The organism is Vibrio sp. ZF57, from assembly GCF_001691235.1.
Taxonomy (GTDB): domain Bacteria; phylum Pseudomonadota; class Gammaproteobacteria; order Enterobacterales; family Vibrionaceae; genus Vibrio; species Vibrio crassostreae_C.
Genome location: NZ_MAKD01000091.1, coordinates 115,343 through 173,013, shown reverse-complemented (window position 1 = coordinate 173,013; position 57,671 = coordinate 115,343). Strand labels below are relative to the sequence as shown.

53 protein-coding genes, 2 pseudogenes and 1 riboswitch (2 of these 56 running past the window's edge) are annotated in these 57,671 nt (G+C 44.6%); of the genes and pseudogenes, 29 read left to right on the top strand and 26 right to left on the bottom strand.

All coding sequences use genetic code 11. The features are described 5' to 3' along the window. A protein-coding gene (locus A6D97_RS13790) for a tetratricopeptide repeat protein (RefSeq protein ID WP_065584632.1) crosses the window boundary here: on the bottom strand, nt 1–998 show its 5' end (the start). The gene continues 1,411 nt to the left of window position 1, outside the view; only the first 998 of its 2,409 coding nucleotides appear in the window; the start codon lies at nt 996–998; the stop codon falls past the left edge of the window. Nucleotides 999–1,190: 192 nt separating this feature from the next. Then, nucleotides 1,191–2,738, bottom strand: a complete 1,548-nt coding sequence (locus A6D97_RS13785) for an arylsulfatase (RefSeq protein WP_017060009.1) — start codon at nt 2,736–2,738, stop codon at nt 1,191–1,193. Between the two features lie 346 nt (nt 2,739–3,084). Here A6D97_RS13785 and A6D97_RS13780 point away from each other — a divergent pair, with 346 nt between their 5' ends. Together A6D97_RS13780 and A6D97_RS13775 are read left to right on the top strand one after the other, a co-directional pair. Next, the gene (locus A6D97_RS13780) at nt 3,085–4,647 is read left to right on the top strand and encodes an arylsulfatase (protein ID WP_017064704.1); all 1,563 of its coding nucleotides are present in this window, start codon (nt 3,085–3,087) and stop codon (nt 4,645–4,647) included. 293 nt (nt 4,648–4,940) lie between these two features. Next, complete coding sequence (locus A6D97_RS13775) at nt 4,941–5,606, top strand: DUF2057 family protein (RefSeq protein ID WP_065584631.1); 666 nt, start codon at nt 4,941–4,943, stop codon at nt 5,604–5,606. Between the two features lie 179 nt (nt 5,607–5,785). Here A6D97_RS13775 and A6D97_RS13770 read toward each other — a convergent pair whose 3' ends face one another. The 3 genes from A6D97_RS13770 to A6D97_RS13760 all read right to left on the bottom strand — a co-directional run bounded on the left by A6D97_RS13770 (nt 5,786) and on the right by A6D97_RS13760 (nt 8,718). Continuing rightward, a complete protein-coding gene (locus tag A6D97_RS13770; protein ID WP_017066470.1) occupies nt 5,786–6,808 on the bottom strand; it encodes an adenosine deaminase in 1,023 nt (340 codons plus the stop codon). Between the two features lie 90 nt (nt 6,809–6,898). Further along, a riboswitch (purine riboswitch) is annotated at nt 6,899–6,998 on the bottom strand. Nucleotides 6,999–7,073: 75 nt separating this feature from the next. After that, nucleotides 7,074–7,568, bottom strand: a complete 495-nt coding sequence (locus tag A6D97_RS13765; protein ID WP_065584630.1) for a GNAT family N-acetyltransferase — start codon at nt 7,566–7,568, stop codon at nt 7,074–7,076. 166 nt (nt 7,569–7,734) lie between these two features. Continuing rightward, the gene (locus A6D97_RS13760) at nt 7,735–8,718 is read right to left on the bottom strand and encodes a DUF2860 family protein (protein WP_065584629.1); all 984 of its coding nucleotides are present in this window, start codon (nt 8,716–8,718) and stop codon (nt 7,735–7,737) included. 204 nt (nt 8,719–8,922) lie between these two features. On the opposite strand from A6D97_RS13760, the gene A6D97_RS13755 reads away from it, so the two are divergent. After that, nucleotides 8,923–9,420 (top strand): fasciclin domain-containing protein, encoded by a 498-nt coding sequence (locus A6D97_RS13755; protein WP_017064709.1) that lies wholly within the window; start codon nt 8,923–8,925, stop codon nt 9,418–9,420. 127 nt (nt 9,421–9,547) lie between these two features. Here A6D97_RS13755 and A6D97_RS13750 read toward each other — a convergent pair whose 3' ends face one another. The 6 genes from A6D97_RS13750 to A6D97_RS13725 all read right to left on the bottom strand — a co-directional run bounded on the left by A6D97_RS13750 (nt 9,548) and on the right by A6D97_RS13725 (nt 12,782). Then, nucleotides 9,548–9,844, bottom strand: a complete 297-nt coding sequence (locus A6D97_RS13750; protein WP_017064710.1) for a hypothetical protein — start codon at nt 9,842–9,844, stop codon at nt 9,548–9,550. A 131-nt stretch (nt 9,845–9,975) separates the two neighbouring features. Beyond that, nucleotides 9,976–10,233: a hypothetical protein gene (locus A6D97_RS13745; RefSeq protein WP_017060020.1), complete on the bottom strand. Its 258-nt coding sequence runs from the start codon at nt 10,231–10,233 to the stop codon at nt 9,976–9,978. Between the two features lie 165 nt (nt 10,234–10,398). Then, the gene (locus A6D97_RS13740; protein ID WP_017069854.1) at nt 10,399–10,881 is read right to left on the bottom strand and encodes a GNAT family N-acetyltransferase; all 483 of its coding nucleotides are present in this window, start codon (nt 10,879–10,881) and stop codon (nt 10,399–10,401) included. A 98-nt stretch (nt 10,882–10,979) separates the two neighbouring features. Next, nucleotides 10,980–11,294: a cupin domain-containing protein gene (locus A6D97_RS13735; RefSeq protein ID WP_065584628.1), complete on the bottom strand. Its 315-nt coding sequence runs from the start codon at nt 11,292–11,294 to the stop codon at nt 10,980–10,982. 60 nt (nt 11,295–11,354) lie between these two features. Then, nucleotides 11,355–11,858 (bottom strand): YgjV family protein, encoded by a 504-nt coding sequence (locus A6D97_RS13730; protein WP_017060023.1) that lies wholly within the window; start codon nt 11,856–11,858, stop codon nt 11,355–11,357. 123 nt (nt 11,859–11,981) lie between these two features. Continuing rightward, nucleotides 11,982–12,782, bottom strand: coding sequence for a PhzF family phenazine biosynthesis protein (locus A6D97_RS13725; RefSeq protein WP_065584627.1), 801 nt, complete (start codon nt 12,780–12,782; stop codon nt 11,982–11,984). Between the two features lie 575 nt (nt 12,783–13,357). Between A6D97_RS13725 and A6D97_RS13720 the strand changes: the two genes are divergently transcribed. Together A6D97_RS13720 and A6D97_RS13715 are read left to right on the top strand one after the other, a co-directional pair. Further along, on the top strand, nt 13,358–14,389 hold the full coding sequence (locus A6D97_RS13720; protein WP_017060025.1) for a spermidine/putrescine ABC transporter substrate-binding protein: 1,032 nt from the start codon (nt 13,358–13,360) through the stop codon (nt 14,387–14,389). A gap of 3 nt (nt 14,390–14,392) precedes the next feature. Continuing rightward, entirely contained in the window at nt 14,393–16,825 is a 2,433-nt protein-coding gene (locus A6D97_RS13715; RefSeq protein ID WP_065584626.1) for a bifunctional diguanylate cyclase/phosphodiesterase, read from the top strand. Nucleotides 16,826–17,055: 230 nt separating this feature from the next. On the opposite strand, the gene A6D97_RS13710 is transcribed toward A6D97_RS13715, so the two are convergent. Together A6D97_RS13710 and A6D97_RS13705 are read right to left on the bottom strand one after the other, a co-directional pair. Beyond that, nucleotides 17,056–18,081: a GGDEF domain-containing protein gene (locus A6D97_RS13710; RefSeq protein ID WP_017060027.1), complete on the bottom strand. Its 1,026-nt coding sequence runs from the start codon at nt 18,079–18,081 to the stop codon at nt 17,056–17,058. Between the two features lie 9 nt (nt 18,082–18,090). Next, nucleotides 18,091–18,546 (bottom strand): hypothetical protein, encoded by a 456-nt coding sequence (locus A6D97_RS13705; protein WP_017064717.1) that lies wholly within the window; start codon nt 18,544–18,546, stop codon nt 18,091–18,093. Between the two features lie 462 nt (nt 18,547–19,008). Between A6D97_RS13705 and A6D97_RS13700 the strand changes: the two genes are divergently transcribed. The 6 genes from A6D97_RS13700 to A6D97_RS13675 all read left to right on the top strand — a co-directional run bounded on the left by A6D97_RS13700 (nt 19,009) and on the right by A6D97_RS13675 (nt 24,571). Beyond that, nucleotides 19,009–19,383: a cytochrome c gene (locus tag A6D97_RS13700; RefSeq protein WP_029235248.1), complete on the top strand. Its 375-nt coding sequence runs from the start codon at nt 19,009–19,011 to the stop codon at nt 19,381–19,383. A 36-nt stretch (nt 19,384–19,419) separates the two neighbouring features. After that, the gene (gene ccoN, locus A6D97_RS13695; protein ID WP_065584625.1) at nt 19,420–20,844 is read left to right on the top strand and encodes a cytochrome-c oxidase, cbb3-type subunit I; all 1,425 of its coding nucleotides are present in this window, start codon (nt 19,420–19,422) and stop codon (nt 20,842–20,844) included. Continuing rightward, on the top strand, nt 20,845–21,459 hold the full coding sequence (locus A6D97_RS13690) for a cbb3-type cytochrome c oxidase subunit II (RefSeq protein ID WP_065584624.1): 615 nt from the start codon (nt 20,845–20,847) through the stop codon (nt 21,457–21,459). It begins immediately after the preceding gene. Continuing rightward, on the top strand, nt 21,456–23,612 hold the full coding sequence (locus A6D97_RS13685) for a cytochrome c (protein WP_065584623.1): 2,157 nt from the start codon (nt 21,456–21,458) through the stop codon (nt 23,610–23,612). Before A6D97_RS13690 ends, A6D97_RS13685 begins: the two co-directional genes overlap by 4 nt. Nucleotides 23,613–23,878: 266 nt before the next feature. Beyond that, nucleotides 23,879–24,106 (top strand): PAS factor family protein, encoded by a 228-nt coding sequence (locus tag A6D97_RS13680; protein ID WP_004730426.1) that lies wholly within the window; start codon nt 23,879–23,881, stop codon nt 24,104–24,106. Between the two features lie 282 nt (nt 24,107–24,388). After that, nucleotides 24,389–24,571 (top strand): hypothetical protein, encoded by a 183-nt coding sequence (locus tag A6D97_RS13675; protein WP_004730424.1) that lies wholly within the window; start codon nt 24,389–24,391, stop codon nt 24,569–24,571. Nucleotides 24,572–24,742: 171 nt separating this feature from the next. Here A6D97_RS13675 and A6D97_RS13670 read toward each other — a convergent pair whose 3' ends face one another. From A6D97_RS13670 to A6D97_RS13640, 7 genes and pseudogenes are all read right to left on the bottom strand, one after another. Further along, nucleotides 24,743–26,035, bottom strand: coding sequence for an alpha/beta fold hydrolase (locus tag A6D97_RS13670; RefSeq protein WP_017064721.1), 1,293 nt, complete (start codon nt 26,033–26,035; stop codon nt 24,743–24,745). Between the two features lie 396 nt (nt 26,036–26,431). Then, entirely contained in the window at nt 26,432–27,169 is a 738-nt protein-coding gene (locus tag A6D97_RS13665; protein WP_017064722.1) for a DUF3726 domain-containing protein, read from the bottom strand. After that, nucleotides 27,166–28,991: pseudogene (locus A6D97_RS13660) on the bottom strand (hypothetical protein). Before A6D97_RS13660 ends, A6D97_RS13665 begins: the two are co-directional and overlap by 4 nt. A gap of 261 nt (nt 28,992–29,252) precedes the next feature. Beyond that, a complete protein-coding gene (locus tag A6D97_RS13655; protein WP_065584621.1) occupies nt 29,253–30,860 on the bottom strand; it encodes a BCCT family transporter in 1,608 nt (535 codons plus the stop codon). Nucleotides 30,861–31,092: 232 nt separating this feature from the next. Further along, entirely contained in the window at nt 31,093–32,088 is a 996-nt protein-coding gene (locus A6D97_RS13650; protein WP_065584620.1) for a membrane dipeptidase, read from the bottom strand. A 165-nt stretch (nt 32,089–32,253) separates the two neighbouring features. Further along, on the bottom strand, nt 32,254–33,714 hold the full coding sequence (locus tag A6D97_RS13645; RefSeq protein WP_065584619.1) for an aldehyde dehydrogenase family protein: 1,461 nt from the start codon (nt 33,712–33,714) through the stop codon (nt 32,254–32,256). A gap of 187 nt (nt 33,715–33,901) precedes the next feature. Beyond that, nucleotides 33,902–34,300 (bottom strand): RidA family protein, encoded by a 399-nt coding sequence (locus A6D97_RS13640; protein ID WP_017060835.1) that lies wholly within the window; start codon nt 34,298–34,300, stop codon nt 33,902–33,904. A gap of 157 nt (nt 34,301–34,457) precedes the next feature. Here A6D97_RS13640 and A6D97_RS13635 point away from each other — a divergent pair, with 157 nt between their 5' ends. The 10 genes from A6D97_RS13635 (at nt 34,458) to A6D97_RS13590 (ending at nt 42,959) form a co-directional block, all read left to right on the top strand. Next, nucleotides 34,458–35,342 carry a LysR family transcriptional regulator gene (locus tag A6D97_RS13635; RefSeq protein WP_017060836.1) on the top strand — a complete coding sequence of 295 codons (885 nt, stop codon included), beginning with the start codon at nt 34,458–34,460 and terminating at the stop codon, nt 35,340–35,342. A 716-nt stretch (nt 35,343–36,058) separates the two neighbouring features. Then, nucleotides 36,059–36,460, top strand: coding sequence for a hypothetical protein (locus A6D97_RS13630; protein ID WP_017060837.1), 402 nt, complete (start codon nt 36,059–36,061; stop codon nt 36,458–36,460). A 1-nt stretch (nt 36,461) separates the two neighbouring features. Then, nucleotides 36,462–37,232, top strand: coding sequence for a F0F1 ATP synthase subunit A (atpB, locus tag A6D97_RS13625; protein ID WP_017060838.1), 771 nt, complete (start codon nt 36,462–36,464; stop codon nt 37,230–37,232). A gap of 47 nt (nt 37,233–37,279) precedes the next feature. Beyond that, nucleotides 37,280–37,516 carry a F0F1 ATP synthase subunit C gene (gene atpE / locus A6D97_RS13620; protein WP_004730405.1) on the top strand — a complete coding sequence of 79 codons (237 nt, stop codon included), beginning with the start codon at nt 37,280–37,282 and terminating at the stop codon, nt 37,514–37,516. A 54-nt stretch (nt 37,517–37,570) separates the two neighbouring features. Then, nucleotides 37,571–38,041: a F0F1 ATP synthase subunit B gene (locus tag A6D97_RS13615; RefSeq protein ID WP_017060839.1), complete on the top strand. Its 471-nt coding sequence runs from the start codon at nt 37,571–37,573 to the stop codon at nt 38,039–38,041. Between the two features lie 11 nt (nt 38,042–38,052). Further along, entirely contained in the window at nt 38,053–38,604 is a 552-nt protein-coding gene (locus A6D97_RS13610) for a F0F1 ATP synthase subunit delta (protein ID WP_017060840.1), read from the top strand. A gap of 9 nt (nt 38,605–38,613) precedes the next feature. Continuing rightward, complete coding sequence (gene atpA / locus A6D97_RS13605) at nt 38,614–40,155, top strand: F0F1 ATP synthase subunit alpha (protein WP_065584618.1); 1,542 nt, start codon at nt 38,614–38,616, stop codon at nt 40,153–40,155. 46 nt (nt 40,156–40,201) lie between these two features. Then, nucleotides 40,202–41,071 carry a F0F1 ATP synthase subunit gamma gene (gene atpG / locus A6D97_RS13600; protein ID WP_017064727.1) on the top strand — a complete coding sequence of 290 codons (870 nt, stop codon included), beginning with the start codon at nt 40,202–40,204 and terminating at the stop codon, nt 41,069–41,071. 44 nt (nt 41,072–41,115) lie between these two features. After that, complete coding sequence (gene atpD, locus A6D97_RS13595) at nt 41,116–42,501, top strand: F0F1 ATP synthase subunit beta (RefSeq protein ID WP_017060843.1); 1,386 nt, start codon at nt 41,116–41,118, stop codon at nt 42,499–42,501. A gap of 14 nt (nt 42,502–42,515) precedes the next feature. After that, nucleotides 42,516–42,959 (top strand): F0F1 ATP synthase subunit epsilon, encoded by a 444-nt coding sequence (locus A6D97_RS13590; protein ID WP_017060844.1) that lies wholly within the window; start codon nt 42,516–42,518, stop codon nt 42,957–42,959. Nucleotides 42,960–43,143: 184 nt separating this feature from the next. Here A6D97_RS13590 and A6D97_RS13585 read toward each other — a convergent pair whose 3' ends face one another. The 5 genes from A6D97_RS13585 to A6D97_RS13565 form a co-directional block, all read right to left on the bottom strand. Continuing rightward, nucleotides 43,144–43,680 carry an RNA-binding S4 domain-containing protein gene (locus A6D97_RS13585; protein ID WP_017064730.1) on the bottom strand — a complete coding sequence of 179 codons (537 nt, stop codon included), beginning with the start codon at nt 43,678–43,680 and terminating at the stop codon, nt 43,144–43,146. 117 nt (nt 43,681–43,797) lie between these two features. Next, nucleotides 43,798–45,420 carry a microcin C ABC transporter ATP-binding protein YejF gene (gene yejF, locus A6D97_RS13580; protein WP_065584617.1) on the bottom strand — a complete coding sequence of 541 codons (1,623 nt, stop codon included), beginning with the start codon at nt 45,418–45,420 and terminating at the stop codon, nt 43,798–43,800. Nucleotides 45,421–45,429: 9 nt separating this feature from the next. Continuing rightward, a complete protein-coding gene (locus A6D97_RS13575; protein ID WP_017060847.1) occupies nt 45,430–46,452 on the bottom strand; it encodes an ABC transporter permease in 1,023 nt (340 codons plus the stop codon). A 31-nt stretch (nt 46,453–46,483) separates the two neighbouring features. Continuing rightward, nucleotides 46,484–47,572, bottom strand: a complete 1,089-nt coding sequence (locus A6D97_RS13570; RefSeq protein WP_004730359.1) for a microcin C ABC transporter permease YejB — start codon at nt 47,570–47,572, stop codon at nt 46,484–46,486. Nucleotides 47,573–47,584: 12 nt separating this feature from the next. Continuing rightward, a complete protein-coding gene (locus A6D97_RS13565; protein ID WP_065584616.1) occupies nt 47,585–49,480 on the bottom strand; it encodes an extracellular solute-binding protein in 1,896 nt (631 codons plus the stop codon). A gap of 336 nt (nt 49,481–49,816) precedes the next feature. Here A6D97_RS13565 and A6D97_RS13560 point away from each other — a divergent pair, with 336 nt between their 5' ends. Continuing rightward, a complete protein-coding gene (locus tag A6D97_RS13560; RefSeq protein WP_065584615.1) occupies nt 49,817–50,860 on the top strand; it encodes an endonuclease/exonuclease/phosphatase family protein in 1,044 nt (347 codons plus the stop codon). Between the two features lie 115 nt (nt 50,861–50,975). Here the strand turns inward: A6D97_RS13560 and A6D97_RS13555 are convergent, their stop codons facing one another. After that, nucleotides 50,976–51,488: an outer membrane beta-barrel protein gene (locus A6D97_RS13555; RefSeq protein WP_065584614.1), complete on the bottom strand. Its 513-nt coding sequence runs from the start codon at nt 51,486–51,488 to the stop codon at nt 50,976–50,978. Between the two features lie 85 nt (nt 51,489–51,573). On the opposite strand from A6D97_RS13555, the pseudogene A6D97_RS21600 reads away from it, so the two are divergent. From A6D97_RS21600 to A6D97_RS13525, 7 genes and pseudogenes are all read left to right on the top strand, one after another. After that, nucleotides 51,574–51,887 (top strand): annotated as a pseudogene (locus A6D97_RS21600) (winged helix-turn-helix domain-containing protein). 200 nt (nt 51,888–52,087) lie between these two features. Further along, nucleotides 52,088–52,507, top strand: a complete 420-nt coding sequence (gene rbsD, locus A6D97_RS13550) for a D-ribose pyranase (RefSeq protein WP_065584613.1) — start codon at nt 52,088–52,090, stop codon at nt 52,505–52,507. 100 nt (nt 52,508–52,607) lie between these two features. Further along, complete coding sequence (gene rbsA, locus A6D97_RS13545; protein WP_065584612.1) at nt 52,608–54,113, top strand: ribose ABC transporter ATP-binding protein RbsA; 1,506 nt, start codon at nt 52,608–52,610, stop codon at nt 54,111–54,113. Beyond that, nucleotides 54,110–55,096, top strand: coding sequence for a ribose ABC transporter permease (gene rbsC, locus A6D97_RS13540; RefSeq protein WP_017060855.1), 987 nt, complete (start codon nt 54,110–54,112; stop codon nt 55,094–55,096). Before rbsA ends, rbsC begins: the two co-directional genes overlap by 4 nt. A 127-nt stretch (nt 55,097–55,223) precedes the next feature. Further along, a complete protein-coding gene (gene rbsB, locus A6D97_RS13535; RefSeq protein WP_017060856.1) occupies nt 55,224–56,102 on the top strand; it encodes a ribose ABC transporter substrate-binding protein RbsB in 879 nt (292 codons plus the stop codon). Between the two features lie 191 nt (nt 56,103–56,293). Continuing rightward, on the top strand, nt 56,294–57,238 hold the full coding sequence (gene rbsK, locus A6D97_RS13530) for a ribokinase (protein WP_017064747.1): 945 nt from the start codon (nt 56,294–56,296) through the stop codon (nt 57,236–57,238). Nucleotides 57,239–57,390: 152 nt separating this feature from the next. Beyond that, nucleotides 57,391–57,671 carry the 5' portion of a substrate-binding domain-containing protein gene (locus A6D97_RS13525; protein WP_017064748.1) on the top strand. The gene runs 721 nt beyond the window's last position, so 281 of the gene's 1,002 nt are visible here — the first part of the coding sequence; the start codon lies at nt 57,391–57,393; the stop codon falls past the right edge of the window.

The following is a 57,671-nucleotide window of genomic DNA, read 5'->3' as shown; positions in this document are numbered from 1 at the left end:
TCAAAGAAAGACCCGTTAACGTGATCACCCGTTTCATTTAACTGAGTACGACGGCTGTGGCATTGAGCACAGGTTTGAACTTGATTGGTATGGATGATGTCTTTTGGTTGCAGGGTTGAATTACCCTCTTGATAGATCCACTCTTTGACCGACTTCGACAAGTCGCGGTCAAAACCATAATGCGCCGAGACTGGAGCATCCTTTCCACCGTTAGCTTTTGCTAGCTGAGCCTTTTCAACGTGCTCACTCGCAGGGCCATGACACGCTTCACAACCGACATTAATCTCAGACCAAGTAGTGTTGTAGGTATTACTCGCGCTGTCGTAGTTTTTCTCTAGGTTCGTTGAATGGCAATCAGCACACATGAAGTTCCAGTTTTGACCGCTATTGGTCCAGTAGAATTCATCGGTGTTGGTGGTATCAGGATAGAGGTGAAACCAGCGTTGACCGCCTTCGCCCTCAGTGCGAGAATCCCAAGCGAAAGGAATCAACTGTACACGGCCGTCTTCAAATTCAACCATGTATTGTTGTAGTGGTTCAAAGGCAAAGGTATAGCTGATTTTGTAATCTTTAAAGTGGCCGTCTTGCCCTTCAATATTGACCCAGAACTCTTCGCCCTTGCGGAAAAATCGGTTGGGTTTACCGTCATGAGTGAATGTTTGATCGTTGAAATCGCCTAATACAGATTCGTCTGTAGCGTGCTTCATCGCCATATCATGATGAGAGCCCTCCCACGCTGCGACTTCTTCACTATGACAATCAACACATGCTTCCGAACCGACATAGCTGGCTTTAGAACCGATAGGTAAAGCGTCAGAGCTAACGGGTGACGCTACAGAGTTGGCCTTTGAAATATCAGAGTTGATATTAGGATCTTGCTCGTTGGCATAGGCGTTCAGACTGAACAGCGACAACATCAGTGAAGACAAGATTGCGGATAATACTGCGACTCGCTGGTGTTTCAATCCGTTTACCAGTGAGCACAACCATGCAGACATAACATTCCTTGTTTTTATACATCCTTATGCTTAATAAGGTAGACGTAAAAACAACGAATTTACAATTATTTAGTGGCAATGAGCTCGATTGTTGTGATTCGTATTCACGACCGGGATTTACTCATCGATATGCGCATAAAAAAAGAGCTCCTAAGAGCTCTTCAATCTGTTCAGTTTCACTCAAACAATCACTTACTTGTTATGAGATTCCTGCAGTTTTTCCATTACCTGATCCAAGCTAAAGCTCGCAGCTTTTTGACGTGGCGGATATTCAGCAAAGGTTTCTAGGAACTTGCCCACATACGCTTGTGCTGGAACGAACATATAAGCATGGTCTAACAACCAGTCGTAATATGTGTTCGATGTAATGTCTGCGTTTTCGTATGGGTCCATACGCAGGTTAAACAGCTTAGGAAGACGTAACGTCACGAACGGTTCAGCCCAAATTTGCATGGTACCCGTTGCACGCTGCTCCATGAACACCGCTTTCCATTGGTTGTAACGAAGCGCCGCTAAATCACCATCATCGGTAAAGTAGAAGATCTCCGAACGACGGCCTTTCTCTTCTTCACCCGTTAGGTAAGGAAGGAAGTTGTAACCATCTAAGTGAACCTTAAACGTTTTATCACCGGCAGTATGACCTTTGAGTAGTTTCTCTTTGATTTGGTCATCACCAGCGGCGGCAACGAAGGTTGGCATCCAGTCCATATGGTGCATGATTTCGTTAGATACGGTTCCTGGTTCAATCTTACCAGGCCAACGAACCATTGCTGGTACACGGTATGCGCCTTCCCAGTTGGTGTTTTTCTCACCACGGAACGGGGTTGTACCCGCATCAGGCCAAGAGTTCATGTGAGGGCCGTTATCCGTTGAGTAGAAAACAATCGTGTTGTCTTTGATACCCAACTCATCCACTTGCTTCAATAGTTGCCCAACGTGTCGATCGTGCTCAACCATACCATCAGCGTAGTTACCGACACCGGTTACGCCTTTACTGTCGGCTTTCACGTGCGTTCTAAAGTGCATACGTGTCGCGTTCCACCACACGAAGAATGGTTTGTCCGCTTTCACTGCGCGATCCATAAAATCAAGTGCCGCGTCTAGTGTTTCTTCATCAACCGTTTCCATACGCTTACGCGTCAGTGGACCGGTATCTTCAATCTTGCCATCAGCGAATGACTTAATGACACCACGAGGGCCAAATTTCTTACGAAACTCAGGATCGGTTGGGTAATCTTCATTCTCTGGTTCTTCTTCAGCATTTAGGTGGTAAAGGTTGCCAAAAAATTCGTCAAACCCGTGTGCTGTTGGAAGGAATTCATCTTTATCGCCAAGGTGGTTTTTACCAAATTGACCTGTCATGTAACCCATAGGTTTCAGCATTTCTGCGATTGTCGCGTCTTCTGCTTGTAAGCCAATGTCTGCGCCCGGCAAACCTACTTTACTCAAACCCGTTCGTAATACACTTTGTCCCGTGATAAAGGTAGAGCGACCCGCAGTACAAGATTGCTCTGCGTAATAGTCCGTAAACATCATCCCTTCTTTCGCGATGCTATCAATATTCGGGGTTTTGTAACCCATGAGACCGAAGGTGTATGCACTCACATTGGATTGACCAATATCGTCCCCCCAAATAACCAATATATTTGGCTTTTCAGCCGCAAAAGTGGCGCTGGACGCGGCCATCATCGCTGTACCCAAAATCGCTAATCGACGTTTAGCGCCATATTTCGCTGTCATAGAAACCTCTTCGTAAGTTATTTGCATCCTGCCCTACAACGTATAGTCCATTTTTTACACATGCGCGAGATACCCTAAGCTATTAATCTTTTTGTCATTTTTATTGAGATACGGATACAGAAATCATCGATAAGGTTTACGCCAACAAACATGATAAGGATCACACATACAAACTAAGGCTTTATTCTACGTACCCACTGGAGCTGATATTAATCAATAGGTTACCTAAGCATCATAACGATTGGTTATAAGCACTATAAAAGGACGTAACGGAATTTTGAGAATAACATTTGCTCATCGATGCGTTGTTCTAACGCATTAATCTTAAAAGTGAATCGGAGTCCTTATGGGTACTAAAATTAATAAACTAGCATTAGGTGTTGGCTTATTAGCAGCTTCTTCAGCGGCAACAGCAGCGGAAAAACCGAATATTCTTGCTATCTGGGGTGATGACATTGGTGTTTTCAACATCAGTGCATACAACAACGGTATGATGGGTTACGAAACGCCAAACATTGACCGTATTGCGAATGAAGGCGCACTATTTACTGACCACTACGGTCAACAATCGTGTACTGCTGGTCGTGCTGCATTCCTAACCGGTCAAGAACCTTTCCGTACTGGTCTATTGACTATCGGTATGCCAGGTTCGGACCACGGTATCCCTGATTGGGCTCCAACGATTGCAGACCTTCTAAAAGAACAGGGCTACATGACCGCTCAGTTTGGTAAGAATCATATGGGTGACCAAGACAAACACCTTCCAACGAACCACGGCTTTGACCAGTTCTTCGGTAACCTATACCACTTAAATGCAGAAGAAGAGCCTGAAACATATTACTACCCTAAAGACCCAGAGTTCCGTAAGAACTACGGCCCTCGTGGTGTAATCAAGTCTACTGCTGACGGTAAGATTGAAGATACTGGCCCAATGACGCGTAAGCGTATGGAGCATGCGGATGAAGAGTTCCTAGAAGAATCTCTAGCATTCATGGAAAAAGCGGTAAAAGCTGACAAACCATTCTTCATCTGGCACAACACCACTCGTATGCACGTGTGGACTCGCCTACAAGAGAAATACCAAGGTAAGTCAGGTATCAGTATTTATGCTGATGGTATGTTAGAGCATGATGACCATGTTGGTGTGCTTCTAGACAAGCTGGATGAACTAAAAATCGCTGACAACACTATCGTAATTTACTCTACCGATAACGGTGCTGAAACGGTTTCTTGGCCTGATGGCGGCGCAACTTACTTCCACGGTGAGAAAGGTACAACTTACGAAGGTGGTATGCGTGTGCCTCAGCTAGTTCGCTGGCCTGGGACTATCAAACCTGGAACTAAAATCAACGATATCATGGGCCACCAAGACTGGATTCCTACTCTACTAGCAGCCGCTGGTGATGATAAAGTGGTTGAGAAGCTAGCATCTGACAAAGGTGCAACTTACAACGGTAAAAACTGGCGCGTACACCTAGATGGTTACAACTTCCTGCCTTACTTCCAAGGTAAAGAAGAGAAAGGCCCTCGTGACAGCATGCTTTACTTCTCTGCTAACGCTGAGCTAAACGCAGTACGTTGGAATGACTTCAAGATTTCGTTTGCTGTGATGGATGGTAACATTGTGGATGCAGTTCGTTTCCAACCAAACTGGCCTCAAGTTGTTCACCTACGTGCTGACCCATTCGAGAAAGCACCGCACGAGTCTGGTATGTACCTACGCTGGATGGCAGACAACATGTGGTTATTCGTTCCAGTAGGAAATCAGGTTCAAGAGTTTATGACGACGCTACCAGATTACCCTATGCAGAATAGCCAAGTACTGAACCCAGGTAACTTCAACCAGAATGCATACATGCTTCAAGGTAAACTTAAGCAACTAGAAGCGGCAGCAGCGCAAGCTAAATAAGCTACTCTAGATTAAAAATGTAATAACGAAGCCGTGGTGACTGAATGCAGTGACCGCGGCTTTTTAGTATCCAATACAAATAACATAAGACGCGAACCGCCAACTAGTACAATTCACACCCAACCTACCCTCTCATTTTTCAAAAATAAAAACTCACACTAGTCAATGTGAACCTTAATATATGACCGTTGCGTTAAGATTTCGCAAATTTTTTCAAATCCTTATGACATGACTTGAATTGGAGTTCTTACCATGCGATTGTAGTTCAACTGCCCATAAACAACTGTATGATTATGAAAACATTAAAATCCATCGCGCTGCTTTCCACAATTATCGCAGCACCACAAGTGTTAGCTGACGTAACAATTGAAGTTCCTTCTAGCGCAGATGCTTTAGTCGAAGTCTTAGCTGTTAATGAGGCTAAACCTGATCTCGACGGTGGTTTCTTCTCTTCGAGCAAAACGATCACCGTTCCAGATGGCGTAAACCAAATCGTTTTCAAATATCAACTGGCTTTCAGCCAAGGTAACGACCGAGAGTTTGTCGATAGCGATACCATTATTGCTACTTTTGATGCGACAGACACAGCATTGACGTTTGACATGCCTAAGTTCCGTAACACCAACGAAGCGAAAAAAGGCCTTCAAAACTTAGATTGGAAACTGGTTGATAAAAACCAAAATGCAATCAGTGTTAAGCAAGACAAACTTATCAAAGATGGCATGCAGATTGGTCGTAAGTACCCACAAGAAGCGAAGGAGTACAACCAGAAAGGCGGCATCGCTGCACTTACAATAGGTGCTAGCGCGGGCGTAGCAGCTGCTGTCGCACAACCGGTAACGCTTCCAGCAAAGATTGACGGAAATGCAGCAAATACAGCTGAAGAGATGCTCTATTTCTGGTACGAAAAAGCGGATGCTGAAACCAAGCTGAAATTCAAAGACTACGTGAACAAGTAGCTCAATGAGCTTAATTTAAAAATGAAAGAAGCTGGCAAACTGCCAGCTTCTTTTTTGTCTTCATCTAGATGATTTAGGCTTATAGAGATTAAGCAGACTCAGTCGATAACACTTTACCATCCACTTTAGTTGGCCATCCTAGCGCTTTATACTCAGCTGCTAGTAAATGGGCACAGCCGCTAGAAATTCTGGTCAGAACCAGCTTTAGCTAAGTAACCTTGAACAAGCTCTCGATATTGCTGCTTCAATGGCGCTTCAATAAAGCTCGCGTCTATCGCATTCAAACTAAACTGCGCTAATTCCTGATGCGTCATCTCATGAGCTTGGCTCACCGCATTAAAGTTATCCGACATGTAACCACCAAAATAAGCAGGGTCATCCGAGTTAATCGTTACAGCCACACCCTTTCTGAGCAGTTCGACAATGTTGTGGTCTTCCATCACATCGAATACACGCAATTTAATATTCGACAGTGGGCACACCGTCAGTGGCATTTTGGTTTCAATCAGCTCTTCGATTAGAGCTTCGTCTGTCATGCACTGGACACCATGATCCACTCGACTCACGCTGAGCATTTCAATCGCATCGACAATGTTTTGAGCCGGCCCTTCTTCTCCTGCATGCGCCACCGTCAAGAAGCCCGCTTGTTTTGCTTGTTGGAATACACGCTTGAACTTCTCTGGTGGGTGTCCTAATTCAGAAGAGTCCAATCCAACCCCGACGATCTTATCTTGATGCTTCAATACCTCTGCGAACGTTTGAATGGCGCTCTCTTCAGATAAATGGCGCAGAAAACATGCGATGATTTGAGAGGTAATGCCCAACTCTTTATGACCCTGTTCAAGCGCACGATGAATGCCGTTAATAGCGGTGTCGAATGCAATGCTACGATCGGTATGTGTCTGAGGATCAAAGAAAATCTCAGTATGGATAACATTGTCGGCTTTACAGCGTTCTAGATAAGCCCATGTTAAGTCGTAGAAATCCTGTTCTGTGCGCAGTGCATCAGCACCTTGATAATAGATATCCAGAAATGACTGTAAATCATCAAATTCGTATGCGCGTCTTAGTTGCTCTGGGGATGAATAAGGCAGCTCAATGCCATTGCGTTGAGCAAGCTGGAAAAGTAACTCAGGTTCGAGCGAACCTTCAATGTGTAAATGCAACTCTACTTTTGGGAGCCCTTGAATAAATGCGTTCATATTTCACCTACTATGGATTTTAGGTGTGCACTTACTCTGAATAATAGACAGGAGGTTTTCTTGAACGCCATTACAAAGAGTAAGAACACAATTGTGATCTAAACCCTTCGTAATCAGCACTTTGCGGGAGCTGGTAGAGACCCCCAAACCATATCATTGGGGTTATACGAAGCAAACGGTTGCTACTATACAGAGTTTAATGGGAATTTCACTAATCAATTGCTCATTAACCGATTTCTAAAGCAGGAACCTGTTTGGTTCGATCTCAACGGTAATCTGGTCGTATTCTCGACATCAGCAACATATCGATGTACTTACCCGCTTTGAACGTACTGAGTCTTTTTGTGCCTTCTAACTGAAAGCCTACACGTTCATACAAAGCAATAGCGGCGTGGTTATCGGCATGAACCTCTAACTCAAGACGCACGAGATTAAGCCAGTTATCCGCCTGATTGATCGCTTCTTGCATTAACGCCTTACCGACCCCTTTACCATGCATATCCGGGTGAATAGCAATACCAAGACCAGCGCAGTGCCTGTCTCTTACCTTGGTGGTCATGAATAAAGTAATGTGACCCACTACTTTGCCGGAGACTTCCGCAACCAGAGTGAAATGGTCTGAATGACCAAACAGTCGCTCCACTTGTTCAGAGCTAAGAAAAGGCTTTTGTGAGGTATTCTCTAATACTGACGTGTGTCGATAAATATCAAAAATATCTTGGTTATCGGTGGGTTCAAGATGTCTAATTTGTATTTCCAAAGCGCTTCCTTATTATATTATTTTTGTCCATAAGCTAATTTTCATATTACGGATAGCAACGAGCACCTACAACCTTTGAAGGTGTAAGTGCTCGAAATAATTACACAAATAGAAAGGCTGCTCTTAAGCTTCTGCTTTGATTAGTTTTGTTGACGTAGTGTGAATATTAGAATTTGTAGTCAACACCAACACTCGCTAATGCTTGTTCAGAGCTGTAAAAGTCAATCTTAGAGTCAATCGACCTTACACCGAGTAATGAAATAAACGACCAATCTTCATAACCCATTAAGCCACCGAACTCATAAGCTAAAAATGCACCGTATTCATTTTCTTCACGTACTTGCCCGTAAATTGGATTCGACTCATCATATTCACGGTCACTTGCATCTAGGGTAACAACAAAACCATGACGACCGATTCTCTTCGCGTAGTTTAATTCAATTCCATAACTATCGAAGCTGAGTGCTCCTCCTTCTGCGTCTGAGTGGAAATACACCATTGAAGGAACAAATAGACCTGCGTGGTTTGGTAAGATAAAGCGGTATCCTGCTTTGGCGTACACATAGGTTCTTTCCCTATCCAGCAGCACAGTATCTTCCGGAGATAAGCCTTGGCTACCAGATAGCTCTTCATCAACATCTGATTGCCCAAATGCGAGATCCGTTCGAAAACCAGTTCCACCGATATTAGTGAGCTGCAGTCGTCCTACATTACCTTTCACATCCGTTTCATTTCGATTAACGCCAACAGCATACGGATCCGTCCAAGCCTTACCCGAGATAAGCGTAGGAATAACAGAAAAATCCAATATGGTGCCACCAGAAAGTTGATATCGATAACCGATCTCAAACGCAATGGTACCTGTTGCAATATCCTCTCGTGTCGTACCCGCATACACTTGGTGAGTCAGCGATTCGCCAAAAGTATATTGAACAGTACCCAAAAAGCCGAGTAGCCCTTGGTTTTCACTCTCCCCTTCCTGGGTGTTGGTGGCTTGATTCGAATCTTGTTCAGTACTCAAATTACTACTGTCAGAGTAGAAACCGGCCAATACACTGAAGTTACCGCTGAAGCCTTCACTTGGAGCAAGGCCACTGTATGCAGGCATTGAAGCCAATGCAGAAAAGACTACTGGTAAAACAAACCTCATATTCACATCCATTACTTGAATAATCACCAAATAACTATAAGCATCAAAATGGAATTATAACAAGCATTTAACAATATAAGTTTATTCGCTTGACGCTGTCGATATCGCTAACCATTCACTCAAAGACACAACAAATTGATCTATCACGAGTGGGCTTTCGTAATACCTCTCGAAAATAACGGACAAAACTCAAAGGAAGACAATATGTTTAATAAATTAATCAAAACCATGTCAGTGCTAGTTGCGACGCTTCTTTTTACGGCTTTTGCTCACGCTGATCACCACGGAATGAAGAAAGATATCGTTGACGTGGCGGCTGAAAACGGCTCTTTCAACACCTTGGTAGCAGCGGTAAAAGCGGCAGGCTTAGTTGAAACATTGAAAGGTGACGGTCCCTTCACAGTGTTTGCGCCAACGGATGAAGCGTTCGCTGCGCTACCAGAAGGAACGGTTGATATGCTGTTGAAGCCAGAAAACAAAGACAAGCTGATTGCAGTACTGACCTATCATGTGGTGCCAGGGAAAATAATGGCGTCTGAAGTGATGAAACTTGATAGTGCCGTAACAGTGCAAGGCGAAGCGGTAATGGTAGGAATTGATCACGGCAACGTGATGGTCAACAAAGCGCAGGTCGTGATGGCAGATGTTGAAGCAAGTAATGGTGTTATCCATGTGATTGATGCTGTATTACTGCCTAAATAATAAAGATGAACACAAATCAAAGGTTCTTAGAGGGTGTGACAGGCTCACACCCTTTTGACGTTTAAATACCAAGTTAAGATCGGTATCAAACTAGCCGAACCTGCCTTTATATAAGCAAGAACCCGGATTACATAAACAAGCGCCCGAATATCAGAAAGGCCGCCATCGATACCACCTTCGTGAAGACCACTACCCAGATGCAGTCACCAATACTAGAGTGCGTCGCTTTCCCGAGTAGGAACACAAACAGAATCAACCCTAACACCCAACCTACTGTTGGAATCAATGACACCAGAGCAACGATAACAGCAATGGTAAGAAGGGATTTAAAATCTGCGACCACGAAAGACATTTTAGAGGCGATGTACATACAACATGCGGTGATTAATGCGTCCATCACAAACGCTAAAGCTTCAATACCCACTTTACTTCCTTCACTGATATTGGTTGAAGTGAATATTATCTCTAAAGAGATGATTTTTCTTGAATAAGAGAACAAAAAGCAGGTGAAAACTGTGTCAAAAATGAGATTACCGTTCGTCTGAAGGCATAGGTTTATTTGTTCGAGTCTTCTAAGCCTTTGACCAGTGCTCGCGACCGAGTCTGATTTGCTTTTTGATAGGCATCAAAGCCATCTTCGCGTTTACCTCCGAACAAACAAAGAAACGAGTTGATGACAAATGAAAAGAATGAGATGACGACAACAAAGAGAGGAAATAGCCCCGACACCCCAGCATCTAAGGCAAGAACGCCAACAGCGAAGGACAACATCGACACCAATGTATATAGTTTAGATCTACTCACATGACTCATGAACAACACTCCTTGTATTCATTCAATGTTTAGATTAGACAAATTATCTTGCACACAATTTGAACTCATCGACAATATCAATAGATCAGGCAAAGTTATCCTTAAAAAGGTTCATTAATATTTCAAACTCGGTTTCTGTATCCCTACGAACACTAGCCCGCCTATTCAACTGACTTTTCTATCTTCAACTACCTTTTCCATCACGTAATTGGTCAGCTTTACACCACGCATTTCGACTTCCTGTTCATTTACTACCTTAAAGCCAAGGTGCTCATAAAAAGGCCTTGCGGTAATACTTACTTCAGAGAAATATCTCGATATACCACGAACTCGACCCACAGTGAAAACATGTTCCATCAACGCTTTCCCTACCCCCTTCCCTTGATATTCGTGGTGACAGAAAAAGTGATCAATCAAGCCACTTGGTTGCAGGTCAGTATAGCCAACTACGCAACCATCGAGTTCAGCCACAAAGGGTTGTAACCCATTCATACGCTTTTGCCATAACGCAAAGTCAAAGCTACTGGGTGCCCAAGCTTCGACTTGCTGTTGAGAATAATCTCGAACATTCACGTTACGTACGGTATGAAAGAAGATCTCCCACAGTGCTTTGTCATCATTCGCTTGATAGTTTCGAATTCTAATCACAACATACTCCTTTTTGTCTTAAGTCCTTTCTGAGGTGAAAATAAACAGCTGAATCAGCAAGCTTTATAACCTAACAGCCTCAGCTTTAGAGCAAGATATCAACGATAAAACACAGCGAGCCAGATCGTCACCGCATCTTTATCCGTCCTCAGCACCTTGTGTTTTTCACCTGCGGAAATATTGAGATAATCCCCTTTAGACAAGGTAACAATGCGACCATCTTCAAACTCAATCACCCCTTGCCCATCGATCACCATTACCCATTCATTCTCATCTTGATCATACCAACCCTCGTCTGGTGAACTGTGACCATATGAGAGTATTCTCTCGATTCGAATGTTGTCGTTGGCAATCAGGTCATTGAATATTTCATTGGGTATTGATGAAGGAACATCATTGTAAATGTTTGGCATCAAGCTCTCCTAGCTAGCATTGAATTGATTAACAACTTGGGCCTTAGCTGTACTGTAAACCTAAGCAGCGGCACTCTTTTTGAAGTAAAAACGGTAATAGCCCACCAAGTTACTGCAGATAAACAGCGCCTCCATAACAACCGCTGTTGGCGAACCAACTAAATAATTGTGAACCAACCAAAAGCTGGTTCCGATGATCATCAATTCTCTTAATCGACGGTCATCTTTATTGAAGGCTGCAAAGGTCTGAAATACGGAGGCAAAGCAACTCAATATGCTGGTCAGCCCTGAGTAAGTCACTGCGGTTGCGACCACCGACATCGAAGAAAACAAATATTTAAACTTAGACGAGGTAGAAAATACGCTCGTCAAATAGCGAATCGTGGCAATCGTCATTAAGCTCGCCGCTGTCCATTGTTCAAGAAGGATAAAGTGACTCGAAATAAGAACGCCAGCAAAGAACAGACAAGTGACGATTTTCTTCCTTTCCTTGAATTGGAATGACAGAAGATCAAAACAAATGGCTATCGCGACTAATACTTGGGAAAGATAAAAGGCAGACACGGTGATTCCTTCAATAATAACATTCCGCCCTAGCCGCTTCTTTCACGGTGAATAATCGAATAAAACATACTAGGCGGTTACAACAAAACAGAGCAAACAGCGCTCTAAAGCTTCTATAAAAATCTAAAGCTTCAACACACCACTAATCACAGTGGTCGCAGAGCCGATTAACTTTATTCGCCCATTAGCCAATAATTCAGTCGACATATAGCCACCACGACGAGACGCCTGATAAGCACTGAAACTGCTTTTGTTGAGCTTTTCTGCCCAGTGTTGCGTCAATGCGCAATGTGCCGAGCCAGTCACAGGATCTTCATTAACCCCAACCCAAGGTGCAAAGTAGCGAGAAACAAAATCAAGTTCCGTATTTGCTGCCAATGCTGTCACCACTACACCTCGCCCTTGAATACCTTTTAACGCATCAAAGTTTGGTGAAAGCTCCAATAACACTTGTTCGTTGGAAACTTCGATTAACTGCTTAGAGTCAAATTCTCTGAATGAAACTACTTGATGCGGATCTAAACCTAGGTGTTCAAGCAGCGTGAGGTTGGGTTCAGAACGCAATGATAGCTGTGTACTAGGAAAATCAAGCTCGATAGACGATTCACAAACGGCGGCAGATAATTCCCCAGATAAGGTGTTAAACACGACCTTATCACCTGTCTCAAGCAGTCCTTGTTCTTTCATCACATGAACCGTTGCCAGTGTGCCATGTCCACACAGCTTCACTTCGACTTCGGGAGTGAACCATTTAAGCGTCATAGTGTTAAGCGCGAGAAAAGCCGTTTCAGATACCGCCATCTCTTCAGCGATTGAAAACATTAACGACTCATCCAACGGCTCTTTGGAGATACAGACCCCGGCAGGGTTCCCTTTAAACGCTTGAGTTGTAAACGAATCTACTTGATATATCTCTAAATCCACAATGGCTCCTAAATGCACAACATTTCCCAAACCGGCAATCATGGCTCGTTGGGACATAACCTAGATATTGCTGCCCACAATAAGCACAATCACCTTGTGCTACAAGTCTTTAGCAACAACTTTATCGATACTTATTGAGAAACGAAACAAATGATAAACAAAACGTTATAGAAGTGTTTTTAGGGATAAAAGAACATTAAACATAAGAGTAAATCGCGATGGCAAAACAAAGGAATAACGACGATTAATACGAGCGAAAACCCGAAAAAGGTAATCACCGCATCATTATTTAATGCTTAATATTTGCATAATAACTTGTAAGAATGGATATTATGAAGAATATTAATTTAAATAATCTATTCACGGACAATAAACTGGAATACGTACTTGTGTTGAATACGATACGACGGAGTCATCCTTGCCTCACACGATAAAGGTTCGGTATCAAGTAGGAGTAGCAAGTTGCTATTTGCATGAAATGCATGAAGTTGAAGTTAAATTAAGTGCCTAAATTTGAATCATGTTGCAAATTTTGGGCTACGATTTAGTTATCACGTACGAAAGGGAATCCGTCAGTGAAAGCGTTTTGCGTATCAATACTTGCGTCAACATCCTTTTTGGCTAGCCCTGTATTTGGCCAGCAGCATGATATTTATCTCTACAATTGGGATGAATTTTTATCTGACAGCGTCGTTACCCAGTTGAGTGATACCTACGGCATCTCACTAAAGCAGCAATATTTTTCTGACGAGTCCATTCGTGATGAAGTGCTATTGAGTGAACGACGAGGTGCGTTTGAATTGGTTGTCATTGAAAGTATGAAACTGAAAGCGCTGGCTAAACAGAACTTATTCCACAACCTGAGCGACTTGCAGCAATCCCTTTCAAGCAACTTTGACTCAAGATGGGTGGATGGGTGTGGCGAATATGGAATCCCCTACGCTTGGGGGACATCCGGCATCTTATACCGAAGCGGAAAAGTTGAGACTCCCAAGTCTTGGGGCGCTCTTCTAGACCCTGAAACCAAAACCAGCGGCCGAATCAGCATGTATTATGAGCCTACGGATTTGGTGAGTGCTGCGCTTCTGATGAATCAATTTGAGCCGTTTACCAACAACGAACAAGAACTTCGAGTCGCTTACAAAACGCTACAAGCACAGAAGCCTCACCTTGAAAGTAATGAATACGTTGTCGATTATATTCGTCATCCCGAACACTTGGCCAACATCGACCTCGCCTACGGATACTCAGGTGACAGCTATGTGCTTAATGATGCCGAACCTGAGGCATCTTGGGCCTACACAGTGCCTCTAGAAGGAACAACCTTATGGTTAGAGTGTATGGCTGCAATTAACAACGGAGAGCGATCTCCACAGGCAACCACGATTCTCTCCTTCTTATCGCAACCCGAAATCGCCGCTCAAAACGCAATGGATTCATGGTTTGCAACGCCAAGTTCAAAAGCAAAAGCACTCACTTCTCAGGAGTATCAAAACGATCCCGAGCTTTTCCCGAATAAAGAAGTATTAGATCGCAGCTACCTTTATCAGCCGTTAGAACCGAGTAGCATTCAAATTCGCAATCGTATTGTCGACAGTTTGAGATAACTCATGCCAGTATTGAAGAAGCTCTATTTTGTACTTTTACCAACGCTGACATTTGTGCTCCTGATAGCAGGAATCGTGATGTACAACTTCGCATCAAATCATGCTAAGCACATGTATTTGGACAAGGTGCAATCTGATGTGAACACCGCTTTAGTCGCGGCGGAATACGAGCAGCTCGGCTTGTCCTTACTAGTTAAAGATATCGGTTCTTCGTTGCAGTTCCTCCGCTACATTCAAAATCCTGGCGACTACACGACTCTATCGCTATTGGAAAAACGAGTACTCCGAGTATTAAGCCAGAATCACGTCAATCAATTTGGGCAACGCAATGTTTATATCGTGGACCCTAAGTTCAAATTAACGCTTTCGACTCTCAGAGCCGATCCTTTCGAGGGGCTAAAGATCCCTGACAAGATTTACGAAAGAGTCTTCGATATATACACCTCGTTAATCAGCAAAAATGAACTCTCCCACGAAGGCTTCTCTTATATCTCGATCAGTGGAGAGCTCAGATACTCGTATGTTGCAGCAATTGACCCTTACCTCCTTCCTCAAGACAAACGTGCAAGTAACAGTTTAAATCGCTACATCTTGATTGCTGACGGGCCTCTGATGCAACTCTCTAGCCTGCTAATCAAATACAATGACGATGACAATATTCAGTTCTTAATCGAGCCATCCTCAGACGCTGCCAACATTGAAAATACCCAATTCGTTATCAAATCAATTGAGCAAACCCAAGATAATATCAATGTGCAGATGACCAGCCGACATCTCATCGCGCAAGTAAATATTCGAGAACAAAAGTTCAACCATGAGAAAGCCATCATCGCTAAACAAACCTTGTTAGGTGGCTTTGGTACTCTCTTTACGATCATGTTGATCGTACATTTAGTGGTACGTTACCAACTCGTGCGCCCGCTTAAAGACTTACTGCAAGAGATATCGATCGGCGGGCTCAAACTTAGATACTTCAAACGCTCATCAGGGCAAAGTGAAGTTGATGGTTTAAAGAACGCGTACATAGACTCATTAACAGAGTTGAAGTTCGAAGCCGAATTCGACCAACTCACCAAGCTAGCTAACCGACGCTCTTTCATCAGACACCTTGATGTACGACTAAAAAGCTCGATGAGCCCACACTGCTATGTGGTTTGTTGGGACATCATCGATTTTCGTAAAATTAACGATCTCTACGGGGCAAAAGTTGGTGATAATGTACTGATAAGCTTAGCTAAAGCACTGAAAGAGACACTACAAAACCAACAAGCCTCTTTGGGCTTTAGTTGCAGTGATTACTCTTTAGCCAGACTGGGAGGGAATCAGTTTATCGCGATCTTGGAGATGGGTAAGAACCAAGTGATAAACGAAGAAATTGAGAACATCAACAATACGCTGACCGGCACCACCTTCCTTGACTACTATGGGTTTCGATTATCACTCGCAACAGGTGTTTTACCGCTCGACACGCCAAAGTTCGATGAGATTTGGCACCGATGCATCGATGAAATGTTAGCTAATGCGAAGTCTCATAGTGATGGCGAAAGTCGTATTGTTTATGGCGAAGAGTTGTTACATACCTTGGAACGCCATGACGTTGTAGAGAAAAGACTCTTAGAGTGCTGCGAAAGTGACAACTTTGAACTTCGCTTTATGCCTATTTTTAACGCCAAGACACTTCAGATAGATGGCGCAGAGTGCCTGATTCGTTGCCGTGCCTTATTTGATATCGATGCAGGCCCTAAAGAATTTATCCCAGTTGCAGAAAAGAGTAACCTTATTGCCAGGCTCGATATGTGGGTCATTAGCACCGCTATCAAAAGCTATAAAGAGCTTTCAGAACTTCATAAGTACAATGGCACTCTGTCGATTAATATCTCGGCGATGGAGCTCTACAACCGTAATTTTGCCGACAACATCCGTAAAGTACTCGAACGTTATAAAGTGCCACCTGGCAATATTATTATAGAAATAACCGAAACCAGTTATGTGAAAAGTACCAAGCTTACAGTCCAGACAATCGAGAGCCTCAGAAGCTTAGGTTTAAAGGTTTCCCTTGACGATTTTGGTACGGGCTACACAGCGTTTAACCAACTTCTCCACTACCCTGTGGATGAGCTCAAAATTGATAAGAGCTTTATCGATAACATGGTAGACGACAAGGCCGACCGCAAGATGGTCGAATCTATGGTTAACTTAGGCCACTCTTGTGACACGCTAGTCGTCGGAGAAGGTGTTGAGTCGATAGAACAGTATCATTACCTCAGAAAAGCCAACTGTGACCTAATACAAGGCTACCTCTTCAGTCAGCCACTCACTTATCTGGAATTCATCGAGTTTGTTCGAAACCATAACCCGCAAGCAATTTTAAACCCGCAGTCTGTTAGCAGTTCGAGATCTAACGAGCGAATCGTTGCACTCACTCAAAAGCAGTAACCTTAAACCTAAACCTAAACCTCAAAGCCTCTCTTCCTATTCAAGCGCGGAAAGCCACTATAGCTATAACTAGTAGTAGAACTATCTTCATCAGAGCAGGAGCTCTCTATTGGCTGCACATTGAATGAGGAGGCAAATAAAGAATGGCAAAAGCCATGATAGTGAAGCGGGAGAATGGTGAGCGTACAGTCAACAAAACCTAATGATCTAACTTATCGCTGATGCGGGGATTAACTCTGCATTGTCGTTAGTAGCTCCATCATATCTTTAGAGCTGATGTTCTTCTTATGCCTGACTACAGCGTCAATCATCAATTCTAAATTCCCCGCAGAGATATAATCCTTAAGCACGTCATTGAATTTTTCCTGTATCTCATCACTTGTGTACAATTGCTCAGGAATGAAGAATAGAAACTGACTGCCACTACTACGAAACGAGATAGTACTTTCCGGTACCTTTGCCGTCAGGGACTTAGCAGCTGAACTCACCACCAAGTCTCCATATTCAAGTCCATACTTTTGGTTTATCTCACTAAGGTTTCTGATTCTTACAAAGTAAAGGTCGAAATTACCGTTTGTTGGATAGCTGTTCTTAACAAACTGCATGAGCGAGACTCGATTGCGAAAGCCAGTAATGAAGTCGGTAGAATGAAGTTTTCGTTTGATGGCAAAGTCGACGTAAAAAATCGCTCCTGTCACAAGCAGTAGCAACACCAGAAATACGCTGCTTATCTGATGCATCATCACCAACTTGTCGACCATTGTGGTGTTTTCTTCAATAACCGGGCTTTGAAGTCGAAACTTTTCGTTAATAAATTCGACCAGCGTGTTGTAACAAATATCAATTTTCTTCTGCAGTGATTCCTTAGGCAAAGCGCCTTGATTCACCAACTTAATTGAGGATTCTAGCGACTTAAATTTCTCAAACTCTCCGGTGAAATAAGGTTTGAAGTTGGCAGATTTAATGAAGTTAGAAGATTCGGTACTGTTGATCAGAATATCAAAGCGGCTCCACGTAATATCATAGGCTAACCACAAATCGTCGTAATTGAGATTATCCGAACGGCTCACCATCAAGAAATTCGCGTATTCCTTTACCAATTGGAAAACAAACCATGTTGCCTCATTTTGGCGATTAGAAAAGCTCTTGTTGATGTCATTAATTCGAGTAACGCTGTAGATATTGACGGATAGAACAACCACGGCCAAAGACAAAACAACGACTTTGATTGCAGCCATAGACAACAGCTTCTTCATAATTAGCCTCTACAGGTGAATATCACGAATCTGCCAAATCATCTTGGCATGGAAATCAGGGGTATTAGTCTCAGGATTCGCAGAGAGTGGGTAAATCAACCAAAACGGGCCTTTTTCTCTCACAGACATAAACTCACCATTCTTTTTAATCGCAATGATGGGTTCATAGGTATCAAAATCTTCTTTGGGCACCGCAATTTTATAGTCATTCAATGCTACGAAAGTGACTTGTGATGATATCGGTAGATCCATATTTTCAAGCACCGTTTGTAACGTCACACCACTATAAACGGTCAGACCCTCGACCCAAGGCAAGGTGGTAGTAATTTCTTTTTGAGGAAGTGACAGGAGTTGCTCTCTACTAAAACCATGCTTTTGCCCGGAGTGGTCGAAAACCGTTAACTCTGAGGCTGCAAAAATCGAAAACGAGCAAAGCCAAAGCATCAACAAGAATACAGTTCTCATTCTAAACTCCATTTAAAAAGGTCACTAATTTGAGTCTAGTATAAATTGACCATTTAACTTGTACCGATACCACTCAGATTGATTGGTATCGCTTTATCCCTAATGCCCCTACACCTCGCTGTTTTTCAATAACTTCGCCGTTTCTCTGTCTCTTCCATCACCGCTCTCGTTCAGCTCTCCCTACCCGCTTGACGTATTCCTTCTCAACCGTCTAGTAACAAAAACTCGTATTTTACTCTGCGTAAGTAAACCAATAAGCCCTATGAATACGTATGAAACAACAAAATTAACAATAAATATGAGTAAGTCAGTAGCGAGAATGCTGGTTGCTGCATAACCTTTAATCGAACGTAAGCAGCTTTAAGAGACTTAATAACGAGTTCCAGTCGTTTCTACTTCACCAGTTGATCTCGTGTATTGATCTTAGAAAGCTTACTCATTTCATAATCAAGGGAATCGAGAATGAGTTTGAATATAAAAAAATTTAACCCCATGGCGACACTTTCTACCCTAGTAATGACGCTGGTCATGTTTCCTGTTTCTGCTGAAGTTAATCAAGAACAATTCGAATTAGGTAAACAAAAAGCTAAAGTGTGTATGACCTGTCATGGCGCTGATGGCATCTCAACACAAGATCCCTACCCGAACCTTCGCGGTCAAAAAGTGGGTTATCTCATCTCTTCATTGAAAGATTACCAGACTCGAGAAAGAACCAGTGGCTTAGCGATTCTCATGCAACAACAAGCCGACACGCTCTCAGACCAAGACATCCGTGACATTTCCTATTTCTATTCTGTGCTCGGCAACGAAGCAGGCTCGCTCAGCGATTCAAATTAAGTCAGCGATTCAAACCTCTAGGCAAGGAGCCTTGTTATGGAACAAGTGACAACGCAATACAGCATTAAGGTCGTGAAGTACTTCATCATTGCATCCTTAGTGTGGGCGATTGTAGGTATGATCATCGGCGTGATTCTCGCCGCGCAATTATATTGGCCAGTCTTAAACTTTGATTCTCAGTATTTCCAATTTGGTCGACTGCGTCCGCTACATACCTCTGGAGTAATTTACGGCTTCGTCGTGAATATCTTGATGGGGACGTCTTTGTACATTGCCCAGCGAACAGGCCATTGTGACTTGTTCAACAAAAGCCTTTCATGGATGGTATTTTGGGGCTGGCAATTCATCCTGTTACTTGCGGTCATTTCCTTACCCGCAGGCCACACTACCTCAAAAGAGTATGCGGAGCTTGAATGGCCAATCGACTTGATGATTGTGTTGGTTTGGGTGCTGTACGCGGTGTTGTTCTTTGGCACCCTTGCTAAACGAAAGGTCAGCCATATCTTTGTGGCTAACTGGTTCTTTGCTGCATTCATTATCGTCGTTGCAATGATTTTCATCGTGAACAACCTCGCGATGCCTGTGTTGGCGATGAAGTCCTACTCTGTGTTTGCAGGCGCTCAAGATGCGATTGTTCAATGGTGGTGGGGACATAATGCCGTCGGTTTCTTGCTGACCGCTGGTGTGATTGGTATGAACTACTATTTCATACCCAAAGCGGCGGATCGACCTATCTACTCGTACCGTTTGTCTGTGATCCATTTCTGGGGCTTGGTCGGCTTTTACACGTGGGCCGGAACGCACCATTTGGTTTATTCTTCTGTTCCCATCTGGATTCAGAACATCGGCATCGTTATGTCTTTGATCCTGTGGCTCCCTTCTTGGGCAGGCGCGTTCAATAGCGCAATGACCCTCCTACAAAATAAAGAAAAGCTGAAGTCCGACTACATTCTTTTATTCTTTTTCTCAGCGATTCTTTACTACTGCTTGGCAACATTCGAAGGTCCGCTACTCGCTATTCGCTGGTTCAACATGGTGGCACACAACACCGAATGGATCATCGGGCACGTACATTCCGCGGCTCTCGGATGGGTTGGGATGTCAGGGATAGCGGTTTTTTACTACTTCATTCCACGCTTATGGGGCCAAACCGATCTATGGTCACGACGACTGATTAAATGGCACTTTTGGCTTGCTCATGCTGGCGTCGCCGTCTATGCAATAGCACTTTGGATCGCAGGCATCGGCGAGGGATATATGTGGCTCGCTCAAAATGAAAATGGCGAACTGATTTACAGTTTTGTAGAAGCTATGGACTTTAAAGCACCTTGGCTATTCATGCGTTTCTTTGGTGGCGCGCTGTTTGTACTTGGATTGTTCTTAATGGCTTTCAACTTGTACAAAACGGTTCGTATGCCCGTAACAAATGATGCTAAACACACTGTTAATGAAGGAGCTTAAATGATGAGTAAAGACTTTACACATTCAATCGTCATTTTAATTTTGACCACTGTTGTCGTGGCCTCCTTCTCTTTATTGGTCTGGGTAGTGCCAAGCATTGTCCGTGGCGATGATATTGCCAAAGGCAGCTTAGCGATGCCTCTCACACCGATTGAGTTAGCAGGCCGAGACATATACATCAGTGAAGGCTGCCATGTTTGTCACACACAAATGGTTCGCCCTCTAGAGCCAGAAGTGAAGCGTAATGGTCGCCCGACCCAAGAAGCAGACGATATCTATGAGTTTCCTAACTTGTGGGGCTCTAAACGTACTGGTCCTGACCTCACTAACTTAGGTAGAAAGTATTCTGACCAATGGCATGCTATTCACTTAATTGACCCTCGAAAAGTCGTACCGACCTCGATCATGCCCTCTTACCCGTGGCTATTTGAGCAGACTCTGACTGGCGATGATATTAGCGCCAAAATGGAAGTGTTACGTACCTTAGGTGTGCCTTATACCGATCAAGAAATTGGTGATGCCCGTTTGCAAGTGAGAGGCAAAACCAAAGGTGAAGCTCTGATTCGCTATTTACAAAGCCTGGGTAAAGATACGTCACAGGAGGTATCACAATGAGCACATTCTGGAATCTATGGGCGGTACTCTTAACCTTAATATTCTTTGTTCTGATGGTGTCTGTTGTCGTTAAATACTGGCATAGCAATCACAAGGCCGATCACGACCACACCATTGGCACCTTTGATGGTATTGAAGAGAAAGATGCGCCTCCACCTAAGCTGTTATTTATCAGTTATGCAGTGGCATTTCTTTTGTCTGCGGGTTATTTGGTGCTCTACCCCGGGCTTGGAGAATGGGAAGGCTTAGTCGATTGGGAACAAAGCGACGATAAGCTCAGTTCACCATCCACCACTCTCAATGAGCAATTTGCACAAACCAGCGAAACCACGTTAGAGGGATTAGCTGCTGTCCCAGAGATCGTCAACAGCGGTAGGATTCTATTCCAAACTCACTGTGCCGCTTGTCACCGAGATAATGCACAAGGTCAGAAACACTTCCCTAATCTTATCGACCAAGAATGGTTATACGGCGGCAGTGATGAAGCTGTGATCCATTCGATTGCCAAAGGGCGAAATGGAGCGATGCCGGGTTGGAGTGAAATCATGCGCCCAGACGAGGTGGCAAAAGTCTCCTACTATCTAGCGTCTCTCAACCAACGTCATACCGATGTGCCGGAGATTAAAGTCGAGCTCGGTAAAACCTTGTTCGTCCAATACTGTTCGTCTTGTCATGCCGATGGTGCTGTCGCTAATCCAGCGGTTGGTGTACCTGATCTTTCCGATGATATCTGGCTTCATGGCGGCAGTATTGAAGAGATTCAGCACACCATCAATTACGGTTTGAACAACCTAATGCCTGCGTTTGATGAGCAGCTCAGTGAGAGCGAGATACTCGCGCTTGGGGCTTATATCCGACACGCTGGTGACGTAGAGCAACAAAGGCTTGCGAGTTTGAAAGCATCATCTGTTGAGCGCGGAGAATATCTCGCTTACGCCGGTGACTGTGTGGCTTGTCATAGTGCAGAAGGTGGCGAACCCTTTGCTGGCGGCCTACCGTTTGTGACCCCTTTCGGTACCGTGTATTCAACCAACATAACGCCACACACCACCGAAGGGATCGGGACTTATGACTTCGACGATTTCCGAGCTGCGTTAGTTGCAGGTAAAGGTAAGAATGGTTACCTGTACCCTGCAATGCCCTACACCTCTTATCAATACCTCACCGACCAAGACATGGTCGATTTGTGGGAATACATGCAGTCAATCACTGCCGTGCCACGACGCAATGATGACAACAGCATGATGTTTCCATCCAATATTCGCTTAGGTTTGCTTGGCTGGAACATCGTATTTATGGATACAGACCCTATTGATTATGAAGTACCAGAAGAGCTCAAAGGAGAAATTGAGGATGTCGATAAGTGGCAACAAGGCAAATATTGGGTCGCAGGACTTGGTCACTGTTCGGAGTGCCATACGCCAAGAAACATTGCCCAAGCACTGATACCAGAACGTATTTTCCAAGGTAACTTGATTGACGGTTGGAACGCGCCTGATATCACAGCTAATGAGCTCTACGTCGATGGTTGGGATGAAGCAACACTCACCGACTTTTTACACACCGGACATTCAGACAAAGGCACCGCTTTTGCGGGTATGGCTGATGTAGTGAAAAACAGCCTAAGCTTGATGACGCGTGAAGATATCGAGTCGATGTCCTATTACCTACTCAGTGGGGACATCAACAACACCATTGCCAGTGATGCCGTTCAGTTACAGCCTAAAGGGTTTGATGAAGCTGCGTATGCCAGTGAAATCTACACCACGTATCGTCAAACTTGTGGGGCGTGTCATGGTGACGATGGTAAAGGTCGCGACCCAATCGCCCCTACTCTGTTGAATAATGGCATTATCATGCACAGCGACCCATTCAACACCATTGCGGTAACCGTTCGCGGCTTGCAACCTACCTATCTCGACAAAGATCGAAACTTCATGCCGATGGCAAGTTTCGAGGATGTATTGTCGGATCAACGCTTAGCTGAGTTAATCACGTTTGTGCGTTTAAACCTTGGCGACCGAAATGAACCAGTCACGGCTGAACATGTTCGAGAGGTAAGAGAAACACTTGAAGCAGCGGGTTATGCGGGTGGATTACACACCACGCCTGAAATGTACGAAAATCGAGATAAGAACATTAACATACGATAGGCGCTGTAGCTGTGCGTAGCCGATTGGCTCAATAAACAGCGAACAGCACGTAACTTTTATCTTTGCTAACAAGCCAAAAGGAGACCACTGTGTCTCCTTTTCTTTTGCCCAAACCCAAGTTTTCGATACTTTGCCATACAACACAATTGTAACTAACTGATTACACAATTAAGCAGAGCTGCACATAATGCGATCAATCTCGCAGAACAAAGATGACACCAAGTGCATAATATGCAAAATTTTCTAAAGATGTACTAAGGACAGTTATGGATACAACTACACTCATCTACGATACGTTGGAAGGCCTGTCGAGCGCAAAGCCACAGCAACACGCTCAAATCCGCCAAAATCTATATAACCAATTAGATTTATCATTTGAGAAGCAGTTGGCTTTATATTCATCAGTTCTTGGTCCAGCAAGTGCTGGTAGATTGACCGACTTGGATAGTGCAGTGATGTCTGCACGCAAGATTGTTGGCTTAGAAAACAGCTAAGCAATCTTCAACCTATCTCAACTTTAACGCTGCCATTGTGCAGCGTTTTTTTATGGACGCTATTTACGATAAGTAAGGTTGGTTACGATAAATGCTGTTAGTTGCGATAAATACGGTTAGTTGCGATAAACGCGGTTAAGAAGATAAGTGCAGTTAGGTCTGTTTTTCAAGTTACACGCATTCTCATTTGGTTAATCTTATGTTCCATTTTTAACAGGTGTGTAACCACAATAATGGCGCTAATGTTAGTAGCACGTTAACCACACATCGGATGGAAGAATCATGAGAGTACTTATTGAATATACACAAACAGGCAAATACCGTGATCATGCGTGGGAAGCATTAACGATTCGTTCAAAAGGCGAAATTCAAGCTGTGACTCCCTCTTATGCGGCTCAACTTATCGAACAGAACCGCGCCAGCTTATCGACCACTGAAAATCAAGATATCGTCATCCAACCTTAATGGCTTCAAGGGCTACCCCTCCTAGTTCCTTAAATCGAATAGTTCGATGACATAAAAAAACGCTGCATGGGTGCAGCGTTTTCTTGTTTCTGGCGTATCGTATTTCTAACGTAGATAGTTTCTAAAGTAGAAAGCTTCTAACGCATCTTGTTTCTAGTGCAAATAGCTTGATTACTTTGGCAGATTTTCTAACGCTTCAACCATCGTCATCAATTTATCGACAATCCTTTCGCCGTCTACTCGCAAGCCATTGTGTTCATATTCATTGGTGATCCACGCTTTCGAGTTAGGAATGTTCGCCAATGTTTCACGGCTGTAATCCAACTCAACGTACATGTCATCGGCGTAAACGGCACACGCCATTGGCACTGTATTCTTGCTCAACTGCTCTGCGTTGTACAAAGTGCCCCAGTCCGACTTTTCAGCCAACATGTTCGCGGCTTCACGCAGTGGCTTCAGCGTTTCAAGTTGGTCGAACATCCATGGGTACACCATTTCACCAGTAAACCAGAACTCACTGCCCGATTGGTAGTTGAAGTGTGGGTACTGCTCACGAACACGATGTGCAGACCAGTTAGACGCTGTACCTTGACAGTAAATCGATTCATGCAAGATTGCGTAAATTGGGTTAGTTAAGTAACCCTGCTCTTGCTGCATTTGATTTAGGAAGCTGTAGCTCAGCTGTCTGTTACCGTTCACTTCAACAAACGCACTCTCCAGTGTAAAATACATTGGAAGGTTTGCTTCGCCGCCACCAAGATTAATACCTATTAGCTGGAACTGTTCAACTGTGAACACCTGACCGTTTGGCAGTCTCACATCGTTGTTGAGCAGGTAATCAGAGATCTCGCGACACATAGCTTGTGCTTGTGGGAACTGAGCAAAGAAAGCTCTGTTTTTGTCTTCTACACGCTTGTAAGTCGCACGATAAACATCGTCAGCTTCTCGTTCAATAGAAGGAATGCCGCCCGTCACATAACAACGCTGCAAGCTCTGTGGGAACAGTGACAAATAGCTCAGTGTACAGAAGCCACCAAAGCTTTGACCAATCGTCGACCATTGCTTAATACCAAACTGTTCACGAATCGCTTCAGCGTCACGAACGATGTTATCCGCTCTGAAATGCGTTAAGTATTCGACTTGTTGTTCTGGAGACAAATGCGCCAAAGTTTCATGGCTGATAACCGTGCTGTTGCCAGTACCACGTTGGTCTAGAAGCAGAACACGGTAGTTTTGTAATGCACGCTTTAGCCAACCCGATTGACCACTCACCCGTGGAGAAGGAAAACCTGGGCCGCCTTGAAAGTAGATCAACCACGGCAGCTCTTGCTCATCTTTAGCGAGATCAACCAGCTCACGTGCGAAGACTTGGATCTGTTGTCCATCTTTGGCTTGATAATCAAGTGGCAACTCGAAAGAGTGCTGACGGTACAGGGTGGTTCCATCAATAAAGTTAGCTTGCACGCTTCATTCCTTTTTATCTGATTCTAAAGTCATTGGTACGAATAAAAATGGCACCCTTTGGCACCGTAGTTAGCAAGATACGCATACTAGCTTGTAAATGAAACCGTTTGTTGAACCTGAATGTGAAGGTACTTCATTAAATCGCCAAATTAGCTTTATACGCGTAACAACTTGTGTCAAAACAGAGAGTTTAAGATGTGATCTATTGAGAAGAAGAACAAAAGTGGGACACAAATAAAAAGAGCTTAACGAGGTGAGGATACGTTAAGCTCTTTGGTTTTATCTGTTGTAAATGAGGTTTTTAGGTTGAACAAGCTCAGGCTTTATAGGTTTAGTTTCTATAAGCCAAAGATCTATAAACTGAGCTTCTGTAACTTATAGCTCTATAAAACAAAGCTAAGAAGCCTCGAGCTCACCTGCACCTTGAATTGAACGTTGGCTGTTTTCAACAAGGATAGCCGTCGCCGTTTCTTTCAACGCGCCCCACTCTCCATCGTCAACTTCAATGCCCTCGTTCCACGCCTTCTCTTGAGTTTTAAAAAGCGCTTCCGATTCAATGTGTGTTTGGTAGCCATCTGACAAACGTTCGATATCGAAATCCTGGACGGAAAGCTCGATGGTCATATTGTGGATATGATCGTCCGATGCCAGAGGCAAATCTGATAAAAACAGTTCTGGTGCAACGCAACCACGGTTAAGCACATACAAGGTGCTCTTAGGATTTGAGCCATTATCCCAACGTGCGGTACATGCGATGCCTTTCGCTGCCAGTTTTACAAGCTCACTGTACGCTAACCAACGGTTATGGCAGTTGTTTAGCTCGATTTTCAGCGTCTTTTTACCGACCATTTTTTCAATGGCGTAATCCATCACCACAGGAAGATGACACGCTAAGCTCGCCTTGTGCAGGTCCACTTCAACTGTGTTGTCGCTTGTCACTTGGATGTCTACAGGGCAATCGTCTTCTAGCCCCATAAAGTTGCTCGCATTGTTAAAATGACGAACACCATCCAAGCCAACCATTTGTAAATCTGCCACCATGTTCGCTATCACATCGGCTTCACCACATGTACGACGCATACCCAGAAAGGCTTTATTAACGGCCGCTACCAGTTCATTGTGAGAAACGATCATAACGATTTACCTCCATGTTGAGCGTTGATATGTGTAGGAACTTTATTTGAGTCAGCGATCTCCGCTTCACTTGGTAAGATTGGGAACACCCATTCGTCCTGATGAATTTCATCAAGCAACGGTGCACCTTGGAAAAACGTCACTCGTACCCAACGGTCTGAGCGAGGATCAAACTTAGTCGCTCCAAACATCGCTAGCTTACAACGCAGCAAATGCATTGGTGGCGAGTCTTGGTGCAGCACGTTCATTTGAATGTCGCCCATCGCCTTGTTACCTAACGTCCACACACGGCGCGCAATGGCACGATGCTGCGGTTGTTTAACAAGGAATTCAGCCAATGAAAGCTCTGGCGCGAATTGCAATAAAGCATGGTACAGACGGTAAGCTTGACGGCCGATATCCAACGGCAGTTCGCGCTCTTCGCCGAGTTCCTCGCCTCGAACACCGAGCCTTGGCTCTTCTTTGTCCTGAGAGCGATACCAGAACCAGTAGTTATTTTCTGCTTTCGTAAAGTCAGTCGTGATCGCCCAACGGTACTTTTCTTCTAACACAACCAATAGGTCTTGGATCTTTTTGCCACTAGGAAGCGAGAGTGTTTCGCTACAATTCATTTGCTCTTGATGGGCGTCCACTAATTCTGGGTACAATTCCATCAAGCATGAGATAAGGATTTCTTGGGCTTCCATACTCATGTGCTTAGATTGTTCAACTAACTGCGCCCATGTATCGCAATGGTTTACAGAAGCTTCTAGTGACTGTTCTGCGTGTTTCAACTCATCAACAGCGGTTTTGTTCAACTCTTGCTGATTTTCATTGATGGTAACAACTTGTTCTAAATGACAAATCGCTTTTTTAACTAATGTACGTAGGGGCTCAATCAATGCCGTATCCGTGTGATTAGCTAACACGTCAGCTAATGCATGCTCACGGGTTGTCATCCATTGATCGACAATACTTGGGTGGTTAATCAAATATGGCGCCATACCTAAACCTGTGGCATTACCCACACCTAGGTAGCGTTGTAAGCCTCTGTGCAAGGTAATCGCTTGTTCACCGCCTTGTTGCTCCGCTAGGTAATGAACCCAATCTAGGCTGAACTCACGCAGCATATAAACAGCACACATTTGAGCACTGAACGATTGATTAAAATCTGGATTCTTTTCCAAGATTTTAAAGTCAGCAATACCAAACTTACCATTACCATAAACCGCTGTGGTTCGTAGGATGTAGCCAACTTCCGCTAGCTCTTTTGGCGTTGGTTGAACACCTTTAGCCAAGTGACTAACAATATGTTCAAACACTCGTACACTTTTGTTGGCACGCGCTAAAACAAGCACATTGTTAGGGTTACGGCCTGCTTCTTGTAGCGGTACATTCGCACGAAGTCTCTCAAGTAGGGTGACATCAACATCACCAAGAACCAAAGCAAATGTTACGTCCCACTTTTCAGCAATTACACGGTCATTTCGTTCGTCGTCTGCAATCTCATCGCAGAACACAACCAAATGATAAACATGGTTTGGCGTCTGTAGCTTATAGATAGCATGACCATACCCTTGAGGGTCTAATTGCCACTCATGTTTAGTCACTTTCCATTGCTGTTGCGCCATTTTACGAATCAGAGTTCTTACGAAGCTGATGCGTGTTTGGTGCATAGCACCCAGTCTTTCCGGTGCCATAACGACCGTTGCGTCACGTAGTGCTGATTCAGTGTAGGTAGAACGATGTGCATCCATTTTGCTCACCACCTTTGTAGTTATAAGGGTTTTGCTAGCCATTCAGAACCGATCGTTGCTGTCTTTTGAAGCGTGTATAGCGACAGGATGTTGGTTAGCTTTCACGTTTTAATCGTTATTGATGTTGTCGAGGCAAGCGAACTCGCCCCTTATTATTTGTCCTGACTAGATCTCTTGACCTAAATAGTTGCCGTCCGATGTATCTTCACCAGTACGGGTTTTCTCTTCCTTTCGGAATCTGGTATCAGCCTTATTTCAAAGGCTGATACCTTGCTTCTCTTTAATTTTTAGAGAGCGTTACCTCTACAGTTTCTTTACAGATCCTGCTTTTCTACAAACTCTGCTTTCTACAAACCTTGCTCTTTCGCCATCTTGATTGCGATTTGAGGCGCATTCCAAAGCGATGGCAGTAAGATTAAGGACACCGGAACCGCTGTAATTACGATGAAAGATTGCAGCGCTGAAATACCACCAGAGCCTAGAGAAATCAGAATCAACGCTGTTACGCCCATCATCACGCCCCAGAAAGTACGGATGATTGCATTCGGTTCTGTCTCACCACTAATTACAACACTGATGGTGTAAGTCATTGAGTCGCCAGTCGTTACGATGAAAATCGTGGTTAAGATCAGGAACAAGATAGAGATAAGCATCGGCATTGGAAGTTGCTGAGTTACCGCCAACAGAGCACCTGGTAAGTTAAAGCCTTCAAACGCTTTACTTACGCTGCCTGGATCTGCGATTTCGAACGCAAGGCCAGAGCCACCAACAATCGTGAACCAGAAACAAGTAACAAACGGTGCAACTAAGCTAATGGTTGAAACCAATTGGCGAATACTACGGCCACGTGAGATACGTGCGATGAAGATTGCCATCATTGGGCCGTACCCTAGGAACCAACCCCAGAAGAACACAGTCCACCAACTCAACCACCCCTCATCACCACGGTATGTCGCCATTGGGATGAAGTTATCGATCATGCTACCTACACCTTGAATGTAGCCGTTAAAGATAAAGTTTGTAGGGCCAAAGATCAGGATGTAAACCATCAGTGCCATTGCCAGAATCACGTTGTATCGGCTTAGCATTTGCATTCCGCGGTTTAGACCGCTTAATGCTGACATTGTGTAAAGAACGATAGCGAACAAGATGATGATAAGCTGCGTTGTGAAGCCATCAGGAATCTCAAACAGTGCGTTCAGTGCGTAGCTCACTTGCAAGCCCAAAAACCCGATAGGACCAATAGTGCCTGCCGCTACCGCGACAATACAACATGCATCAATCAAAGCGCCGGTGTGACCTTTCAGCGCGCGTTCGCCCAATACTGGATAAAGCAGAATTCGAGGTTTAAGCGGTAAGCCTTTGTCATAGTGAAGGTGCATCACCACAATAGACGTTAAGCTGCCGACGATTGCCCATGCTAAGAAACCCCAATGCATGAAAGATTGCGATAAAGCGTTCACGGCACCTTGCTGTGCGTTCTCTTGTGCACCGTACAATGGTGGTGGACTAACATAGTGAGCAATCGGCTCTGCTGCAGCCCAAAATACACCGCCACCCGCAAGTAACGTACAGAAGATGATCGCCATCCAACGGAAGCCGTCCATTTCAGGTTTCGCGATGCCGCCAAGGATAACCTTACCTGTTCGCCCTGCCGCTAGGCCAAGACCAATAAGAAAGGTCAGAAGAAGAAGCATTTGCCAGTAAGGACCGAATACTTTTACCGACCACGCAAAGCCCGTGTTTACTAGGCTTGATAGTAGTTCGCCGTCAAATAAAGCAAGTGTCACGAACAGAGCGATAAAGCCGCCGCTGTACCAAAGTGCTGGGTTGGATAACCCTAATTTGTCTGACGTAGATTCAGACTGGTTTGTGTTGCTTTTTGCATTACGTGTTGTGTGTGCTTGACCCGCATTTAAGCTTGGAGATTTCACGCTATTGGTTAAATCAGACATACTCTGACTCCAGAGGTTTCTTTGCAGCTGTCATAAAAATGATGACTACAAGGGTGTATTTAACACCTGCCCTATTATTTTTTGTGTTGGGCAGGCTAATCCATGTTTGGGTTACCGCGTTGCGAAATAGACCGTTGTTCCTTTTAAATAGTGAATTTAGTTGAAGCAGTTCTCACTAAGTGAACGTGTTTAGCAGACTGCTCGTTAGATGCTTATTAGTAAGAAGCGCAGCTTAACTTTGGCTTTGAGGCTCTAAGCCATCTTTCAAAAAGTTAAACCAGTTTTCTCCTAAGACTTGTCCAGCTTCAGACTCGCTAAAGCCGTGACGCATCAATCCGTTATATATGTTTTCCATACCTGAACTACCACAGAACCAAGGCAGTGCCTCAGGCCAACCTGAATTGCTTGCAGAGCCTTCACCGTAGTCCATCGCTTTAGACCAACGACCATTTCTCATCCATTCAAGAACGGCTTGAGGTTGGTTTAAACACAGGTCACTGCCAATACCCAGATGTTCAACGCCCACCATGTCAGCAGTAGTCGCAACCATCTGGCAGAAGTCTTCCAAGGTACATTGGCTACCATTAGGTAGGTGGAATGGGTATAAACTGAATCCGATTAAGCCACCACGAGCGGTGAGTGCTTTAATCACATCGTTTGATTTGTTACGCAGTGCATCATGAGCAAATGTTGGGTTCGCGTGACTGATACAAATAGGACGAGAAGACAAGTCGATAGCTTCAAGTGTTGAGCGCTCTGCACTGTGAGACATATCTATGATCATGCCCACTCGGTTCATCTCTTCGATGGCTTGTTTACCAAAGCGAGTAATACCTGTGTCGTTCTTCTCGTAGCAACCCGTCGCCAATAAGCTCTGGTTGTTGTACGTCAGTTGCATGATCAAAAGACCTTGCTTACGCATCACTTCGATAAGACCAATCTCATCATCGATTGGAGAACAGTTCTGAGCGCCTAAGAAAATGCCGACTTTGCCAGTTGCTTTTGCAGTCTCAACATCAGCCATTGAGTGAATCGGCATGATAAGGTCTGCATTCTGCTCGAATCTTAAGTTCCACTCTGCAAAGCGAGATAAGGTTTCACGAGCTGTCTCGTGGTAAACCGCGGTAGCGTGAACTGCTGTAATGCCGCTCGCCTTTAGTGTTTGGAAATATTCTCTGTTCCAATTGCAGTATTGCAATCCATCTATAACAATCCGTTGCTGGTACATAACCACTCCTATTGAAAGCTCAGTGTTCTAGCTCGGTTTTGAAAACACGCTCAAGTAACATGTTTTCAAAAATGGGTTAAATCACTTATCTAAGTTCGTTTTCTGTTTTGGTTTGAATGTTGGCCTGACTCTGTGAATCAGGCCAATTCTTATTTAGAAAGCAGATTAGTAAGGACGCTGGTAAGCCGTCTTCACTACTGTGTAGAACTCTTTTGCGTATTGACCTTGCTCACGAGGACCGAAGCTAGACTCTTTACGACCGCCAAACGGTACGTGGTAGTCGGTACCAGCGGTTGGTAGGTTGACCATCACACAACCAGTTTGAGCTTGTTGTTTGAACAGTGCGCTCGTACGTAGGCTTTGAGTGATGATGCCGCCAGTTAGGCCAAAGCGAGTATCGTTGGTTGTCGCAATCGCTTCGTCCAAGTCAGCCACTCGAATCACGCTTGCCATTGGTGCGAACACTTCCTCTTGGTTCACTTCCCAATCGTTCTTAGTGTTCAAGAACAACGTTGGAGACATATAGAAACCTTCGTGTTGCATGCTCAAGCGTTCGCCGCCGAATGCTAGCTCACCGCCACTTTGACGCGCTTTCTCAACCCAACCTAGGTTTGCTTCAAGCTGGTTTCCGTCAACAACTGGGCCCATGAACACACCCTCTTCCAGTGCGTGACCCACTTTCAGCTCGCTCATACGTTTAATCAGTGCTTCAACGTATTGGTCGTGAATGCTATCCATAACCACAAGGCGAGAAGACGCGGTACATTTTTGGCCTGCGCCAGAGAAAGAACCTGCAATCGTTGCATCAACCGCAGTTTGGATATCAGCATCGTCAGCAATAACAAGTGCGTTCTTACTGCCCATTTCTAGTTGGCATCGAACGAAGTTTGGCGCTGTAGCCGCTGCCACTTTACGACCCGTATCAACAGAACCGGTAAAGCTCACACCGTTCACTTCTTTAGAGTTGATCAGTGCATCACCTACTGTTGAACCGCTACCCAGTACAAGGTTAAACGTACCTGCAGGGATACCTTGGCGGTGGATGATCTCTGTAAGCGCGACCGCACTTGCTGGTGTTAGGTTTGCTGGTTTCCAAATAACGCTGTTACCGAAAGCCAATGCTGGAGCAATTTTCCAAGCTGCTGTTGCTGTCGGGAAGTTCCAAGGAGAGATAATGCCGATAACGCCCACCGCTTCGCGAGTCACTTCAACAGAAACACCCGGGCGTACAGAATCTGCGTTGTCACCAATTTGGCGAAGCACTTCAGCCGCAAAGTATTGGAAGAACTGACCTGCACGGTAAATCTCACCGCGACCTTCAGCAAAAGGCTTACCTTCTTCACGAGATAGCAAAGTGCCCAGCTCATCACAACGGGCAATCAGCTCATCACCAATCGCTTGAAGCACCGCTTGCTTGCGTTCAATCGGCGTTTTTTCCCACTCTGGTTGAGCGTGTTTCGCCGCTGAAATCGCTTGTTGAACTTGTTCAGCACTTGCTTGTGCAAAGTTGCCAATATTTTCAGAAATATCTGATGGGTTAATGTTCGCTACGGTGCTTACACCCGCTTGCCATTCGCCGCCAATGTAAAGTGCGTTTTCTGCTTGAACATTCTGTAAGTGAGTCATCATTCTGTCCTTGTAACGTTAGGTTGCGGTTGAGTCTGGCAACCATCGGATTAATTAATAAATTGTTAATTCATATAGAGAATAAGTATTAATTTTGTATCTAGACGTAAAACTATTCGCTTGTATTAGTAAAGATCTGCGTAGACAAACAGCTTTGATTGGCAAATTGCCTCAGTTCACAGTCCATTTATTCAGGTTGAGACGCCGATGCATAAACCACGAACTCAACCAACATCTCTTCTCTAGCTAGCCCTGCAACAACGACTGCTGCACGATTTGGATAAGGTGCGTTGAAGTATTCTCCGTATACGCTGTTTACCGTTTTCAGGTATTCACGGTCAGTCACGTAAATCAGAACCTGCAGCACAGAATCCATCGATTCGCCTGCACACTCCAAGGTATGAACAAGGTTGTTAAAAGTCTGACGCGTTTGCGCTTCAATACCGCCTTCTACTACTGCGCCCGTTTCATCGATTGGAATCTGCGCAGTGTATAGAGTGCCGTTATTAACGATTGCCCACTCTAGTGGTGCTTTTGAAGCAAAAAGAGAGGTTTTTACTGGGTGTTTTTTAGTTTGTGCGTTCACGATTTCATCCAACTTTGTAACAACTATGTTTCAAGATGGTTAAATACTGCACCTTGACGCCTGATAAATCTAACGGTAAATTTTGTGCATTTGATAAATAAAATCTATCACCTTGCGAAAAGTAAGGTATAGCAAGGGCTAGAGAAGGATCGGAGTCATGAGTATTAAGCTACAACAGTTAAAACATTTCGTTTTGGTGGTCGAAGAAGGTGGATTTAGAGCGGCATCTCACCGTGCAAATCGATCGCAAGCGGCACTTTCGACTTCGATAAAAGAGTTGGAAAAAATACTCGGCCAACCTCTGTTTGAAACAGGCAACAAATCGACACTGACGCCTTTTGGAGAAATATGTTTGCCCAAGATCATTCAATTTCTGAACGTTTACAAAGCATTAGACAATGACTTACGCGCAGCGGCAGCAGGACAACAAGGAAGAGTTCGAATAGCGAGCGTGCCTTCGGTGGCCGCAAAACTCATCCCTAGTGTTTTAGGGGCATTTTGTGAGCAGTACCCGAATGTAGAAGTGAGTTTGATTGATGATAATGCGGCAGGGGTAGAAGCAAGATTACTCTCTGGCGAGGTGGATGTTGCCCTCGGTAATAGCTCCCATTTAGAAGAAGAGAGCATCGACTTCACGCCTTTGCTTTCTGATCCTATCGGTGTGGTGTGCCTCAAAGATAACCCTATCGCCTCTCAACGGGAAGGAATCGAATGGCAAACCTTGTTAAAGCAGCCCTTCATTCGTAACGGGACTTGCACCCTACTGGACCCAACACCTGCGCGCATGCTCAGCGAACAAGCCCTGTACTCTGTCGAGAACATTACCTCGCTTTTTTCGGTGTTAGAGCTCGGGATAGGCGTGACCACGCTACCTAAGCTGGCTTTCCCAACCAATGAAACCCGCTTGGTGTGGATTCCGCTAATTGACCCACCCTTGCAACGACAAATCGGCATTTTCAGACTGTCTGATCGTACGATCTCGCCACAAGCACAGGCTTTCCATGACTTATGTATTCAATACCTCAGTTATGAAGAGTCATAAGAGAGCCTAGATTAAGTAAATTAGGCAGCGCTCTGCTGCCATTTACTTCCTCAAAACTCGGTGTTTCTTCTCCGCACCATGCTTCTCGCACACCCAGTCCCCCATTTCACTCCTATATCATCAACATTTAGGCGCTGAATTTTCACTCTCGCGCACGCAAATAGTGACAAGCTGACGACAATATAAAAAATATTCGCTTATTGATAAGGAGCGACGTACGTTTAATTTACCAGAAAAACCAGATCTTCCATCATTGCCTCAAACAAGCTTAACCCCTACCAAAATCACACTTCACAACTCAGCTTGTAAATGAACCTAAGTGTTTGAATAGTCGTAATTGATAAGATCATAAGTTGAAAATTTAGCTCGCTACTCCCTTCTAAAAAGACCCTCTTTTCACAAGGATAAAGCATCTTAAATATTCATGAATAAAGTGATAGAACTATTACTTTCATAAATGAAAAACATTCATTTCAAAAATGGAATTATTGATATCAATATTTGTCGTTTTGATCACATAATTTTAGGCGTAGTTTATATTTTGTCGAAACGAGAGCGAACTAGTTTATATCGTTCTATTTCGTCAGGAGATATAAAACCAGCAAGATTATCTCTTTGTTAACAAGCAAAGTTTTATTAACAAGTAAATGCGAGTAGCAAGACATATTCAAACTGTGTTTTATATGAGCTTACACTGTTAAATATAAGGTTTTATTATGAGGCTTAATGGGATAAGTGGTGACATTCTTGTTGCTGCTAAAAGAGTTGTTCTCTGCCAAGTAGTATTAGCCGTCGGTGTAGTTTTATATGAAGTGTTTTTTGGTAATAAAGTAGATATGGAATCGTCGGCTTTGGGTATCGGAATTGCGATGCTACCTCCGCTGTTTGGTTTTATATATGCAAGCCTAAAGGTGCGCAAGAATCCTAATTATAGTTTACGTGACTTAATGCAAATGAGTCGTGTCGTGAAAATAACTTATACGTTCTTAATGTTTATCTTGGCGTTCCAGTTTTTCAAATTGGATAACCCAGTAATATTGTACGCATATATTCTCACTATGGTTGGGTACTTCTTAACACCATTTATTACTGCCTCTACAAGATCGGAGTACGTGTAGTATGGATCAAGTAACTACCGCTCACGAATACATAGAGCATCACTTAACCTTCTTAACTACAGGTGATGGTTTCTGGGCGTTCAACATCGACTCGATGTTGGTATCTTGGATTACGGGTTTACTGTTTATTGGAGCTTTTCGATACGTAGTGACTAAGGGCACCAGCGGTGTTCCAGGTCGATTTCAATGTTTTATCGAACTGATATTTGATTTTGTAAACAACCTAGTAAAAGAGATTTTTCAAGCGGAGGATAAATTAATAGGGCCACTGGCATTAACCACTTTTGTTTGGGTGTTGTTAATGAACGCGGTCGATTTATTACCAATAGATTTCATACCAGCATTAAGTCGTGCAATGGGTCTAGAACACTTTAGAGATCTACCAACGGCGGACGTAAATATTCCAATGTCGATGGCACTCGGTGTATTTATCTTACTGTTGACTTATACATTTAAAAATAAAGGATTGAAAGGCTTTATCAAAGAGCTTACTACGCAGCCATTTGATAACCCTCTTTTATACCCTGTTAACTTAGTTCTTGAATTAATAACATTAATTTCAAAACCTATATCACTAGGCTTACGATTATTTGGAAACATGTATGCAGGTGAGATGATATTTATTCTGATCGCATTAATGCCATGGTGGATGCAATGGGCACTGAGTGTTCCTTGGGCACTATTCCACATATTAATCGTATTCTTGCAAGCATTTATATTTATGGTACTGACCGTTGTTTATTTAGGTATGGCAACAGAAGAACACCACTAATTAATAACTAAAAAATTTAACTAACAAATTATTTATCGGAGATACAAATGGATATCGTAAGCGCAGTTTTATATGTAGCAGGTGCATTACTGATCGGTTTAGGTGCAGCAGGTGCAGCATCTGGTATTGGTAACTTAGCAGGTAAATACCTTGAAGGTGTTGCGCGTCAACCAGACCTTACTCCAATGCTTCGTACTCAATTCTTCATCATGATGGGTCTTGTGGATGCAGTACCGATGATCGGTGTTGGTATCGGTCTATACATCATCTTCGCCGTGGCTTAATCAAACCGCTTTGAAAGATCGATTTGTAAATAATCAAGATTTAGTGAGGAAGGTATGAACTTAAATGCAAGCATGTTTGGACAAGCAATCTCATTCGTGATTTTTGTTTGGCTCTGCATGAAATATGTATGGCCCCCTCTCACCGCGATGTTAGACGAGCGCCAAAAAGAAATCGCTGATGGTTTACGCCACTCAGAGAACGCTGCGAAAGAGCTAGAACTAGCAAAATCAAATGGCGCGCAACTCATCGAAGATGCAAGAAAAGATGTGACTGAACTGGTTGAACAGGGCCGAAAACGCCGCAATGAAATCATCAGCTTAGCGCAACAAGAAGCCGAGCAAGAAAAGGCACGCATCTTAGAACAAGGTAGAGCTGAGCTAGAAGGCGAACGCCAAAAGATACGCCGTGAACTTCAGGCAGATATGGCAGACGCAGTAATTCAAAGTGCACAGAAACTGATTAGCAAAAACCTAGATTCCGCAACGAACCGAGCGCTAGTTGACCAAATGATTAGCGAACTCTAAGGAGAGGCAATATGTCAGATTACACCAATATTGCTCATCCCTACGCCAAAGCATCGTTTGAATTTGCTTTAGGTGAAAACCAGTTACAAGAGTGGCACTCAATGCTGTCCATTCTTGTGGCTGTCGCGGAAGAAGAAACGATCGCTAGTCAGATTTCTTCAGCAGAAGGTGCTTCTACACACCAAACAGAAGAGCTGGCAAACCTCATCATTCATATTTGCCAAGGACTCGTTGATGACCACGTCATTAATCTTATTCGAGTCTTGGCCGAGAACGGCCGCCTTTCTGTTGTAAGAGACCTGTTTGAATTGTACTGCGAGCTAAAGGACGAACATGAACGTGTAGTGCCTGTCACTGTCACCAGTTCAGAAATGCTGACACAAGATCAAGTTACGTCACTAACAGCTGCACTTGAGAAGAAATTAGAGCGTCAGGTTGAAATGAAGCAGGTTATTGATGACACGTTAGTAGGTGGAATGGTCATCAAGGCGGGTGAAACCGTTATCGATGGTTCTTTAAACACATCAATTGACCGATTGGCTCATCAACTTCACGCGAGATAGGTAACAATTATGCAATTAAATTCAAATGAAATCAGCGATCTAATCAAAGAACGCATCTCGAAATTTAATGTGAGCACCGAGGCTCGCAATGAAGGCACTATCGTATCGGTTCGTGATGGCATCATCACAATCAATGGCCTTGCTGATGTTATGCAAGGCGAGATGATTGAGCTACCAGGTAGCAAATACGCACTCGCACTTAACCTCGATACGCACTCAGTAGGTGCGGTGGTTATGGGCCCCTACACTGACCTATCTGAAGGTATGAAAGTGAAAGGTACAGGTCGTATCTTGGAAGTCCCCGTCGGTAACGGTCTTCTTGGCCGTGTTGTGAACACATTAGGCGAGCCAATCGATGGCAAAGGCCCAGTAAGTTGTGACCGACTCGACCCTGTAGAAGTGATTGCACCCGGTGTAATCGAACGTAAGTCTGTTGATCAGCCAATTCAAACTGGCTATAAAGCGGTTGATACCATGGTGCCAATCGGTCGTGGTCAACGTGAACTTATCATCGGTGACCGTCAGACGGGTAAAACAGCGTTAGCTATCGATGCGATCATCAATCAGAAAGATTCTGGCATCAAATGTGTGTATGTGGCGATTGGCCAAAAAGCCTCCACTATCGCTAACGTGGTTCGTAAACTCGAAGACCACGATGCGCTAAAAAACACCATCGTAGTCGTGGCATCAGCATCAGAGTCTGCAGCACTTCAATACCTAGCACCTTATGCCGGTTGCACCATGGGTGAATACTTCCGTGACCGCGGTGAAGATGCGCTGATCATCTATGATGACCTATCAAAACAAGCCGTTGCTTACCGTCAAATCTCGTTGCTATTGAAACGCCCACCGGGTCGTGAAGCCTTCCCTGGCGACGTATTCTACCTTCACTCACGCCTTCTAGAACGTGCAGCACGAGTGAATGCAGAGTATGTAGAGAAGTTCACTAACGGTGAAGTAAAAGGTCAAACTGGCTCATTAACGGCGCTTCCGATCATTGAAACTCAAGCGGGTGACGTATCAGCGTTTGTACCAACCAACGTAATCTCAATCACCGATGGTCAGGTTTTCCTTCAAACCCAATTGTTTAACTCAGGCTTACGTCCTGCAGTAGACCCAGGTATCTCGGTATCTCGTGTGGGTGGTGCGGCGCAATGCAAGATCATCAAGAAACTGTCTGGTGGTATCCGTACTTCATTAGCTCAATATCGCGAGCTGGCGGCCTTTGCTCAGTTCTCTTCTGACTTAGATGAGATGACGCGCAAACAGCTAGACCATGGTGAGCGTGTTACCGAATTAATGAAGCAAAAACAATACTCTCCAATGTCAGTCGCTGAGCAAGCAACGGTTATCTACGCAGCAGAGAAAGGCTACTTGGTCGGTGTTGAGCTAAACAACATTGCCCGTTTTGAAGAAGAGCTGATTGCTTATGCCAAAGGTCAGAACCCTGCGTTGTTCGAAAAAATCAACGCGACAGGCGATTACAATGACGAAATCGACGGTGCTCTTAAAGAGATCCTAGAAGGTTTTGTTGGGATGAAAGCTTGGTAAGTGCTCCGGTTTGTTAGCTGGAAATCAAAACAAATAGGAGCAGATTATGGCAAGTACTAAAGAAATTCGCACCAAGATAGCCAGTGTTAGTAACACTCAGAAAATCACTAGCGCAATGGAAATGGTTGCAGCAAGTAAGATGCGCAAGGTTCAAGACAACATGACGCTAACTCGCCCCTACGCCGAGAACATGCGAAAAGTTATCTCTCATGTTGCATCGGGTTCCCTGGAGTACCAGCACCCTTACCTGCAACAGCGTGAACCTAAGCGTGTCGCTTACATCATTATCTCGTCCGATCGCGGCTTGTGTGGTGGCTTGAACTCAAACTTGTTCAAGAAAGTGTTAGAAGAAATGGAGCAATGGCGCACCAAGGGAGTCGAGGTAGAAACAACCTTAGTGGGATCTAAGGCTATCTCGTTCTTCCAACGCGGCGGCAACGTTATTGCACAAACGTCAGGTCTTGGCGATACACCTAAGTTAGAAGACATCTTAGGTACGGTGAATGCGATGCTCGGGCATTACGACGAAGGTAAAATCGATAGCTTGTATCTCGTTTACAACCAGTTCGTCAACACCATGGTTCAAGCGCCAACGACCTTGCAGTTGCTCCCCCACCCTTCGGATTCTGAGGAAGGTGGTGAGCCTAAAAAAGCGCGTCGTTGGGACTACATCTATGAGCAAGCGCCCAAAGACATACTCTCAGAACTGTTACATCGATACATCGAATCGCAAGTGTATCAAGGCATTGTTGAGAGCATTGCCTGTGAGCAAGCAGCCCGAATGGTCGCTATGAAAGCGGCGACTGATAACGCAGGCCAACTCATTGATGACTTGCAGTTGGTCTACAACAAGGCGCGTCAGGCTGCCATTACCCAAGAGCTGAGTGAAATAGTCTCAGGTGCCCAAGCTGTCTAGGGCTAGAAAAGACTGGGTCAAGAACAGAATTTGAGGATTTAAGAATGAGTGTTGGAAAAATAGTTAAAGTAATCGGCGCGGTGGTTGACGTCGAGTTCAGCGGCGGCAACAGCCCACGCGTTTATGATGCATTGAAAGTGACTAGCGACGAAGCAAGCTCGTTAGTATTGGAAGTACAACAACAACTGGGTAGCAATATCGTTCGTTGTATTGCAATGGGTACGTCAGATGGCTTACGTCGTGGTCTAACGGTTGAAAACACAGGCTCTCCAATCACGGTTCCCGTCGGCGAAGAAACGCTAGGCCGTATCATGAACGTGCTTGGTCAACCTATCGATGAGTGTGGTGAAATCGGTCAGAAAGAAAACTACGAGATTCACCGTGAAGCCCCTTCTTATGAAGAACAAGCAAACAGCACTGAGCTTCTAGAAACAGGCGTTAAGGTTATCGACCTTATCTGTCCATTCGCTAAGGGTGGTAAAATTGGTCTGTTCGGTGGTGCTGGTGTAGGTAAAACCGTCAACATGATGGAGCTTATCAACAACATCGCCAAAGCCCACTCAGGTCTTTCTGTGTTTACCGGTGTAGGTGAGCGTACTCGTGAAGGTAACGACTTCTACTACGAGATGAAAGAAGCAGGTGTACTAGACAAAGTAGCCATGGTTTACGGTCAAATGAACGAGCCACCGGGAAACCGTCTACGTGTAGCACTTACAGGCCTAACTATGGCTGAGCGCTTCCGTGATGAAGGTCGTGACGTACTGTTGTTCATTGATAACATTTACCGTTACACGCTTGCAGGAACAGAAGTATCAGCTCTGCTAGGTCGTATGCCTTCAGCAGTAGGTTACCAACCAACACTGGCTGAAGAGATGGGCGTACTTCAAGAGCGTATCACGTCAACAAAACAAGGCTCTATCACCTCTATCCAAGCAGTATACGTACCTGCGGATGACTTGACTGACCCATCGCCAGCAACAACCTTTGCTCACTTAGATGCGACCGTTGTACTGTCTCGTAACATCGCGGCACTGGGTCTATACCCTGCGATTGACCCGTTAGATTCAACGTCACGTCAGTTAGATCCGCTGATCGTAGGCCAAGAGCACTACGACATTGCACAAAAAGTACAAACAACGCTGCAACGCTACAAAGAGCTAAAAGACATCATCGCGATTCTTGGTATGGATGAGCTGTCTACTGAAGACAAACAGACCGTATCTCGCGCTCGTAAGATTGAACGTTTCTTAACGCAACCTTACCACGTAGCCGAAGTGTTTACTGGTCAGAAAGGTGTCTTTGTACCGCTAAGCGAAACACTAAGAGGCTTTAAAGGTCTGTTAAGCGGTGAATATGACGATATCCCAGAACAAGCATTCTTGTACTGTGGCTCTATCGACGAAGTGCTTAACAAAGCAAAATCACTCTAAGAGGTAGGTGCACCATGGCTATCGGAATTACAGATAATACATTTCAACTTAATATTGTAAGTGCGGAAGGTACGCTGTTTTCAGGTCCAGCGTATGCCCTAGCCGTTTCTGGCGCTGACGGTGAACTGGGGATCCGCCCCGGTCACTCCCCGCTTCTCAGTAAGATCAAACCGGGCGTAACCGTGTTTGTTACAGACCCTAAATCAGAAGGCCAAGTGCTGTATGTCTCTGGTGGGATGCTGGAAGTTCAGCCGGATGTGGTTACGTTATTAGCCGACACGGCCTTGCATGGTAAAGACATTGACCGCGCTCGCGCAGAAGAAGCGAAATATGCCGCTCTAGAGAACATCAACAAGGGCAACATAGACATTAACTTTGCACAAGCTCAGCTAGAACTAGCGAAAGCCGTTGCTCAGTTACGTGCATCAGAGCTAACTTCTTCTCACACAAGACACTGAGAATAAGCGTTATTGGCCGTTAGCTGTGCTAGCAAACAAATACAAAAAAGGCTCACTAACTAGTGAGCCTTTTGATATCTGCGTAACGTAAAACCTAGGTCTAACGTTGCTTGATGTTCAAACGAATAGTTTTAAAAGATTCGTTTTAGAAAAGCAGTTTAGAGCAGTCGTTTAGAACTGTAGTTTAAAAGAACTCAATCGAATTACGGCCGCTTTTGTCATCACGTGTTGGCTTTGGCGTATCCGCTTTCTTTTTCGGTTTCTTCTCTTTTTTCTCTTTCTTTGGTTCAGCCTTTGCGCTTAGCATTTCTGCTTTGCTTTTCTTAGATTCCTTCTTCTTAGAATCCTTTTTAGACTGACCTTTCTTCGCCTTGTTCTCTTTTTTAGGCGTTTCTTTCTTTTTCGGCTTTTCTGATTCTTCTTGTACTGGCTGATCACACACCACTACATAGTATTCTTGGTTGAATTCAAAGAAGTCGCCATCGTACATTTTACGACGCTTACGGGTTTCTAGCTCACCATTTACCGCTACGTAGCCTTCAGAGATGATGTGCTTAGCTTCACCGCCACCACTCACTAGGTTAGCAATTTTAAACACTTTGTAGAGCTCGATTGGCTGTGATGAAACATCAATACCAATTGCTTCAATTTCAATCTCTTCGCCTTCTTCGCCCAGCTCTTGGCCTTCGTAATCAGCGTCTTCGTAATGTTCTTGGTCCATGGTGACCTCTACCTAAATATGTACTTCTGAAATATTGGGCGCAGTGTAATCTTAAAACAACGAAATGACCATGTTGAATTCAACCAGAGCCCATTTGTTTTAAACAAACCCTCTGCGTTATAAAACACCACCAACATTCGAAAGACTCACCAACTGCTTAGTATATTCATGCTGCGGATTACCAAACAAAGTCTCAGTGTCGCCCTTCTCTATTACCTCGCCAGCTTTCATGACGATGGTGTAATGACACAAGGATTTCACGACATTCAGATCATGACTGATAAACAAATAGGTCAGGCCATACTTTTCTTGAAGTGACTTCAGCAAATCCAATACTTGAGCTTGAACGGTTCTGTCCAATGACGATGTTGGTTCATCGAGCAGGATAAACTCTGGCTTTAAAATCAAAGCACGTGCAATCGCGATACGTTGCCTCTGCCCGCCAGAAAACTCGTTAGGGTAACGATGACGAGTTTCAGGGTCGAGGTCGACCTCTTTCATTACGTCACAGATGCGTAGATCAAGTTCAGTATCGTCCAATTGCTGATGTACCAATAACCCCTCACCAATCACTTGAGCGACCGACATTCGAGGGTTCAATGCCGAGAATGGGTCTTGAAATACCACTTGCATACGGCTTCGAAACGGTAGCATCTGCTGGCGGTTTAAGCCTTGAATTTGTTCGTCAGCGTAGGTAATCGAGCCTTCACTTTCAACCAATTTGAGGATTGCCATACCGGTTGTCGATTTACCAGAACCACTCTCACCCACTAAACCGATGGAGTGCCCTTTTTTCAAGGTGAACTCCATATCAGTCACTGCCTTTATATGCGAAATTGTGCGCTTAAATAAGCCACCCGTAATGGGGAACCAAACACGAAGTTGGTCCACATCAAGCAAAGGCTTACTGTCAGGAGAAACAGGTACTGGTAACCCTTTTGGGTCAGAGTTGATAAGCTTTTGCGTATAAGGGTGAGCTGGCGCATTAAAGAGTGTTTGGCAGTCGTTACTTTCGACTAAACGACCGTCTTTCATTACCGCTACTCTGTCGGCAATCTTACGAACGATACTCAAATCATGGGTTATGAAAAGCATCGCCATGCCCAGCTCTTGCTGTAGGTCTTTCAACAAATCCAAAATCTGCGCTTGTACCGATACATCCAAAGCCGTAGTGGGCTCATCGGCAATCAGTAATTCTGGCTCATTGATCAGTGCCATCGCAATCATTACGCGCTGACGCTCTCCACCTGATAGCTCGTGTGGGTACGCTGATATCTTCTGCTCTGGGTAACGAATACCCACCTTGGATAGCCACTCTATCGCCAAGGCTTGAGCTTTATTGGTTCGCATTCCTCGGTGAATAGAAAGAGTTTCAACCAGCTGCTTACCGACTCGGTGAAGTGGGTTAAGCGAAACCATGGGCTCTTGGAAGATCATGCCGATGCGGCCACCACGAATCCCGCGCAACTGTCTTTCTGAACAGCTCAGGATATCGGTACCAGAGAAATTGATCTTACCGTTTAAGTAATGAGACGAGCCTTTTGGTAACAGCTTTAAAATCGAGTTAGCCGTGACCGATTTTCCGGAACCACTCTCACCCACCAGCGCTAATGTCTCACCTTTGTATATTTCTAAAGAGACATCTTGTGTCACTTGCTCTATCGAGTTTTTTCGCCCGAAACCGACAGACAGTTTATCTATGGTCAAAACCGGAGAAGCAGGCGTTGTATTTGAAGTCATAACCTATCCTTACTTCTGTTGATGCGGGTCGAAAGCATCACGCACCGCTTCACCAACGAAGACCAGTAACGTAAGCATCAGTGAAAGCACGACGAAGGCAGAAATGCCAAGCCAAGGCGCTTGTAAGTTAGCTTTACCTTGCGCCAACAACTCGCCTAACGAAGGCGAACCCGCAGGAAGACCAAAGCCCAAGAAGTCTAACGAAGTCAGTGTGGTCACCGAGCCTGAAAGAATAAACGGCATCATGGTTAACGATGCAACCATCGCGTTAGGTAACATGTGACGAAGCATAATACGTTTGTCATCAACACCCATGGCTTGCGCGGCTCGCACATAATCGAAGTTTCGGCAGCGTAAAAATTCCGCTCGCACGATGCCGACTAAACTCATCCAACTAAACAGCACCATAATCCCGAGCAACCACCAGAAATTCGGCTCAATAAAACTCGACAAAATAATCAGCAAGAACAGGGTCGGCATACCAGACCAGACTTCAATGAAGCGTTGTCCGAATAGATCAACCCAGCCACCGTAGTAGCCTTGTGTTGCGCCAACCACGACACCAATCACGCTCGATACAATGGTCAGAATAAAACCAAATAGAACGGAAATACGGAAGCCATAAATGATACGAGCTAATACATCTCGCCCCTTATCATCAGTCCCTAACCAGTTCACCGAATCGGGCTCCGATGGCACCGCACCTGAAATATCGAAGTTTATTGTGTCGTAGCTAAACGGAATGATTGGCCACACGATGTAACCGTTGTCTTCAATGAGCTCGATAACATACGGGTCTTTGTAGTCGGCCTCGGTTTCAAACTCACCACCAAACTCCGTCTCGGCATATTCATTGATAACAGGCACAAACCACTGATTATCATAAGAAACCAAGAGTGGTTTATCATTGGCAATGATCTCAGCGAACAGGCTCAAGCCAAACAAGATGGTAAATATCCAAAGGGAGATAAAACCACGCTTGTTTGCTTTAAAACGTAACCAACGAGCTTCAGCTAAAGGGTTGTTAAACATTTATTATCAATACCTTGTTATTCGTTCGCCATTAACGCGCTTCAAAATCAATTCGAGGATCAACCCAGGTATACGTCAGGTCGGAGATAATGCTCAGCACCAAGCCAAGCAAGGTCATGATATAGAGAGAGCTGAACACCACGGGATAGTCACGTTGAATGGTTGATTCAAAGCCAAGCAGACCAATTCCTTCGAGTGAAAACATCACTTCAATCAACATAGAACCCGTGAAGAAAATACTAATAAATGCGCTTGGGAAACCCGCAATAATGATCAGCATGGCGTTACGGAAAACGTGCTTATAAAGAATACTGCTCTCGTCCAAGCCTTTCGCTCTCGCAGTCACTACATATTGCTTATTGATTTCATCAAGGAAGGAGTTTTTGGTCAGCATGCTGAGCGTGGCGAATCCACCGATAACCATGGCGAAAATGGGCAACGCCAAGTGCCAGAAGTAGTCGCCAATTTGCTGATACCAGTTGAGCTGGTCGAAGTTACTCGACACAAGCCCTCGCAATGGGAACCAACTGAAGTAGTTACCGCTTGCAAACAAGATAATCAGAATAATCGCAAACAAGAAGCCCGGCACCGCGTAGCCGACAATCACCACCGCGCTCGACCAAATATCAAAGCGAGAGCCGTGATGTATCGCCTTCATAATGCCTAAGGGTATCGAAATCACATAGATGATTAACGTACTCCACAACCCTAAGGAAATGGAGACAGGTAAACGCTCGATGATTAAATCAATCACGTTACCACCCTTAAACAGGCTTTCACCAAAGTTAAAGGTCGCGTAGTTTTTCAACATATCGAAGTAGCGAACGTGAATCGGTTTATCAAACCCAAACTGCTTTTTGATCTCTTCAACCACTTCAGGATCAAGCCCGCGTGAGCCTTTATAGCCACTGGCAGACGCTTGATCACTTTCACTTAAATCAACTTCTTGTCCACCACCAGAAAAACGCTCCATAATGCCAGAGTTATGCCCTTCTAATTGAGCAACAGCTTGCTCTACCGGGCCTCCAGGCGCTATCTGGATGATGAAAAAGTTGATGGTGATGATCGCCCACAGCGTGGGGATCACCAACAATAAACGTCGAAATATATACGCGGCCATGCTAACTAACTCCTAGCGACGTTTTTCAGGAAGCAAAGCCGCCTTCTCTTCTGAAATCCACCATGTATCGATACCTAAATCGTATTTAGGCAATACATCTGGACGCTCAAACTTGTCCCACATTGCTACGCGATACTCGCCAACGTGCCATTGCGGGATGTTGTAGAAATTCCACTGCAATACTCGGTCTAGTGAACGACCTAGTGTAAGAAGCTTTTCAGGGTGCTGTTGGTTACGCGCAATTTCTTCTGTTAACGCGTCAACCACTGGATCGATAACACCTGCAGTATTGTAAGTAGAATCAATGTAGTTAGAGTTCCAAACGATCATTAAGTTCGGGCTAGGATAAGGGTTTGCGGGAAATGACGACGAAACCATGTCGAAATCACGATCACGCAAGCGCTTGATGTATTGAGTGGTATCGATGGTACGGATCTTCATCTCAATACCCATGCGCTTAAGGTTCTTTTGAACCGGCGTTGCGATACGTTCCGTGGTTGGGCTGTAAATCAACAACTCAAATGACATCGGCTTGCCAGTCTTTTCGTTGGTCATGACTTTGTCTTTCAGCACCCAACCCGCTTCTTTCAACAATTTGAAAGCGGTACGCATTTGGCTACGAATACGACCGCTACCATCGGTGACGGGTGGTTGGAATTCTTCGGTGAAAACTCGCGGTGGAATCTGATCTTTGTATTGAGACAACAACTCGACTTCAGCTTCGCTTGGTAAGCCTTTCGCTTCGTAGTCGGTATTTTGGAAGTAGCTACGAGTACGCTTGTACTGACCATAGAACATGTTCTTGTTCATCCACTCAAAGTCCATCGCGTAGGTTAACGCTTCACGCACTTTAGGATCAGAGAACACAGGAGATTGGATATTAAAGACGAAACCTTGAGTCGTTTCAGGCTTCTCGTGGTTAATCTCTTCTTTAATGATGTAGCCTTTATCGAAGTTCGCGCCCGTATAAGAGTTGGCCCAGAACTTAGCCGAGTTCTCGGTTCGAAGATCGAACTCCCCAGCTTTAAAGGCTTCCAACATTACCGTGTCGTCACGGTAGTAATCGTATTGCACTTGCTTGAAGTTATTACGACCAACGTTAACCGGTAGGTCAGCTGCCCAGTAGTTTTCATCTAGACCATAGGTAACACTTTGGCCTGATTTATAACTGATGATCTTATAAGGACCACTACCGACTGGTGGCTCGCTTAGAGGTTCAGACAGCTTTCTGTCTTTCCAGAAATGTTTCGGTAATACACGAGTGCTTTGCGCAAAGCTGAACAGTTTTTCGCGGTTTGGAATGTTCATTTCAATACGAACAACCAAATCAGAGACCGCTTTTACTGACTTAATATCTTTGTAATACACACGATACTGAGGCACGCCCTCGGTTGAGAACTTGTCAAAAGTAAAGGCAACATCATGCGCAGTGATAGGCTCGCCATCTTGGAATTTAGCATTTGGGTTGATGTCGATTTCCATCCAAGTGAAATCACTGGAGTAGCGAACCTTTGAAGCGATCAATGGATAGTACGCATCAATCTCGTCACTCGGAGAAAACATCAAGGTATCGTAAATCTCTCCGGTATAACTTGCAGCAACGCCGCGGGAACCGAATCGATTAAAGCTATCGTACGTACCTATGCTGCCATAGGTCACTTTGCCCTGCTTTGGCGCATCAGGATTAACGTAATCGAAGTGAGTGAAGTCGGCTGGATATTTTGCTTCACCAAAACCAACCAGTTGTGTGGTTTCAATAACGGTGACAGCAGGAGTTGATTGGGTTTCAGAAGCGTAAGTAACGGAGGGTTGTAAAGCAATAAGCGGCAACATGATTGCACATGACTTCAAATTAAACCTGAAAAACTGAGTGCGTTGCGAGGCTTTGCGTCGAAAAACTGTTCCCATTTGACTCTCCCTTCAAATGTCATGAATTCTATATTCAAGTTGATTTATCGGCTTTGAATGCATGCCGTTAAATCAAGTATAGGTTCAAATCTAACATCATGTAATAACTAATAAAACCATCAGCACTCTATCTCTGACGGTTTATTTACAAATTACTCGTCACCGCTCGAAGTTATTGGATGCAGTGAGCTTTGATTGCTTAGCCTGAATGACACAAGCCTCAACGGCTAAGATTCCTTTGGTTGGCTTCTAAAGTGAAATTTAGGCTCTAAATAATCAACAAACTATACTTTTACTGGAGTATCCTTGCAGCCTAGGTCTAAATGGAATGACACTTTGAACAAACCAAACCAAATAACATTCGCAACGTTCAACCTTCTGAACTATCTCGAGCCACCGAATGCTTATTATGATTTTGAGAACATCTACAGCTTCGAAGAATGGCAGAAGAAGCAACATTGGATGGCTGAAGCGATTCGCTCATTAGATTGCGATGTGATTGGCTTCCAAGAGATATTTAGCCCGCAATCTTTAGAGCTATTGATGAACGAGCTAGGTTATCCATACTTTGCAGTGGTCGATAGCGCCAACGTTGAAGATGATTACCTATACACCTCACCAGTCGTTGGGATCGCTTCCCGTTACCCGATTGAAAACGTGCAGCCTGTTACGCCAGATTCGAAGTTACTGAAAGCATTCAACCTTGACGACAAATTCTCATTCAACAGAACGCCTGTTCACACGACGATTACGTTACCCCATTTAGGTTCAACCGACTGTTATGTGGTGCACTTCAAATCACAACGTCCGACAGAGCCAAAAGCAGAATCTGTCGATGCGGACAACACTCAGCAAGGTGCAAAACCACAAAGTGACACGCTCACTCGTTTTCACCAAGAACAGCTTGGCTCTTGGCTATCAAGTGTCCAACGCGGTCTAGAAGCTCAGATGCTGCATCAATACATCACCAACCAACGCTACCAAACCGAGCAACCTGTTGTGTTGATGGGTGACTTTAATAAGCCACTGTTTAATGATGAGTTTAAAGGGCTGTTGAATTACTCAATCAACCGAGACGAAAACAGCAAGCATTGGCTATCCCACTTTCGCTTGAAAGACAGCTGGGATCTTTACCATCAACTGCATGAAGAAGACTTGCTTGAACAGCGAAAGCCAACCCATTACTACGGCGCTTCTGGATCTGTACTGGACTACATTTTGATGTCGAACGAGTTTGATTGTCAGAACTCTTCAAGCTTAATGGAGATCTCTAGCTACACAGTGTTAGACCATCACCTCACCAATCCAAGCTTTGAACACGACCAATTCAGTACGGACCATGCCATCGTGTCTGTTACCGCTCATATTCGTGAAGCCTAGAGTTAAACATAAAAAAGCCGCAGTCAAAAACTGCGGCCTTCCACTTTAGCTAAACGGGTTGAGCTAACCGACGCCCCATTTAGAAACCGATTTACCGTTTAGCAAAGTATGAAACTTAGAATGTGTACATTGCGCCTAAGTAGAAAGAATCCAGAACAACAGTATCTTCTGCCTTGTGTCCATTTTCGTAATCTTCGATATCAAAAGCATCGGCTTCGTACGCTAAGCGAAAGCTCAACGAAGACATTGTAGGTGGCGTATATCCAACACCAACACCCATACGGATGCCATCTCCCGAATCATCAAAACCATCTCCTGAAGGGCGAGAGCCATCAGCAAGCTTCATGTCTAGATCAATAGTCGACAGACCGATAGTGCCAAATGGACGAATGCCATTATCAAACGTGTAACCGAGGTTCGCCGTTACCGAAAAGATTTGAGGTGTCCAAGTGAAAACCTTATTACCAGATTTCGTTTTCAGGGCGATATCACCAAAATCTGTGTATTGAGCTTCAACCGAAACAATGCGGTTAAATTTGTAACCAGCAATTAATCGGTAAGTATTGTCTTCGGCTTTAAAAGTAATAGGCTCACTGATCGTGTCAGTTAACCCGCCCACTTCGACCATTAGCACACTTAAATAATTACCCGCTCCAACAGCAGGCCAATTTGCTCAATCTCCACAATTTAGAATAAGACGAACAGAAAACACGATGAACCACACAATAGACTTCAACGGCTTAATCATTGATATCGACGCTCGAACGATTACCAACCAGCAAGGAAAAAAATCACTTTGCGCCCTCGACTATTAGCAGTGCTCTGCTTGTTATTGGAAAATGTGGGAAAACCGATTTCAAGAGAGCATATTGTTGATGTGTGTTGGGACGGACAACTCTCGTCACCACATGTTCTTGCAAACGTAGTCTATAACCTACGCAATGTGTTCGCGCGATTAAGAGCATCCAACGTCCAGATCATTACCATTAGTAAGTTCGGATATGCGCTATCGATTGAACCCACGTAAAAGGATTTATGCAATCAATGGCGGTGACTAAGATCACCAAAAAACGCCCCATCGAAACGTTTCGATGATCATTATCACACTCTAAAACAATCAAACGTGCAAATGATAAATCAGACACTATTATCACTATCGAAACGTTTCGATGGCTTTTCTTGAGTTGTTCTCAACCCATCAAGCGTTATTTTTCGATAGGTCGTGATATGAAAAAAAGTACTTTAATAAACTCTGAACTCTCTTACCTAGTGGCGACTCTTGGCCACACAGATGAAATCACGATTTGTGACGCGGGCCTGCCGATTCCAGACCACGTAACTCGTATTGATCTTGCTTTGACTCACGGTGTCCCAAGCTTTCAGCAAACGGTAAAAACCATGCTGGATGAATCTCAAATCGAAGGCGTTGTGATTGCAGAAGAGTTTGCGAAAGTAAGCCCAGAGAACCACGCAGCGCTGATTGATTTAATCAAGACAGAAGAAGCACGTTGTGGCAAATCGCTTTCTATTACTTACATCACTCATGAAGAATTCAAACAGCGAACGCATGAAAGCCGTGCAGTGATTCGCACCGGTGAATGCACACCATACGCAAATGTTATTTTCCAAGCTGGCGTAACCTTTTAGCTCAAGCAAAACGCAACGACAGCTCAGTGTCATCACTGAACCAAAAACAATACATAGACAGAATAATCAAATACAACTGGCCCCGAGTAAAGGAACCGACATGACTCAAGCCATTTTAGAACTTAACTCAATTGAGAAAGCCTTCCCTGGTGTTAAAGCACTGGATAAGGCAAGCCTCAACGTTTATCCAGGACGCGTAATGGCGTTAATGGGTGAAAACGGTGCAGGTAAATCAACGCTCATGAAAGTGCTGACAGGTATTTATCACTTGGACGGCGGCACTATCGCCTACCAAGGAAAACCTGCTGCATTTAAAGGGCCACGTGATTCTCAACAAGCAGGCATTAGCATAATTCACCAAGAACTGAATCTAATTCCTGAGTTGACCATCGCCGAGAACATCTTCTTAGGTCGTGAAATCACTGGCACCATGGGTCGTATCTTGTGGAACGAGATGTACCAAGAAGCAGACAAGCTACTTAAACGCCTTAACGTGAAACACAGCTCGAAAACACCTTTAGGCCAGTTGAGCCTTGGTGAGCAGCAAATGGTAGAGATCGCGAAAGCCCTATCGTTTGAATCTAAGGTCATCATCATGGATGAACCAACCGATGCGCTAACCGATACCGAAACTGAATCTCTGTTTAAGGTGATTAACGAACTGCGCGATGAAGGCTGTGGCATTGTTTACATCTCTCACCGTTTGAAAGAGATCTTCGAGATTTGTGATGACATCACAGTGCTTCGTGACGGTAAGTTCATTGGTCAGTGTGAAGTAAAAGACACCGACGAAGATGGCCTAATCGAAATGATGGTTGGTCGTAAGCTAGAGGAACAATATCCACGTATCGGCCAGAGCCACGGTGAAACTTGTCTTGAAGTGATTGGCCTGACGGGTTCTGGTGTTCACGATGTTAGCTTTACGCTAAAACGCGGTGAAATCCTGGGTGTATCTGGCCTAATGGGCGCAGGTCGTACCGAACTGATGAAAGTGATTTACGGTGCCCTTCCAAGTGAACGCGGCGTCATCAACCTTGAAAACAAAACCATCAACCCTGTAAGCCCGAAAGACGGCTTGGCCAATGGCATTGCTTACATCTCTGAAGACCGTAAAGGCGATGGCTTAGTTCTAGGGCTTTCTGTTAAAGAAAACATGTCGTTATGTTCACTTGACCTACTAACAAAGAGCGGTCAAATCCAACATAAAGACGAAGTGATTGCAGTAGATGACTTCATCAAGCTATTCAACATCAAAACCCCGACGCGCGAACAGATTATTGGCAACCTTTCTGGTGGTAACCAACAGAAAGTGGCTATCGCTAAGGGCTTGATGACCAAACCAAAAGTACTGATTCTCGACGAGCCAACGCGCGGTGTCGATGTCGGTGCTAAGAAAGAGATTTACCAACTCATTAATAAATTTAAAGCCGACGGCATGAGCATCATTTTAGTCTCATCTGAAATGCCAGAAGTGTTAGGAATGAGTGACCGCATCATGGTGATGCATGAAGGCCGTGTAAGCGGTGAATTTGATGCTAAAGAAGCAAACCAAGAATTATTACTGGCGTGTGCGGTCGGTAAAAAGATCAACGAGGACGCAGCATGAGTACTAAAACCATGAGCAAAACAACTGAAGCTCCAAAGAAAAAACCGTTAATCAGCAAAGAGTGGCTGATTGATCAAAAGTCATTGATTGCTTTGCTCTTCCTGATTGTTGTCGTTTCTTTCTTAAACCCGAACTTCTTTACTGTCGACAACATCCTAAACATTCTGCGCCAAACCTCGGTTAACGCAATTATCGCTGTAGGTATGACGCTGGTTATCTTAACCGCGGGTATCGACTTGAGTGTTGGTTCTGTACTGGCGCTTTGTGGTGCGTTCGCAGCCAGCATGATTGGCATGGAAATCCCTGTGATGATCGCAGTACCAACCGCTCTTGTAGCAGGTGCAGCATTAGGTGCGATTAGTGGTGTGATTATCGCTAAGGGTAAGGTTCAAGCCTTCATCGCAACGCTTGTCACCATGACACTACTTCGCGGCGTAACCATGGTTTACACAGATGGTCGTCCTATTTCAACAGGCTTCACAGACACAGCAGACGCATTCGCTTGGTTCGGTACTGGCTACGCAATGGGTGTACCGGTTCCAGTATGGATCATGGTCGTGGTATTCGCAGCAGTATGGTACCTACTTAACCACACACGCTTTGGTCGCTACGTTTACGCACTGGGTGGCAACGAATCAGCAACTCGCCTATCAGGCATCGACGTAGACAAAGTAAAAATCGGTGTTTACGCAATCTGTGGTCTGCTAGCTGCAGTGGCAGGCATCATCGTGGCATCGCGTTTGTCATCTGCTCAACCAACCGCAGGTATGGGTTATGAGCTAGACGCTATCGCAGCCGTAGTTCTTGGCGGGACAAGCTTAGCTGGCGGTCGTGGCCGTATCATGGGCACATTGATTGGTGCTCTGATTATCGGCTTCCTAAACAACGCCCTAAACCTACTAGACGTATCTTCTTACTACCAGATGATTGCAAAAGCAGTGGTTATTCTTCTGGCAGTATTGGTCGACAACAAAAACAAATAAAACCTATTCACACTCTAGGTTAATACAAGTAACACCCTGTTTTACCTTAAAATATTAGAATCTATAAATAATGTAACAACGAGCTAGGACTCACCTCTTAGCTCCCCCTACACAAAGGACTTACACCATGAAAAAATTAGCGACTCTTATTTCTGCTGCTCTTCTTTCTACAACAGTATCTGTGTCTGCACAGGCGCAAGATACAATGGCAATCGTTCTGTCTACATTGAACAACCCATTCTTTGTAACCATGAAAGATGGCGCAGAAGCGAAAGCTGAAGAGCTAGGCTACAAGCTTATCGTTCTGGATTCTCAAAACGACCCAAGCAAAGAGCTGTCGAACATTGAAGATCTAACCATTCGTGGTGTTAAGGCAATCCTGATCAACCCAACAGATTCAGACGCCGTGTCTAACGCAATTCGCATGGCTAACCGTTCAAACATCCCAGTACTAACACTAGACCGTGGTGCAAGCCGTGGTGACGTAGTGAGCCACATCGCTTCTGATAACGTAATCGGTGGTGAAATGGCAGGTCACTTCATCATGGAAAAAGTAGGCGAAAAAGCGAAAGTAATCCAACTTGAAGGTATTGCTGGTACTTCTGCAGCTCGTGAACGTGGTGAAGGCTTCATGAATGCAGTAAACGGCAGCGACCTTGAGCTTCTTGCAAGCCAACCTGCTGATTTCGACCGTACTAAAGGTCTGAACGTAATGGAAAACTTGCTTGCTGCTAACCCAGATGTACAAGCAGTATTTGCTCAAAACGATGAAATGGCACTAGGTGCACTTCGCGCAGTTCAAGCGTCAGGTAAAGAAGTGATGATCGTTGGCTTTGATGGCACAGACGACGGCATCGCTGCTGTTAACCGCGGCCTACTAGGCGCTACAGTTGCACAACAACCTGACCTAATCGGTTCTCTAGGTATCGAAATGGCAGACAAAGTACTGAAAGGCGAAACAGTAGACGAGTACGTACCAGTACCTCTAAAAATCATCGCTAAGTAATCGTTACTAGGTAACGCGATATAAAGCAGGGAGTTCCCTATCTCCCTGCTTTGATTGGCTCGCTGACTCAAACAAAAGCAAACCCCGACAGTGCATCGCTGTTTCTCATTCCGCTCACAAAAGAGAGCGCACTTAACACCATGAGAAAGACCCATGCATTTTCAAATACGATATATCATAAGGCTCGTATCATGACTCAACTGATTGTTTTAGGTAGCGTTAACGCTGACCACGTACTGCAAGTTCCTTCGTTCCCTCGTCCGGGTGAAACCTTGATTGGCGGTAACTATCAGGTCATCCCTGGCGGTAAAGGCGCAAACCAAGCAGTCGCTGCTGCGCGATTAAACGCAGATATCGGCTTCATCGCCTGTGTCGGTGACGACCCATTCGGCATCAACATTCGTCAAGACTTCGCTAAAGACGGCATCAACATCGACGGTGTTATCGTGGCAGACAACACGCCAACTGGCATCGCGATGATCCAAGTATCCGCAACGGGTGAAAACAGCATCTGTCTTTCTGCAGAAGCTAATGACAAGCTGACTTGCGACCAAATCGAACCACATCTAGAGAAGATTCGCGGAGCCAAATACCTGCTAACTCAACTTGAAACGCCAATTGAAGGTATTGAGTACGCTGCGAAAGTAGCAAAAGAGAGTGGCACGCAAGTCATTCTAAACCCGGCTCCTGCTCGTCCATTATCGGATTCACTGCTTGCTTGTGTTGACGTGATTACACCGAACGAAACTGAAGCAGAAGTGCTGACAGGCATTACCGTGACGGACAACGCGTCTGCTCATCAGGCTGCGTTGGCTCTGCATGCTAAAGGCATAGAAACGGTAATGATCACGCTAGGCGCGAAAGGCGTGTGGGTGAGTCATCGCGGTCAAGGCAATGAAGCCAGCGAAGGTGAATTAATCGCAGGTTTCCGTGTTGAAGCAACAGATACAACTGCCGCAGGTGACACCTTTAACGGCGCGTTGGTGACAGGCTTGCTTGAAGATATGCCACTTGAGCGTGCGATTAAATTTGCTCATGCTGCAGCTGCTATCTCTGTGACACGCTTTGGTGCTCAAACGTCGATTCCAAGCCGTGCTGAAACCGATGCGTTTTTGGCAGAGCAACTGTCTGCTTAGTTTGATACCTATTTGAAGGCCTAACTTCTGAGCTAAACCGTGGTTAACGGATGTTAGCCTTCAAATTCGGTAACAACAAATAACAAGAATAAGCCCCTGTTTTCAGGCAGAATATCGCCCAACGTGGAAGGTTATTCCCACAAGGATTTTTTATGGCAACAATGAAAGACATCGCACGGCTCGCAAAGGTTTCGACTTCTACCGTGAGCCACGTGATCAACAAATCACGCTTTGTCAGTGAAGAGATTGCTGAGCGTGTTAACAGTGCGGCTAAAGAACTCAACTATGCGCCTTCTGCATTGGCTCGCAGCTTGAAAATGAAGCAAACCAAAACCTTGGGAATGCTAGTGACCACATCCACCAACCCATTCTTTGGCGAAGTGGTAAAAGGTGTGGAACGTCGTTGCTACGAAAAAGGCTACAACCTTATCTT

What these genes read in the sequence shown, in the direction of transcription:
- A6D97_RS13710 (WP_017060027.1), bottom strand. Translation starts at nt 18,081, where the DNA reads ATGAAGAAGCTGTTGTCTATGGCTGCAATCAAAGTCGTTGTTTTGTCT.
- A6D97_RS13755 (WP_017064709.1), top strand. Translation starts at nt 8,923, where the DNA reads ATGTTTAATAAATTAATCAAAACCATGTCAGTGCTAGTTGCGACGCTT.
- A6D97_RS13715 (WP_065584626.1), top strand. Translation starts at nt 14,393, where the DNA reads ATGCCAGTATTGAAGAAGCTCTATTTTGTACTTTTACCAACGCTGACA.
- atpE (WP_004730405.1), top strand. Translation starts at nt 37,280, where the DNA reads ATGGATATCGTAAGCGCAGTTTTATATGTAGCAGGTGCATTACTGATC.
- A6D97_RS13635 (WP_017060836.1), top strand. Translation starts at nt 34,458, where the DNA reads ATGAGTATTAAGCTACAACAGTTAAAACATTTCGTTTTGGTGGTCGAA.
- rbsK (WP_017064747.1), top strand. Translation starts at nt 56,294, where the DNA reads ATGACTCAACTGATTGTTTTAGGTAGCGTTAACGCTGACCACGTACTG.
- A6D97_RS13785 (WP_017060009.1), bottom strand. Translation starts at nt 2,738, where the DNA reads ATGACAGCGAAATATGGCGCTAAACGTCGATTAGCGATTTTGGGTACA.
- A6D97_RS13680 (WP_004730426.1), top strand. Translation starts at nt 23,879, where the DNA reads ATGGATACAACTACACTCATCTACGATACGTTGGAAGGCCTGTCGAGC.
- A6D97_RS13565 (WP_065584616.1), bottom strand. Translation starts at nt 49,480, where the DNA reads ATGGGAACAGTTTTTCGACGCAAAGCCTCGCAACGCACTCAGTTTTTC.
- A6D97_RS13645 (WP_065584619.1), bottom strand. Translation starts at nt 33,714, where the DNA reads ATGACTCACTTACAGAATGTTCAAGCAGAAAACGCACTTTACATTGGC.
- A6D97_RS13665 (WP_017064722.1), bottom strand. Translation starts at nt 27,169, where the DNA reads ATGATCGTTTCTCACAATGAACTGGTAGCGGCCGTTAATAAAGCCTTT.
- A6D97_RS13585 (WP_017064730.1), bottom strand. Translation starts at nt 43,680, where the DNA reads ATGGACCAAGAACATTACGAAGACGCTGATTACGAAGGCCAAGAGCTG.
- ccoN (WP_065584625.1), top strand. Translation starts at nt 19,420, where the DNA reads ATGGAACAAGTGACAACGCAATACAGCATTAAGGTCGTGAAGTACTTC.
- A6D97_RS13655 (WP_065584621.1), bottom strand. Translation starts at nt 30,860, where the DNA reads ATGTCTGATTTAACCAATAGCGTGAAATCTCCAAGCTTAAATGCGGGT.
- A6D97_RS13575 (WP_017060847.1), bottom strand. Translation starts at nt 46,452, where the DNA reads ATGTTTAACAACCCTTTAGCTGAAGCTCGTTGGTTACGTTTTAAAGCA.
- A6D97_RS13780 (WP_017064704.1), top strand. Translation starts at nt 3,085, where the DNA reads ATGGGTACTAAAATTAATAAACTAGCATTAGGTGTTGGCTTATTAGCA.
- A6D97_RS13775 (WP_065584631.1), top strand. Translation starts at nt 4,941, where the DNA reads ATGAAAACATTAAAATCCATCGCGCTGCTTTCCACAATTATCGCAGCA.
- yejF (WP_065584617.1), bottom strand. Translation starts at nt 45,420, where the DNA reads ATGACTTCAAATACAACGCCTGCTTCTCCGGTTTTGACCATAGATAAA.
- rbsD (WP_065584613.1), top strand. Translation starts at nt 52,088, where the DNA reads ATGAAAAAAAGTACTTTAATAAACTCTGAACTCTCTTACCTAGTGGCG.
- A6D97_RS13630 (WP_017060837.1), top strand. Translation starts at nt 36,059, where the DNA reads ATGAGGCTTAATGGGATAAGTGGTGACATTCTTGTTGCTGCTAAAAGA.
- A6D97_RS13735 (WP_065584628.1), bottom strand. Translation starts at nt 11,294, where the DNA reads ATGCCAAACATTTACAATGATGTTCCTTCATCAATACCCAATGAAATA.
- A6D97_RS13690 (WP_065584624.1), top strand. Translation starts at nt 20,845, where the DNA reads ATGATGAGTAAAGACTTTACACATTCAATCGTCATTTTAATTTTGACC.
- A6D97_RS13685 (WP_065584623.1), top strand. Translation starts at nt 21,456, where the DNA reads ATGAGCACATTCTGGAATCTATGGGCGGTACTCTTAACCTTAATATTC.
- A6D97_RS13590 (WP_017060844.1), top strand. Translation starts at nt 42,516, where the DNA reads ATGGCTATCGGAATTACAGATAATACATTTCAACTTAATATTGTAAGT.
- rbsA (WP_065584612.1), top strand. Translation starts at nt 52,608, where the DNA reads ATGACTCAAGCCATTTTAGAACTTAACTCAATTGAGAAAGCCTTCCCT.
- A6D97_RS13745 (WP_017060020.1), bottom strand. Translation starts at nt 10,233, where the DNA reads ATGAGTCATGTGAGTAGATCTAAACTATATACATTGGTGTCGATGTTG.
- A6D97_RS13700 (WP_029235248.1), top strand. Translation starts at nt 19,009, where the DNA reads ATGAGTTTGAATATAAAAAAATTTAACCCCATGGCGACACTTTCTACC.
- atpG (WP_017064727.1), top strand. Translation starts at nt 40,202, where the DNA reads ATGGCAAGTACTAAAGAAATTCGCACCAAGATAGCCAGTGTTAGTAAC.
- A6D97_RS13650 (WP_065584620.1), bottom strand. Translation starts at nt 32,088, where the DNA reads ATGTACCAGCAACGGATTGTTATAGATGGATTGCAATACTGCAATTGG.
- A6D97_RS13675 (WP_004730424.1), top strand. Translation starts at nt 24,389, where the DNA reads ATGAGAGTACTTATTGAATATACACAAACAGGCAAATACCGTGATCAT.
- atpB (WP_017060838.1), top strand. Translation starts at nt 36,462, where the DNA reads ATGGATCAAGTAACTACCGCTCACGAATACATAGAGCATCACTTAACC.
- A6D97_RS13570 (WP_004730359.1), bottom strand. Translation starts at nt 47,572, where the DNA reads ATGGCCGCGTATATATTTCGACGTTTATTGTTGGTGATCCCCACGCTG.
- rbsC (WP_017060855.1), top strand. Translation starts at nt 54,110, where the DNA reads ATGAGTACTAAAACCATGAGCAAAACAACTGAAGCTCCAAAGAAAAAA.
- A6D97_RS13770 (WP_017066470.1), bottom strand. Translation starts at nt 6,808, where the DNA reads ATGAACGCATTTATTCAAGGGCTCCCAAAAGTAGAGTTGCATTTACAC.
- A6D97_RS13610 (WP_017060840.1), top strand. Translation starts at nt 38,053, where the DNA reads ATGTCAGATTACACCAATATTGCTCATCCCTACGCCAAAGCATCGTTT.
- A6D97_RS13615 (WP_017060839.1), top strand. Translation starts at nt 37,571, where the DNA reads ATGAACTTAAATGCAAGCATGTTTGGACAAGCAATCTCATTCGTGATT.
- A6D97_RS13705 (WP_017064717.1), bottom strand. Translation starts at nt 18,546, where the DNA reads ATGAGAACTGTATTCTTGTTGATGCTTTGGCTTTGCTCGTTTTCGATT.
- atpA (WP_065584618.1), top strand. Translation starts at nt 38,614, where the DNA reads ATGCAATTAAATTCAAATGAAATCAGCGATCTAATCAAAGAACGCATC.
- A6D97_RS13760 (WP_065584629.1), bottom strand. Translation starts at nt 8,718, where the DNA reads ATGAGGTTTGTTTTACCAGTAGTCTTTTCTGCATTGGCTTCAATGCCT.
- atpD (WP_017060843.1), top strand. Translation starts at nt 41,116, where the DNA reads ATGAGTGTTGGAAAAATAGTTAAAGTAATCGGCGCGGTGGTTGACGTC.
- A6D97_RS13555 (WP_065584614.1), bottom strand. Translation starts at nt 51,488, where the DNA reads ATGGTCGAAGTGGGCGGGTTAACTGACACGATCAGTGAGCCTATTACT.
- rbsB (WP_017060856.1), top strand. Translation starts at nt 55,224, where the DNA reads ATGAAAAAATTAGCGACTCTTATTTCTGCTGCTCTTCTTTCTACAACA.